75 protein-coding genes and 4 pseudogenes (1 of these 79 only partly in view) are annotated in these 54798 nt (G+C 34.3%); 21 read left to right on the top strand and 58 right to left on the bottom strand.

The window, feature by feature from the left end; all coding sequences use genetic code 11:
* The 35 genes and pseudogenes from HMPREF3267_RS08440 to HMPREF3267_RS08295 form a co-directional block, all read right to left on the bottom strand.
* Window positions 1-31, bottom strand: the 5' portion of a protein-coding gene (locus tag HMPREF3267_RS08440; RefSeq protein ID WP_062078586.1) for a tail assembly chaperone. Its footprint begins 473 nt before the window's first position; the window shows 31 of its 504 coding nt (coding positions 1-31); the start codon lies at window positions 29-31; its stop codon lies beyond the left edge, outside the window.
* A 63-nt stretch (window positions 32-94) separates the two neighbouring features.
* The gene (locus HMPREF3267_RS08435; protein WP_062078584.1) at window positions 95-640 is read right to left on the bottom strand and encodes a hypothetical protein; all 546 of its coding nucleotides are present in this window, start codon (window positions 638-640) and stop codon (window positions 95-97) included.
* 3 nt (window positions 641-643) lie between these two features.
* Window positions 644-1066, bottom strand: a complete 423-nt coding sequence (locus tag HMPREF3267_RS08430; protein WP_062078582.1) for a DUF3168 domain-containing protein — start codon at window positions 1064-1066, stop codon at window positions 644-646.
* A gap of 12 nt (window positions 1067-1078) precedes the next feature.
* The gene (locus tag HMPREF3267_RS08425; protein WP_062078580.1) at window positions 1079-1492 is read right to left on the bottom strand and encodes an HK97-gp10 family putative phage morphogenesis protein; all 414 of its coding nucleotides are present in this window, start codon (window positions 1490-1492) and stop codon (window positions 1079-1081) included.
* On the bottom strand, window positions 1479-1814 hold the full coding sequence (locus HMPREF3267_RS08420) for a phage head closure protein (RefSeq protein WP_062078578.1): 336 nt from the start codon (window positions 1812-1814) through the stop codon (window positions 1479-1481). The genes HMPREF3267_RS08425 and HMPREF3267_RS08420 overlap by 14 nt, the downstream gene beginning before the upstream one ends.
* Window positions 1807-2118, bottom strand: coding sequence for a phage head-tail connector protein (locus tag HMPREF3267_RS08415; RefSeq protein ID WP_062078576.1), 312 nt, complete (start codon window positions 2116-2118; stop codon window positions 1807-1809). The genes HMPREF3267_RS08420 and HMPREF3267_RS08415 overlap by 8 nt, the downstream gene beginning before the upstream one ends.
* Window positions 2118-2399, bottom strand: coding sequence for a Rho termination factor N-terminal domain-containing protein (locus HMPREF3267_RS08410; protein WP_062078574.1), 282 nt, complete (start codon window positions 2397-2399; stop codon window positions 2118-2120). Before HMPREF3267_RS08410 ends, HMPREF3267_RS08415 begins: the two co-directional genes overlap by 1 nt.
* An 18-nt stretch (window positions 2400-2417) precedes the next feature.
* Window positions 2418-3242: a N4-gp56 family major capsid protein gene (locus tag HMPREF3267_RS08405; protein ID WP_062078572.1), complete on the bottom strand. Its 825-nt coding sequence runs from the start codon at window positions 3240-3242 to the stop codon at window positions 2418-2420.
* A gap of 21 nt (window positions 3243-3263) precedes the next feature.
* Window positions 3264-3860: a phage scaffolding protein gene (locus HMPREF3267_RS08400; RefSeq protein ID WP_062078570.1), complete on the bottom strand. Its 597-nt coding sequence runs from the start codon at window positions 3858-3860 to the stop codon at window positions 3264-3266.
* Window positions 3861-3956: 96 nt separating this feature from the next.
* Complete coding sequence (locus HMPREF3267_RS08395; RefSeq protein WP_062078568.1) at window positions 3957-4949, bottom strand: phage head morphogenesis protein; 993 nt, start codon at window positions 4947-4949, stop codon at window positions 3957-3959.
* Entirely contained in the window at window positions 4894-6330 is a 1437-nt protein-coding gene (locus HMPREF3267_RS08390) for a phage portal protein (protein WP_062078566.1), read from the bottom strand. The genes HMPREF3267_RS08395 and HMPREF3267_RS08390 overlap by 56 nt, the downstream gene beginning before the upstream one ends.
* Window positions 6331-7593 (bottom strand): PBSX family phage terminase large subunit, encoded by a 1263-nt coding sequence (locus HMPREF3267_RS08385; RefSeq protein WP_070823822.1) that lies wholly within the window; start codon window positions 7591-7593, stop codon window positions 6331-6333. It lies immediately after the preceding gene.
* The gene (locus tag HMPREF3267_RS08380) at window positions 7580-8002 is read right to left on the bottom strand and encodes a hypothetical protein (protein ID WP_062078564.1); all 423 of its coding nucleotides are present in this window, start codon (window positions 8000-8002) and stop codon (window positions 7580-7582) included. The genes HMPREF3267_RS08385 and HMPREF3267_RS08380 overlap by 14 nt, the downstream gene beginning before the upstream one ends.
* A 301-nt stretch (window positions 8003-8303) precedes the next feature.
* On the bottom strand, window positions 8304-8720 hold the full coding sequence (locus tag HMPREF3267_RS08375; RefSeq protein ID WP_012990986.1) for a hypothetical protein: 417 nt from the start codon (window positions 8718-8720) through the stop codon (window positions 8304-8306).
* Window positions 8717-8866, bottom strand: a complete 150-nt coding sequence (locus tag HMPREF3267_RS12635; RefSeq protein ID WP_012990987.1) for a hypothetical protein — start codon at window positions 8864-8866, stop codon at window positions 8717-8719. Before HMPREF3267_RS12635 ends, HMPREF3267_RS08375 begins: the two co-directional genes overlap by 4 nt.
* Window positions 8863-9045 (bottom strand): transcriptional activator RinB, encoded by a 183-nt coding sequence (rinB, locus tag HMPREF3267_RS08370; protein ID WP_062078562.1) that lies wholly within the window; start codon window positions 9043-9045, stop codon window positions 8863-8865. Before rinB ends, HMPREF3267_RS12635 begins: the two co-directional genes overlap by 4 nt.
* Window positions 9038-9187 carry a DUF1381 domain-containing protein gene (locus tag HMPREF3267_RS12505; protein ID WP_141758216.1) on the bottom strand — a complete coding sequence of 50 codons (150 nt, stop codon included), beginning with the start codon at window positions 9185-9187 and terminating at the stop codon, window positions 9038-9040. Before HMPREF3267_RS12505 ends, rinB begins: the two co-directional genes overlap by 8 nt.
* 7 nt (window positions 9188-9194) lie before the next feature.
* Window positions 9195-9518, bottom strand: coding sequence for a DUF1523 family protein (locus HMPREF3267_RS08365; protein WP_237450181.1), 324 nt, complete (start codon window positions 9516-9518; stop codon window positions 9195-9197).
* Between the two features lie 99 nt (window positions 9519-9617).
* The gene (locus HMPREF3267_RS08360; protein WP_062078560.1) at window positions 9618-9938 is read right to left on the bottom strand and encodes a MazG-like family protein; all 321 of its coding nucleotides are present in this window, start codon (window positions 9936-9938) and stop codon (window positions 9618-9620) included.
* Between the two features lie 19 nt (window positions 9939-9957).
* Window positions 9958-10083: pseudogene (locus HMPREF3267_RS12340) on the bottom strand (DUF1024 family protein); the annotation flags it as partial.
* Window positions 10084-10482 carry a hypothetical protein gene (locus tag HMPREF3267_RS08355; RefSeq protein WP_062078558.1) on the bottom strand — a complete coding sequence of 133 codons (399 nt, stop codon included), beginning with the start codon at window positions 10480-10482 and terminating at the stop codon, window positions 10084-10086.
* 3 nt (window positions 10483-10485) lie between these two features.
* Complete coding sequence (locus HMPREF3267_RS08350) at window positions 10486-10908, bottom strand: DUF3310 domain-containing protein (protein ID WP_002478876.1); 423 nt, start codon at window positions 10906-10908, stop codon at window positions 10486-10488.
* Between the two features lie 5 nt (window positions 10909-10913).
* On the bottom strand, window positions 10914-11165 hold the full coding sequence (locus tag HMPREF3267_RS08345) for a hypothetical protein (RefSeq protein ID WP_062078556.1): 252 nt from the start codon (window positions 11163-11165) through the stop codon (window positions 10914-10916).
* Between the two features lie 2 nt (window positions 11166-11167).
* Complete coding sequence (locus tag HMPREF3267_RS08340; protein WP_062078555.1) at window positions 11168-11482, bottom strand: hypothetical protein; 315 nt, start codon at window positions 11480-11482, stop codon at window positions 11168-11170.
* Window positions 11479-11885: pseudogene (locus tag HMPREF3267_RS08335) on the bottom strand (RusA family crossover junction endodeoxyribonuclease). The gene HMPREF3267_RS08340 and the pseudogene HMPREF3267_RS08335 overlap by 4 nt, the downstream one beginning before the upstream one ends.
* 8 nt (window positions 11886-11893) lie before the next feature.
* A complete protein-coding gene (locus HMPREF3267_RS08330; RefSeq protein ID WP_062078553.1) occupies window positions 11894-12136 on the bottom strand; it encodes a hypothetical protein in 243 nt (80 codons plus the stop codon).
* Window positions 12126-12290: a hypothetical protein gene (locus HMPREF3267_RS12630; RefSeq protein ID WP_176746105.1), complete on the bottom strand. Its 165-nt coding sequence runs from the start codon at window positions 12288-12290 to the stop codon at window positions 12126-12128. Before HMPREF3267_RS12630 ends, HMPREF3267_RS08330 begins: the two co-directional genes overlap by 11 nt.
* Entirely contained in the window at window positions 12287-13072 is a 786-nt protein-coding gene (locus tag HMPREF3267_RS08325; RefSeq protein ID WP_070823823.1) for an ATP-binding protein, read from the bottom strand. Before HMPREF3267_RS08325 ends, HMPREF3267_RS12630 begins: the two co-directional genes overlap by 4 nt.
* Before the next feature lie 12 nt (window positions 13073-13084).
* Window positions 13085-13846, bottom strand: coding sequence for a replication protein (locus tag HMPREF3267_RS12335; protein WP_104013909.1), 762 nt, complete (start codon window positions 13844-13846; stop codon window positions 13085-13087).
* A pseudogene (locus HMPREF3267_RS12330) lies at window positions 13839-13949 on the bottom strand (putative HNHc nuclease); the annotation flags it as partial. The gene HMPREF3267_RS12335 and the pseudogene HMPREF3267_RS12330, both read right to left, overlap by 8 nt.
* A gap of 54 nt (window positions 13950-14003) precedes the next feature.
* Window positions 14004-14420, bottom strand: a complete 417-nt coding sequence (locus tag HMPREF3267_RS08315) for a single-stranded DNA-binding protein (protein WP_062078545.1) — start codon at window positions 14418-14420, stop codon at window positions 14004-14006.
* Entirely contained in the window at window positions 14417-15091 is a 675-nt protein-coding gene (locus tag HMPREF3267_RS08310; protein ID WP_012991002.1) for an ERF family protein, read from the bottom strand. The genes HMPREF3267_RS08315 and HMPREF3267_RS08310 overlap by 4 nt, the downstream gene beginning before the upstream one ends.
* Entirely contained in the window at window positions 15092-15577 is a 486-nt protein-coding gene (locus HMPREF3267_RS08305) for a siphovirus Gp157 family protein (RefSeq protein WP_062078543.1), read from the bottom strand.
* Entirely contained in the window at window positions 15561-15875 is a 315-nt protein-coding gene (locus tag HMPREF3267_RS08300) for a hypothetical protein (RefSeq protein ID WP_070823824.1), read from the bottom strand. Before HMPREF3267_RS08300 ends, HMPREF3267_RS08305 begins: the two co-directional genes overlap by 17 nt.
* A gap of 61 nt (window positions 15876-15936) precedes the next feature.
* Complete coding sequence (locus tag HMPREF3267_RS08295; protein WP_062078539.1) at window positions 15937-16116, bottom strand: hypothetical protein; 180 nt, start codon at window positions 16114-16116, stop codon at window positions 15937-15939.
* Between the two features lie 306 nt (window positions 16117-16422).
* Here HMPREF3267_RS08295 and HMPREF3267_RS08290 point away from each other — a divergent pair, with 306 nt between their 5' ends.
* Window positions 16423-16653 carry a hypothetical protein gene (locus tag HMPREF3267_RS08290; RefSeq protein ID WP_051522842.1) on the top strand — a complete coding sequence of 77 codons (231 nt, stop codon included), beginning with the start codon at window positions 16423-16425 and terminating at the stop codon, window positions 16651-16653.
* Here the strand turns inward: HMPREF3267_RS08290 and HMPREF3267_RS12625 are convergent.
* From HMPREF3267_RS12625 to HMPREF3267_RS08280, 3 genes are all read right to left on the bottom strand, one after another.
* Window positions 16650-16796, bottom strand: a complete 147-nt coding sequence (locus HMPREF3267_RS12625; protein WP_172952952.1) for a hypothetical protein — start codon at window positions 16794-16796, stop codon at window positions 16650-16652. The genes HMPREF3267_RS08290 and HMPREF3267_RS12625 overlap by 4 nt on opposite strands.
* 78 nt (window positions 16797-16874) lie before the next feature.
* Window positions 16875-17642 (bottom strand): DUF6551 family protein, encoded by a 768-nt coding sequence (locus HMPREF3267_RS08285; RefSeq protein WP_062078537.1) that lies wholly within the window; start codon window positions 17640-17642, stop codon window positions 16875-16877.
* The gene (locus HMPREF3267_RS08280; RefSeq protein WP_237450144.1) at window positions 17635-18516 is read right to left on the bottom strand and encodes a ParB N-terminal domain-containing protein; all 882 of its coding nucleotides are present in this window, start codon (window positions 18514-18516) and stop codon (window positions 17635-17637) included. The genes HMPREF3267_RS08285 and HMPREF3267_RS08280 overlap by 8 nt, the downstream gene beginning before the upstream one ends.
* A gap of 37 nt (window positions 18517-18553) precedes the next feature.
* Here HMPREF3267_RS08280 and HMPREF3267_RS08275 point away from each other — a divergent pair, with 37 nt between their 5' ends.
* Window positions 18554-18763 (top strand): hypothetical protein, encoded by a 210-nt coding sequence (locus tag HMPREF3267_RS08275; protein WP_000033736.1) that lies wholly within the window; start codon window positions 18554-18556, stop codon window positions 18761-18763.
* Here HMPREF3267_RS08275 and HMPREF3267_RS12620 read toward each other — a convergent pair.
* The 3 genes from HMPREF3267_RS12620 to HMPREF3267_RS08265 are packed head-to-tail and all read right to left on the bottom strand — an operon-like array spanning window position 18752 to window position 19944.
* Window positions 18752-18922: a hypothetical protein gene (locus HMPREF3267_RS12620; RefSeq protein WP_172952951.1), complete on the bottom strand. Its 171-nt coding sequence runs from the start codon at window positions 18920-18922 to the stop codon at window positions 18752-18754. The two genes, HMPREF3267_RS08275 and HMPREF3267_RS12620, sit on opposite strands and share 12 nt — an antisense overlap.
* 39 nt (window positions 18923-18961) lie before the next feature.
* Window positions 18962-19750, bottom strand: coding sequence for an antA/AntB antirepressor family protein (locus HMPREF3267_RS08270; RefSeq protein WP_062078533.1), 789 nt, complete (start codon window positions 19748-19750; stop codon window positions 18962-18964).
* A complete protein-coding gene (locus HMPREF3267_RS08265) occupies window positions 19750-19944 on the bottom strand; it encodes a helix-turn-helix domain-containing protein (protein WP_053018059.1) in 195 nt (64 codons plus the stop codon). The genes HMPREF3267_RS08270 and HMPREF3267_RS08265 overlap by 1 nt, the downstream gene beginning before the upstream one ends.
* A gap of 278 nt (window positions 19945-20222) precedes the next feature.
* Here HMPREF3267_RS08265 and HMPREF3267_RS08260 point away from each other — a divergent pair, with 278 nt between their 5' ends.
* The 6 genes and pseudogenes from HMPREF3267_RS08260 to merA form a co-directional block, all read left to right on the top strand.
* Complete coding sequence (locus tag HMPREF3267_RS08260; RefSeq protein WP_062078531.1) at window positions 20223-20561, top strand: helix-turn-helix domain-containing protein; 339 nt, start codon at window positions 20223-20225, stop codon at window positions 20559-20561.
* Between the two features lie 13 nt (window positions 20562-20574).
* A complete protein-coding gene (locus HMPREF3267_RS08255) occupies window positions 20575-21246 on the top strand; it encodes an ImmA/IrrE family metallo-endopeptidase (protein WP_062078529.1) in 672 nt (223 codons plus the stop codon).
* Between the two features lie 96 nt (window positions 21247-21342).
* The gene (locus tag HMPREF3267_RS08250; RefSeq protein ID WP_012991013.1) at window positions 21343-21525 is read left to right on the top strand and encodes a hypothetical protein; all 183 of its coding nucleotides are present in this window, start codon (window positions 21343-21345) and stop codon (window positions 21523-21525) included.
* A 3-nt stretch (window positions 21526-21528) separates the two neighbouring features.
* Entirely contained in the window at window positions 21529-22497 is a 969-nt protein-coding gene (locus HMPREF3267_RS08245; protein ID WP_062078527.1) for a DUF3644 domain-containing protein, read from the top strand.
* 181 nt (window positions 22498-22678) lie between these two features.
* Window positions 22679-24061, top strand: coding sequence for a recombinase family protein (locus HMPREF3267_RS08240; RefSeq protein WP_062078525.1), 1383 nt, complete (start codon window positions 22679-22681; stop codon window positions 24059-24061).
* 28 nt (window positions 24062-24089) lie between these two features.
* Window positions 24090-25280 (top strand): annotated as a pseudogene (gene merA, locus HMPREF3267_RS08235) (hypothiocyanous acid reductase MerA); the annotation flags it as partial.
* Between the two features lie 333 nt (window positions 25281-25613).
* On the opposite strand, the gene HMPREF3267_RS08230 reads toward merA, so the two are convergent.
* The 6 genes from HMPREF3267_RS08230 to pta all read right to left on the bottom strand — a co-directional run bounded on the left by HMPREF3267_RS08230 (window position 25614) and on the right by pta (window position 31383).
* Window positions 25614-25955 (bottom strand): YuzB family protein, encoded by a 342-nt coding sequence (locus HMPREF3267_RS08230; protein WP_002479428.1) that lies wholly within the window; start codon window positions 25953-25955, stop codon window positions 25614-25616.
* A gap of 165 nt (window positions 25956-26120) precedes the next feature.
* Entirely contained in the window at window positions 26121-27197 is a 1077-nt protein-coding gene (locus HMPREF3267_RS08225) for a phosphomevalonate kinase (RefSeq protein ID WP_002459879.1), read from the bottom strand.
* A 12-nt stretch (window positions 27198-27209) separates the two neighbouring features.
* A complete protein-coding gene (gene mvaD / locus HMPREF3267_RS08220; RefSeq protein WP_002459880.1) occupies window positions 27210-28193 on the bottom strand; it encodes a diphosphomevalonate decarboxylase in 984 nt (327 codons plus the stop codon).
* Window positions 28194-28197: 4 nt separating this feature from the next.
* Window positions 28198-29121 carry a mevalonate kinase gene (gene mvk / locus HMPREF3267_RS08215; protein WP_002479429.1) on the bottom strand — a complete coding sequence of 308 codons (924 nt, stop codon included), beginning with the start codon at window positions 29119-29121 and terminating at the stop codon, window positions 28198-28200.
* 442 nt (window positions 29122-29563) lie between these two features.
* Window positions 29564-30397, bottom strand: a complete 834-nt coding sequence (locus HMPREF3267_RS08210; RefSeq protein ID WP_002479430.1) for a lipoate--protein ligase family protein — start codon at window positions 30395-30397, stop codon at window positions 29564-29566.
* The gene (gene pta, locus HMPREF3267_RS08205) at window positions 30397-31383 is read right to left on the bottom strand and encodes a phosphate acetyltransferase (protein WP_002459883.1); all 987 of its coding nucleotides are present in this window, start codon (window positions 31381-31383) and stop codon (window positions 30397-30399) included. Before pta ends, HMPREF3267_RS08210 begins: the two co-directional genes overlap by 1 nt.
* Window positions 31384-31544: 161 nt before the next feature.
* Between pta and hemQ the strand changes: the two genes are divergently transcribed.
* Window positions 31545-32294 carry a hydrogen peroxide-dependent heme synthase gene (gene hemQ / locus HMPREF3267_RS08200; protein ID WP_002459884.1) on the top strand — a complete coding sequence of 250 codons (750 nt, stop codon included), beginning with the start codon at window positions 31545-31547 and terminating at the stop codon, window positions 32292-32294.
* A 672-nt stretch (window positions 32295-32966) separates the two neighbouring features.
* Window positions 32967-33383 carry a DUF1433 domain-containing protein gene (locus HMPREF3267_RS08195; protein WP_062078521.1) on the top strand — a complete coding sequence of 139 codons (417 nt, stop codon included), beginning with the start codon at window positions 32967-32969 and terminating at the stop codon, window positions 33381-33383.
* Window positions 33384-33465: 82 nt separating this feature from the next.
* Here the strand turns inward: HMPREF3267_RS08195 and HMPREF3267_RS08190 are convergent, their stop codons facing one another.
* The gene (locus tag HMPREF3267_RS08190) at window positions 33466-33675 is read right to left on the bottom strand and encodes a hypothetical protein (RefSeq protein WP_002459888.1); all 210 of its coding nucleotides are present in this window, start codon (window positions 33673-33675) and stop codon (window positions 33466-33468) included.
* Between the two features lie 419 nt (window positions 33676-34094).
* Here HMPREF3267_RS08190 and HMPREF3267_RS08185 point away from each other — a divergent pair, with 419 nt between their 5' ends.
* Both HMPREF3267_RS08185 and HMPREF3267_RS08180 read left to right on the top strand, forming a co-directional pair.
* Window positions 34095-34862, top strand: coding sequence for a threonine/serine exporter family protein (locus tag HMPREF3267_RS08185; protein ID WP_062078519.1), 768 nt, complete (start codon window positions 34095-34097; stop codon window positions 34860-34862).
* Window positions 34863-34874: 12 nt separating this feature from the next.
* The gene (locus HMPREF3267_RS08180; RefSeq protein ID WP_002459891.1) at window positions 34875-35327 is read left to right on the top strand and encodes a threonine/serine exporter family protein; all 453 of its coding nucleotides are present in this window, start codon (window positions 34875-34877) and stop codon (window positions 35325-35327) included.
* 107 nt (window positions 35328-35434) lie between these two features.
* On the opposite strand, the gene HMPREF3267_RS08175 is transcribed toward HMPREF3267_RS08180, so the two are convergent.
* The 4 genes from HMPREF3267_RS08175 to HMPREF3267_RS08160 all read right to left on the bottom strand — a co-directional run bounded on the left by HMPREF3267_RS08175 (window position 35435) and on the right by HMPREF3267_RS08160 (window position 38431).
* The gene (locus HMPREF3267_RS08175; RefSeq protein ID WP_002479434.1) at window positions 35435-36910 is read right to left on the bottom strand and encodes an APC family permease; all 1476 of its coding nucleotides are present in this window, start codon (window positions 36908-36910) and stop codon (window positions 35435-35437) included.
* A 72-nt stretch (window positions 36911-36982) separates the two neighbouring features.
* Complete coding sequence (locus tag HMPREF3267_RS08170; protein ID WP_162285079.1) at window positions 36983-37351, bottom strand: DUF423 domain-containing protein; 369 nt, start codon at window positions 37349-37351, stop codon at window positions 36983-36985.
* Between the two features lie 23 nt (window positions 37352-37374).
* Entirely contained in the window at window positions 37375-37770 is a 396-nt protein-coding gene (locus HMPREF3267_RS08165) for a DUF5327 family protein (protein ID WP_002479435.1), read from the bottom strand.
* Complete coding sequence (locus HMPREF3267_RS08160; RefSeq protein WP_002479436.1) at window positions 37763-38431, bottom strand: uracil-DNA glycosylase; 669 nt, start codon at window positions 38429-38431, stop codon at window positions 37763-37765. Before HMPREF3267_RS08160 ends, HMPREF3267_RS08165 begins: the two co-directional genes overlap by 8 nt.
* 152 nt (window positions 38432-38583) lie before the next feature.
* On the opposite strand from HMPREF3267_RS08160, the gene HMPREF3267_RS08155 reads away from it, so the two are divergent.
* From HMPREF3267_RS08155 to vraX, 4 genes are all read left to right on the top strand, one after another.
* A complete protein-coding gene (locus HMPREF3267_RS08155) occupies window positions 38584-39576 on the top strand; it encodes a choloylglycine hydrolase family protein (protein ID WP_002479437.1) in 993 nt (330 codons plus the stop codon).
* A gap of 88 nt (window positions 39577-39664) precedes the next feature.
* Entirely contained in the window at window positions 39665-40495 is an 831-nt protein-coding gene (thiD, locus tag HMPREF3267_RS08150; protein ID WP_002479438.1) for a bifunctional hydroxymethylpyrimidine kinase/phosphomethylpyrimidine kinase, read from the top strand.
* 295 nt (window positions 40496-40790) lie between these two features.
* A complete protein-coding gene (locus tag HMPREF3267_RS08145) occupies window positions 40791-41924 on the top strand; it encodes an FAD-dependent oxidoreductase (protein WP_062078517.1) in 1134 nt (377 codons plus the stop codon).
* Between the two features lie 150 nt (window positions 41925-42074).
* Window positions 42075-42245 (top strand): C1q-binding complement inhibitor VraX, encoded by a 171-nt coding sequence (vraX, locus tag HMPREF3267_RS12615; protein ID WP_002479440.1) that lies wholly within the window; start codon window positions 42075-42077, stop codon window positions 42243-42245.
* 179 nt (window positions 42246-42424) lie between these two features.
* On the opposite strand, the gene scdA is transcribed toward vraX, so the two are convergent.
* The 4 genes from scdA to hxlA all read right to left on the bottom strand — a co-directional run bounded on the left by scdA (window position 42425) and on the right by hxlA (window position 46541).
* Complete coding sequence (scdA, locus tag HMPREF3267_RS08140; RefSeq protein ID WP_002479441.1) at window positions 42425-43102, bottom strand: iron-sulfur cluster repair di-iron protein ScdA; 678 nt, start codon at window positions 43100-43102, stop codon at window positions 42425-42427.
* 173 nt (window positions 43103-43275) lie between these two features.
* Complete coding sequence (locus tag HMPREF3267_RS08135; protein WP_002459902.1) at window positions 43276-44688, bottom strand: MFS transporter; 1413 nt, start codon at window positions 44686-44688, stop codon at window positions 43276-43278.
* 670 nt (window positions 44689-45358) lie between these two features.
* The gene (gene hxlB / locus HMPREF3267_RS08130) at window positions 45359-45907 is read right to left on the bottom strand and encodes a 6-phospho-3-hexuloisomerase (RefSeq protein ID WP_062078515.1); all 549 of its coding nucleotides are present in this window, start codon (window positions 45905-45907) and stop codon (window positions 45359-45361) included.
* A gap of 1 nt (window position 45908) precedes the next feature.
* Window positions 45909-46541: a 3-hexulose-6-phosphate synthase gene (gene hxlA / locus HMPREF3267_RS08125; RefSeq protein WP_002479443.1), complete on the bottom strand. Its 633-nt coding sequence runs from the start codon at window positions 46539-46541 to the stop codon at window positions 45909-45911.
* Window positions 46542-46805: 264 nt separating this feature from the next.
* Here hxlA and HMPREF3267_RS08120 point away from each other — a divergent pair, with 264 nt between their 5' ends.
* From HMPREF3267_RS08120 to folE2, 3 genes are read left to right on the top strand one after another with little or no spacing between them, the layout of a single operon-like run.
* Entirely contained in the window at window positions 46806-47168 is a 363-nt protein-coding gene (locus HMPREF3267_RS08120) for a YojF family protein (protein WP_002479444.1), read from the top strand.
* Between the two features lie 13 nt (window positions 47169-47181).
* Entirely contained in the window at window positions 47182-47847 is a 666-nt protein-coding gene (gene bshB2 / locus HMPREF3267_RS08115; protein WP_062078513.1) for a bacillithiol biosynthesis deacetylase BshB2, read from the top strand.
* A gap of 14 nt (window positions 47848-47861) precedes the next feature.
* Window positions 47862-48743, top strand: coding sequence for a GTP cyclohydrolase FolE2 (folE2, locus tag HMPREF3267_RS08110; RefSeq protein WP_002459907.1), 882 nt, complete (start codon window positions 47862-47864; stop codon window positions 48741-48743).
* A gap of 171 nt (window positions 48744-48914) precedes the next feature.
* On the opposite strand, the gene HMPREF3267_RS08105 is transcribed toward folE2, so the two are convergent.
* A complete protein-coding gene (locus HMPREF3267_RS08105) occupies window positions 48915-52106 on the bottom strand; it encodes a CDP-glycerol glycerophosphotransferase family protein (RefSeq protein ID WP_062078511.1) in 3192 nt (1063 codons plus the stop codon).
* 179 nt (window positions 52107-52285) lie between these two features.
* Between HMPREF3267_RS08105 and HMPREF3267_RS08100 the strand changes: the two genes are divergently transcribed.
* Together HMPREF3267_RS08100 and HMPREF3267_RS08095 are read left to right on the top strand one after the other, a co-directional pair.
* Window positions 52286-53704: a glycosyltransferase family 2 protein gene (locus HMPREF3267_RS08100; RefSeq protein ID WP_002479447.1), complete on the top strand. Its 1419-nt coding sequence runs from the start codon at window positions 52286-52288 to the stop codon at window positions 53702-53704.
* Between the two features lie 23 nt (window positions 53705-53727).
* The gene (locus tag HMPREF3267_RS08095; protein ID WP_002459911.1) at window positions 53728-53916 is read left to right on the top strand and encodes a hypothetical protein; all 189 of its coding nucleotides are present in this window, start codon (window positions 53728-53730) and stop codon (window positions 53914-53916) included.
* A gap of 115 nt (window positions 53917-54031) precedes the next feature.
* On the opposite strand, the gene HMPREF3267_RS08090 is transcribed toward HMPREF3267_RS08095, so the two are convergent.
* The coding region (locus HMPREF3267_RS08090; RefSeq protein ID WP_141758225.1) for a Rib/alpha-like domain-containing protein at window positions 54032-54798 on the bottom strand (767 nt) is incomplete at its 5' end.

The raw sequence follows: 54798 nt of genomic DNA, 5'->3' as shown, positions 1-54798 counted from the left end.
TTAATGTTGTAATCGGATTAAATTCAGTCAAAATAAATACCTCTTTTCAAATTTTGTATAAAAAAATAGGGGCGCTAGCCCCATAAATATAAAGTTACAGACTTGAACCGCCACTAGATGCTTTGGCTGCTTTTTGATCTTCGAATGTGCCAACTTTTTCAGCAAAGTGTTCGTATTCGACAGTAGGTGCGCCTGCTGCTTCGAACCATTCTTGTGGTAGGTTTTCTTCTGTTCCCTCTGCAGTGTTCCATTTGATTTTTAACGTTAATTCAATTTTGTTGTCTTCGTCATCGAATGACATTTCGTAACTTTCTGGAATTGCATAACCGAAGACACCATGATATTTACCGTCTTCGCGTTTATTACGTTCATAAAGCCATACACGTACTTGGCCACCTTTTTGTACAGCATGCTTCATTGCTTGAATGCCGGCGTCTCCAGGCACATTACCGATTGTTAACTTAACTTCTTCTGACATTGCATTTGAAGAATAGTCAGTTTTACCACCTCTAACAATTTCTGCAAGGTCGTTTTCGATAGTATGGCCACCCTCTTGTAAGTCGCCAAGCAATAAAGCGTCAACTTTATCTAATTCGCTTTCAGCTGGTCTTACAACTGCTAAATAACTTTTTTGAGCCATTTATTACACCTCTTCGTTAATTTTTTTATGTCTATAGTTAAATAAAAGTCGTATTGTTCCATGCTTCGTGAACCGGTCTATATCCGGGAACACAGCTTGGCTATCAATACGACTAAATCTAAATTCGTAATTATCAATCTCAATCGGTCTGTTTATCACATGTCCAATTGCACTGATTATTAGTTTTGTTTCATATTGCGTTGGATATTGTGAATACACATGAAACACAATGCCAACTGTTTCGCGCATCATTGCGCTGCTTTCGTTGTTAGTGACGTTACTTTCTCCCAATACAATATATGGGTATCTAGCCTCGTCTTGAACAACATCAAAAACCCTATCGCCAACTAATTTGTTGATGATAGGGCTATCTTTCAATCGTTTATATAACTGATTTGTAAGCTCGGGCTCAACTGATACCCACATATTTAACAACTCCTAAGAAAAATACTGTTCAAAAGTTCGACGTCCAGCGTCTATTGCGGGGTTCCAAAATGGCTGTGGCGCTTGACCTTTAGTAGTATGCCACTTACCGTCAGCATCTTTATATGACCACGGTATTTTGTGTGCTCTACTACCTCCGGGACCAGTTGCATATATACCAGTACCAAATTCAACATATACAGCGTAATTTGCTCCAACATTAATAACGCCAGTTAACCCACCGTTTTCGAAATCAAAGTCAATGCTTTCTTTCAAAAATCCTTGATCAACTGGTGCCAATGCTACAGCAGTATTGTATATTTTTAACGTTGTTTTCGCTATACCTTTTTTAACCCACTTCTCAATATCTTTTTGAAATCTATCTAAATCTACGATTAAAGTATCTGCGCCATATCTAACTTTGGCCATAAGGCAACTCTTTGAGCCGAATTAAATTAATCTCGTGTTGACCACCTTGGTCGATAGGTTCTCCTACTATACCAAATACTCTGCCCTCATATTTAAAATAATTATTAGTCGTTATTGGTTGGCTGTATGGTACATATAAGTTTCTATCGAACTCTTGGCTCATTTGATGATACTTTAGTTGTTCTGACGTTGTAGGTGTGTCCATAAATCCATTTATTATTCTTTCGCTCACATAGCGCTCTTTTGCAATTGGATAATCTACAACTTTTTCGATATGACCAATAGATATTGCATGTGGGAACTCGTCAAAAGGATTAAACATGATAACCACTCCAACGTAATTTTTTATATTTTTTTAAATAATCATACGTGCTAGTTGGTAAATCAGTTACAAAAGTATAGCTTACAGTGCCCATTGTTCTTGCTGATATATTGCCGGTTTGGCCAGCTTTAATACATTCTGCAATAAACTTCTTAACTCCAGCCGGATATGGCTCGTAAAACTCTTGATTGCAATAGTCTTCTGCAACATCTTTGTACAACTCTATGAGTTTATTAATAACATCGTCTTTTGAGTCATCCTCAAGTGGTAATTGGTTAATTATTTTGATGTCTTTTGCATCCATTATTTACCACCCTCTAACTCCTCAACCAATTCTGCTTTTTTCATATCACTGTAACCCTCGACATTGCGTTGCTTAGCATATTCTTTCAACTCAACAACTGTGAATGTAGATAAATCTATATCCTCAATTGCTACAATATTTCTTCGGTTGTTCGTTGTGGATAATTCAGTTAATCGCTCATCAGATACATTTAATCCAGGTCTAGGGTATAAGTCGTTTACATTGTACTCATACTCGTTGTCCTGATGATCAGTAAAGTATTCTTTTACGATATACGCCACTTAAATCAACTCCCTTTATTACAAGCTTGAACCACCAGCAGCTTTAGTGATTTTAACCGCTTTAGCTTCATCATATAAGTAAGCTACATAGTGTTTGTCGCTATATAAAGCAGTTGTTTTTGTAGATGCGTCGCGTTCTGTTTCTAAGAAAAAGTCGCGTTTAGTGATTAATTTAACAGCACCTTTTTTAGCTAAAATTGCAGTACCTTGTTCTAATTTGTTAGAACGTACGATGATAGCGCCTAAAGCTTCGCCAAAAGCACCTTTAACAATGATGTCGTCGCCTAATTCAGTAGCACGTGTGAAGTTAGTTGAAGCATCGCCACGTAATTTGCCAGAGTCTAATGGGTTTACGAATAAAACCATAGGTTCTAAGTCTTCATCATTGAATTTGTCGATAGCTGATTGTAAGCCGTTTAATTTAGTGATATCAGCAGATACAGTTAATTTTGCACCCATTAAAGCGTCTAATACGTCGTTATCAACTTTGTTAGCAATAGCTAAACCATGTTGGCGTACTTGTTCTCCTTGAGGGTCTCCATATCCAGACAATAAAGCTTCGTCCGAAATAGAAGTACCTTTCGCGATTTTACGAATTTTAGCTTCACGTTTTTTAGTTTCTAGTTGATCTGTTGGGATTTTTTCTCCCTCTGCAACAACTTGTGCATCTCCACTGTAGATAAATGCTGGGAATGTTAAAGTGTCTCCAGGTTGTCCTACTAATGTGTTGTCGATTTCAGCAAATGAAGCAAAACGCATTTTTTTGTCTAATTCGGCTTGCATCATTGGTGCTAGTACTTCTGGTACGATTTGTGTACTTAATTTAGTTAATCCTTGAGCCATGTTATATACCTCTTTCTATTATTAGTTTTGATTTACTAATTTGTCGTATGTCTCACGGTCATTCATGTACAATTCTGTACGCTCCGCAACGTTCATACTTTCAAATTGTTCTGGTGTAATACCTGTAGGCATTGGGTTGCCGTCTTCCGGCTTTCTGCCTACCGCTTTTGTTTCGGCAAATAAATAAGGCTTAGACTCTTTAAGCGTTTCAACCGCTTTGTCTAACCCTTTCACAGTGCCGTCTTCTTGCAATTCCAGTTCATCTTTATTGATGAATGCTAGAATATCGTCAGCATCGTTTGCATCTTTTGCAACAGCTAACTTAACAGCGTTATTCAGTTGTGATTGATTGTACTTATCTTGCCACTCTGCGTTCTTATTTTTTAATTCGTCGAGTTCTTTTTGTAACTCGCTGTCATCTTTTACAGAGTCTTGTAATTGGGCAATTTGCTCATCGCGATTTGATAATTCAGCTTTCAACTCTTCAATCTCGGCGTTCTTATCGTTAAGACGTGAACGTGGTACCATTCCCGATTTGCTTTCGTCGATAGCATCTAATACTTTTTGTTTATCAATCTCGCCGTCTTTAAATTGTCCTAATAGTGCGTATAAGTCCATTTAAACTACTCCTTTTTACGTTTTTAACGTGCAACGCCACGAAGAATTTTTGTATAAAAAGAAGCAGTTTAACGACATGCTAAGGTCGAGTAGTGACTACTTCTTGTTTTTCTTCTTGCTTTGTTCTCTTTTCATTCGTTCCCAATGCCTATAGCGCACAAATGGTATGTTTTGCTTAGTTCTATTGTCCTTTTTAACCGTCATTGTTGTTGGTAAATCGTCTTCGCTTATGTAGTACATGAGTTTACAACGACAATTGATATTTTCTTTCGCACTCGCTACACCTACAAATAATTTAGGCGCTTGACCTACACAGCCACTTGATTTAAACGGCTCATCTATTTTCTTTTTAGAACCGTCTAAATGTCTGTGTGTGTCTCTTGTGCGTGTATCTTTAGTAGCATACCAATACTTGTACATTTGCAGCCCGTTTTCTTGTGCTACCGTTGCGCTGTCTAGTCCAGCTTGTGACATTACACGTCCTGCTTCTGTACGTGCGACACGCGTCGATTGAGCTTTAGTCATACCTATGTCATCACGTAACGCTTTTGCTATCTTGCTGTAGCCCTCGCCGCTTATGATGCCTTGTGTGATGTGTAATCGTATCTTTTTCAATACTTCATCACGATGTTTTTGTAATGTAGGTACTAACTTAATAAATTCAATCGGTTGTTCGATAGCTCTTTGTATTGTTTGAGCATTGGGCACATCGAATTGCATTGATGTTTGACTAGCCATTTCATACAAATAAAGACTCATCATGAACTTTTCTATATAAGCGTTTTGTTGTGTTTGTTTGATTGTCTTAGCCACTCGGCTATAATCATCAGTTAACATCTGCGCTATACGGTCAAGTTCTTTGTTGAGCCTGTTATATTTATTAAATTCAGTCCATGTTACATGTACGTCATCAGATTGGTACTTTTCAAACATATCAGCTATTTCTTGCTTAATCGTTTTAAATCGTTTAGCAAATAGCGTTTCTATCTCTTTTTCAGATTGACTGATAAGCTTATCGATATAATTGTCTATATCACTCTGGTTGTTTATCTTCGGATCGCTCTTGTTCTGACTGTTCTTGCTCGCCATTTGCAGCACCTCCGTCGTCTATGTCGGGTAGCTGTTGGTTGTATTCCATTTGCTCATGTTCAATGCGTTCTAATTCAGCGTTAGGGTCGTCTACCCACGGATGATGCGTAACGATTGTCTCTTTAGATAAGTATTGAGATTGAGCACCTATTTGCGATTGCTCTAAGTCATTCATCATTCTATTGAAGTTGAATGTAATGCTAATGTCTTTGATGTCCACTTTCAGTTTGTAGAAATCGATAATAAATTGCAGCAACTCTTGTATAGCTACGATTGCTTTGTTCTTAAGTTTGTTTGCTTTTAAATCTAAATTGCCGTATAAGAATTTCAAAGCTATGCCACTAGGCGCAGAGCCAAACTTATCTGTTTGGAAGTCAACACCTTGCCCAAACTCAATCAAGTTAGCGCGCATTAAGTCCAAATACTCTTTTGTGCTTGTTACTGGCACTTCAACTTGTATTGTCTCAACGCCACCCTCACTATCAACGTTTATAGCTTTATAGTATTTAAGGCCTTGCATAAACTCTTTTAAGTCTTCGCCCTCATAACCTTTTAAGATATATATAAGCTCTGCACTTTCATCAAACATATTTTGTGTATCTGACAATCGTTTGTCTATTGCGTCAATAATCGTCTTATACATCCATATATCTGACATCTCTTCCGGATTATTTTTGAACGGTACAAAAGGTACACGCTCCCAGCTTCCTGTTGAGAAATGCGTTTGCTTATTATCTTGGCCATAATAATAGTCGTTTATAAGCATGTCGTTGTCATATACATAGTAAGTAACGTCATCAGCTGTCCAATACTCTACCTTTGTTTCATTGTTAAACTCGAACACACGTATAAATGCTTGTAATGTGTCGCGTTCTTTATCTGTCCAAATAGGTATCGCTTGTTCTGCTGGCACTCTAAATAGTTTGAAGTCCCCATTTTCATCTATATATGGCTGTATCCAGTCAACACCTTTATTAGATGCTGCTGTTAAGACATCAATAAGTTTGTTATCCCATTTATTGTCTAACACACTGTGTATTGCTTCTAATGCTTTGTTATCATCGCATGAATAGGTAACCGGTTTAGTAGCTAAGTACGCAACCTTTTGATCTACTAAGTTTTGATGATAGTTAGTAGTAATACGCCAATCCGGCTTATCCACATCTAATTTGCCGTCTAAATCTAATTTAGGGTATTGATTATATATGTCATTCTGTTTATTGTAATAACGTTCGCCAGTACTGATACGTTCGATATTACTTTGATGATTAAGTATCAATCTGACGATCATTTCTTCTTGCGTTTCTTCTTTAGGTTTCAATTGCTCGACGATTTCTTCGCCATATGTCTTATCCCAAGGAAATCGAATAATAGTAAACACCTACCTTAAAATTGATATCTTGCTTTGTCTCATATCACGCTCTAGCGCATATCTTGTTGCATCTATAGTGTGGTTGTCTTTATCTTCTAATCTTGGCTTTACATTGCCGTCTTTATCTGTCTCATAGTCTATATTTTCAAATTCTCTGGCTATATTAGGTGTTCTATTAGGATCTATTACAATAGCATCTAAGTCATCGAGCCATTGCTCGCCGTATTCAACGCTGTCAGCACCTTTTTTAACACCTTTAACATGCTTAATGCCATGTTCTTTTTTAAGTTCATCAATTGACTTAGGTTCTGCGCTATCTGCAAATATCTCGTCTGATTGATAACCTTTGCTTTTAAGTTTGTTTGCAAACTCTCTATTGCTTATTTGCACGCCGTAAATTTCATCAACAGCATAAATAATGCGTTTCTTTTTGTCGTAGTGCCAACGTACAAAAGCTAAAGGATCAGTCGCATAACCAAAGTCGACTGCGTTGCGTATATTATCAAATGAATTGTATAAATCATCTGGTATCTTTTCTATCTGTAGATTGTTAAATGGTACAACACCACTGCCAATTGCTTCGCCTAAGTATTCCCACCGATATCGCATCTCATTACGTTGCTTAGCACTCTCGGCCTCTTGTATAAACTGTTTGGATATAAATGGGTTATTCAAGTAAGTTGAGTGATGCACAAATGTATTGTCCGGTTGAAATGATGTCTCATATTTTTTGTTAGCCCAGTGTTGTTTCCTTTTAGCCGGGTTGTATGAGAAATAAAATTTATAGAACAACCCTTTATCTAACTCGCCACGCAACATCGAATTGGTTATTGTAGTAACTTCATCTTCAGTCTTGAACTCTCCCAATTCTTCTATCCACATAATAGAAAAAGGAAATCGACTATCTTTTAACGATTTTAAACGCTCGGGGTTCTGCGCCCCTCTAAAAATAATTCGATTACCTCTTGGTATATATGTGATTTCCATTGGCGACACTTTAACTTTGAATAAATGTGACACCTTTTGTTCTTCAATCGCCCATTTAATTTGTTCAAATACTGATGTAGCTAACGTGTTATCTGTTTTACGTACTACAACCGCATTCATCGGATAACGCATAATAAGTTGAGTAATGATAATAGATATATCTGACGACTTACCACTTCCGCGCCCGCCTTTAGCCACTATATTCAATACATCTTTATTCTTTGTTGCTCGCCACAAGTCATGAAAATGCTTCGGTATCAATTCAGATAAGCTAATCGATGTCATCTTTAAATGTTACCGCCTGGATAGTATTAACGTCATGCTCTGTTTTGTCTCTGTATTTGTGCGGCAATCTATTTTTAAGTGCGAATATAAGCGACGTAGGGTTAGCGTGTTCATACTTCTTAACTTTGACAACCTTACCTGCATTAGTGACCGTTTCTTCTTCGTAGTAGTAGCCTGTTGCTCTCTTATGAAGTGCGTTTTCTAATTCATAGTCAGAGACTTCTTTGCCCTTTTTTAAGGCTGCTGAAAACGCTGGGTACTTGTCCGGCGTCCATGTCCTTAGCGTAGAATAAGCGACACCTAAATTCTTAGCTATCTGCTCGTCAGTTAATCCGTCACGTTTCCAACCCTCTACTAATCCGAGCTTGCTTTCTATATCTAATTTTTCGTATGCTGTTCTTCTGCCCATTTCATTTACCACCAACTCTCACGATATTATCTTTTATAAATTTAAAAAAGCCACCCGTGTTTCTCACGGATAGCCTAATAGGAGTAAAACATAATTTGTTAGGAGACGAACATATAGTTTATATACCGCCCACTCATAGAGTAGACGGTTAAGCAACCAGGCGCACTACCTCCAATAGGAAAATTACTACCCGATTACTTATACGGAAGTCTCCGCCATAAGACAACGTCTTATTACGGCGGTTCGTTCACAATACCATGATAACCCTTTTCAAACCGGACTTACATACCCTAAAAGTCCGCTATACGTATCCTATAAACTCGGCCAACCTACTAATCATCGCATCTCTACGTCTTAATACACTCGTTTTACTAATACCAAAGTAGTTAGCGATGTCTTCCCACTCGTAACATCCAATAGGACACTCCCAGTATCTTAACCGTATTAAGTCTTTAGTGTCTTCATCAGCTTCGAATATAAGCTTATCTACACCTTTTACAACGTTACGCAGCATTACATATCTATTATCACTTAACTTCTTAACTGTTTCCCTTTCGATAGGATTTCCCGGTAAATTACTTTTGCCAGCTCCTATATTCTCCGGCTCGTGGTTTTCCATTAACTCATATCCACGCATCAGAAATTCTTTGCGGTATTCCTCTATATTCTTTATGTAGTCTTCAAGCTTCTTGATGTCATGCTTTTGAATAACTATCATAATGACCCTCCGTTTTTTAACTTATCTCTCAACACTTCAATTTCATATTCTTTCATCTCTATCTTGTGCTTTAACTCTTTTTGTTCTAGCATGCAGCCGAATACAAGTATTACTAACAATATAATAGCTATGACTAACCACATCATTCTATAAACACCTTCTTTATTTCATCCAAATCATACTGATCTGTTATTCTCGCAAAGTCGTTTTGCGCAATATCCACCTCATCATTTGCAGTTAACCTATAATATATTTCTCTACCTATCCACTTACCTAATTCATATACTGCGACAGTAAACCATATCTTTAAAACACGTTTAATCATCCAACCCCTCCTCATACTTACGTCTCGCATCTTCTGCCCTCTCTGCCTCTACAAGTGTGTACGTCTCATTATCATGCGGCTTAGTTACATCGACAAATGTTTCTTGCCCGTGTTTTATCTCTGTTATTAGAAATTGCGTCACTTCTCGCTTACTCCTTTAATATTTTGACTTCATACATTTTTGGGAAAGTATCTAACATTGGTATTCTGTAGCCAATAGTTTTAACTCTTACTTTATCGCCTTTATTCAATTCTGCTTGAACATCTGCACTGTTAAATCTAGCTTTCATCGTGATATCTGTATTCATAATTACTTTTTTGTCATCAAGCACAATAAAGAAATCATCTTCACTATTATTTCGTTTTGTGTATTTGTCTGTTATTGTTCCTGTAAATGTTTCTTTGTGAAAGTAACTCACAACACTATATGTTGTATAAAACAAGAATGAACAAATTAAAAACATTATCATCATAGGGATTATAATCTTAAAAGCATAATTCATAATCTTATCTAAACGCTTTGTAAATCTTTTCACTTCCTAAGCACCTCTTTCACTCTTTCGTAAATATTCTTACTGTAAGTCTGACTCTTTAATGAATGTGCCGTTGATTGTTTTTCCTTTTCGTCCTTTAATTTCATCGTATGCAAACTGTAAACACTCCTGTAAACTCATATCATGTTGTTGGGCTAGTATTATAAGCGTAACCACCGTATCGCCTATACCGTCTTTTAATGCCTCTAAATTGCCACGCGATAATGCTGCGCCGACTTCCCCTGCTTCTTCATAAAATTTCAATGCTTGTCTGTCTGGATTTCCGTTGTGTAAATCTTTGTCTATGCTCCATTGTTCTACTTGTTTAACTAATTGATCTAATGTTAATTGATTAATCATTATCGTTATCCTCCATTCTAATTTCATCAAAAACTTTAGCTTTCTTATATACTTTATCCACCTCTTGTAACAACTCTTCTGTATCATCCCCAGTAAACGCACTTGCACTTATGATTGCTTGTTCTATTTGTTCACGTTTAGTCATTTACTTCACCAACTCCCCGTCTTTCCAAATGAGTGTCAATGTCATGTCTTCATTGATTAAATATAAACATGCAGTGTTAAAGTAACTCGGATTATATTCCATAATATTATTGATACTAGTATTTTTTTGAATAACAGAAGAAATCGATCCTGGAGAATGTAGATCATTATATATCTCTAATACAGTATCTAGTTTTGTTTCTTCCGTAATTTCTTCCTCAACTTCTACAGCGAAAGTTTCGTATGCTCCAACATCAGCTGCTTCAAGTAGAGCACTTAACCTAAAATAAACATGACCACCACAATCACTACTAAACACTTTATCTCTAACGTTATTTTCCCAGCCCCATTTAATTAACTCAGGTAATTTCATTTCTTTTTTAGTTTTAATCTTTACCATTCTCTAACCCTCCCATTTTTCAAAAACTCTTTGCACGTACCAACGCGCTTTCGCGATATCTTCTTTACCATTCTTGTGCGTCGCTCTACTTAAATATTTGATTGCGTTCCCTATGTCATAAGCCAAATTAGACGGGTAATGTGCTGTGACTTGTTCTATATAGTCTATAACCTCTATATCGCCGTAATTATAATGTGACGGACTATTTACGTTATCCTCTGTCTTCTCTACAACCGTAAAATCGTCGTCATCAGTTATCATTACTGGTTCTGTTAAGTTACCTACTTTGACACGTGCAAATGTCTTAAATGTATCTTGTCCTGTCATATGCCCTTTTAGTAAAACCTCTCCCGGATAACTGTTATTGTCGTTGTCTCTTCTGAACATGATATAGTCGCCAATATTTAACTCTTTAATACTAGTCATATGTTTTAACCCCTTTGATCTCTGCCATATAGGTCAGTTTTTAGTTTTGCTAACAAGTTATTCTTACATAAGTGGTCGAACCACTCACTTTTAACTTTATAATGCTTCACCAACTCTTTGCTGCGTCTCTCTTTTTCTGCTCGCTGCTCTTTACGTTTCAACATCAACATACGTTCGTGTCTACGCTCTGCTTGTTGTATTAAATACAACTGTCTTGAGGATAGAGAACCCTCATTTCTTTCATATATTTGCACCATTATTAGTTATCTCCCTCGAAAAAGTAGCGTCCTTTGCCGTAAATCAGTTCCGCGCCTCTCAAACCTTGTTTATATCGCTTTCTAACCGTGCTATCTGACACGTCAAAGTATTTATATACGTCACATAATCTGTAACGTTTACCGTTTAGGTTAACCATTGGCATACGGCCCTTGACGTTGATGACTGCTGTTGCTTCCGGCTGAAACGAATAAATGTGTTTTAACTCTATGTCTTCGTTTCGTTCTGTTTTCACATCAAAGTCGCCGTAGTGCTCCATTGCATCTTGTAATTCTTCGATTAAGTCTAATGCTTTCATTCGACTTCCTCCAAACTCATTATGACTTTTGCTTGTTCTGCAAATTTTTTCAAACTATGTATTTCCACAATTTGATTGTCATCTTTCCATAAATGGCTGTTAGCAGCGTCTAATACCGTTTTAATCAAATTGTCTATATCTGGCTTAGTGTGCTTATACTGTCCTATTGCCGTTGTTTTTTTCTTTTGCTCCAACTTTTAGGAGGTTCAAAGCAAAATAATAGAGATACTTTTAATTTACTTTCTATCATCAATTTAGGCATTTGCTCTTTTATATACTCTTTATGCTTTGTATAAGCTGCTGGCATGTATGTTTGAACAAATTTACCTGATTTGCGAAAACGCGGACGAGGCGAGCCAATAGGTGCCTCAAACACGTCGTTAAATTTAATTTCTAATTGCATGTCCCACCTCAAAATAAATAATCATCAATTGTAGTCTGTTGCTGTAATTCGTCTTTTCTAAATAATTTATATTTACGTTTTATCTTCGCTAATTCGTCTTTAGTTACATATTCTTTAAATTTATTTTTTTGCATTCCGCCCAAGTTAGCCAAATAAAACGTGTCGTCATCTCTTGGCAGTACTCTCAACATCTTCCAACCGTCACTCTCATACAAGTTATAAGCTTTCGGTTGGTTTTCTCTAATACCCATATTCAACCACGGCCTCCCTTACTCGACGTTCAGCAAGTTTTTGGTAGTATATGTCCTCTAAAACTTTTTCGTCGCCCTGTGCGTATTCTGTGATTTTATGAGCGTACACATCAGAACACTCAAGATTTTGTTTGATTTCTTCTAATGTGATCAAAATTTAAGCCCCCTTGTTCTATAATCTTGACCATCCATTTTGATTAGCGTTGTATTGCTCATAATTCTACTGAATATACGCTGCATATCTTTATTTCTAGTCATTTCTTTTTCATCTAAGTTAGTTGTAAATATATTGTGTTTGCCAACTCTACTTTCGACTAACTCGAACATCTTGCTTGTGGCAAACTCATTCATGTTAATACCGAAGTCATCAAATACCATTAGATCCACATCGCTAATGATTTGTGCTAACTCCTGTTCAGTCATACCGTTTCTGTTGTTGTAGGTATTTTTAATTGTTGATATGAGCTGAGGGACGTTCATATAAAGAACTGTATAACCTCTCGCCTTTACTTCTTTGACAATGCTCATTGATAAATGCGATTTTCCTGTGCCGAATGAACCTTGTATCAATAGTGATTGTTTATTGTATAATGTGAAATTACGGGCATACCTTTCGCACAAACCTTTAGCATACTTTAACTTTTCTGATGTAGGTTCGTAGTTCTCAAATGTCACTTGTGCTAAATTTTCGTTAATTATCGATTGTTTAAATATCTTTTCTGCTTTAGATTTACGTTGTTTCTTGTGATAGTTTTCGGTAGATACTTTAGCTAGCGCAATCATGTCGCAGTCGCAACCGTCTTTGACTACTTGTCCGTTATCGAATTCATAGTAATCATACTTACGACCACAATCATTGCAATGTAATCCAAATTCTTGTTTAACTATCTTATTTCTAAAACCTGCTTGTTTTGCTAGTTTCTGGAAAGCCTCCATCTCATCACTCCTTTAAAACGGTAGATTTTCCATATTTTGTGAATGTGCAGCACGTTCAAATGCGTCAGTGTATTGATTGCTAGTTTCTTGTGGCATTTCTTCGCTATAGTCATTCATATAGCTTTCATTAGTAAGAAATGTTTTGGGGTATTTCTGATATTGTTTATCTTTAATGGTTTTTATATATTCTCTAGTCCCTTGCATGATCTGTTCGAAGGAATGCTTTTTAAGACAACTCTTAAATTTAGAAAACGTTAATTTCTTATCTTTCTTCTTGTCGTAAAGTTTCCACCATTCCTCAAAACGCTCATGCGTAACGTCAGTTGCGCTATTAGTTGTAGTAGTCTCTGAAGAAGTCTCTGTGTAGTCTCTGGTATTGGTCGTATCATTTTGATACACTCCATCGTCTCTTTTTGATACGCTCGTCGTATCATTTTGATACGATGGTCGTATCATACTTTCTATAGTCTGATAATTAATGCTGTACCATTTAGTTTTGTCGAACTTCGCTTTGTTATAGTTGCCTATATGCAATAAACCTTGTTTTTCTAAACTATAGATGGCTCTTTTAATAGTAATTAATGACCAAAAAGGAAATTGTTTTTGCCATTCCGGATATGAATTGTAAATCCACTTTTTGCCATCGTATTTATGATTAGAAGTATTCAACCAATAATGCATTTGTTGTAGTATGATTGCTTCATTCAAACCAATTTCGACTGCTAATTTCGGCAATACTTGTATGGGGTAATCATCAATTAATAATTTATTCACCTTTTTCTCCTTTCAGCATTCTGTTTAGTCGTTCGTCTATATCCACCCAGCTGTCATGTAATTTGTATTTCTCATTAAAACTGTCCATTCCGAGGTTTTGTTGTGCCGTCGTCTTGAGAGATGTAAGATTTTATAATCGGCATTTACACCATTCCAATCAAAACGGAAGATCTGAAAATTCTTCTAAACCATTGTCAAATGGGTTGTTATCACTTTGCGCTTTTCCACTTTGTTGTGGTTGGTTGTTTGATTGAGCATTGCTATTCTTACGTTCTACAAACGTAACTTGGTTGACTGCTACATCAGTTGTGTACACACGTTGTCCGTCTTTTTCGTAACTGCCTGTTTGAATTGATCCAGTTACACCAATTTTGTTACCTTTTTTAAAGTTGTTAGCGATAATTTCTGCTGTTTTACCAAAAGCAACACAAGTGATGAAGTCTGTTTCATACTCGTCTGTTTGCTTGTTTTTAAATGGTCGTTGTACTGCAATTCTAAAGTTAGCTACGTTGTTTTTTTGTCCTCTTAATTCTGGGTCTGCTACCAAATTACCTAATAAATTTACTGTGTTCATTGTTCATTCTCCTTATATTTTTTAGCCATAGTTTGAATTTTATTAATTGTGTTTGCTGCTTGTTGTTCTGTCATAGACGCATATTCTTGTATTCCGAATGTTTTTTCGGCTTGTTGCTGTGTGACTTCTTTTCCTAGCGACTTCATTAAAGCGACAAACTGATATACTTCTTGTTTTAAAACGCCTATTGTATTGCTACTAGCTTTGTTGTATTTTTCTTGTTTTTGTTTTGCGTCTGCGTCATCTTCGTCGGTTGGAATGTTGAAGAATTTCATTAAGAAATAACGTTCTGCGTATGTTAGTGCTGTGCCATGCGCTTTTGATACATCATCTTGTTGGCCTACAGAATAGAAACTTACTTCAAGTTGTTCTTCCGGCTTGTCTGCATTAATCCATAAATAAGTTAACTTCATTTCTACAACAAATTCTGATGTTGTAACTTCGCGTGAAGCTTTTTTGTTAAATCTAGTTACTTCAATTTGTTTATAATTTTCATCTGATGTTTTTGGTACTAGAAGTAAATTATGCTCAATCATCTTGTTCCTAATTCTGTGTAACACTTGAGAACCACTAACATATGAGTAGTTGTAACCTTTTGTATCTTTGGTAAATCCGTCAATATTGGCTTTAACGTCTGCTATTTTTTGGTATAAATTAAGTTGTTCAGTCATTTATCGCACCCTCAAACTTCTATTTTGTTTTAATTCGACGCCTTTTATTTCAAGTCCGTCTTTGACAGCTTTTAGCAATTCTGTTTTGTTTAGTTTAGGTTTTTGCTCTACGTAATATTGTTTCGGAATTAAACTTTCATCTTGCACATCTAAACTTGGTGAGTTCTTAGCTATGCTGTAACTATTTAACGCTGTTTTGAATTTCTCTTTGCCTGTTTCTTCCATAGCCAGTTGTAAGTTTGCTTTTAATCGTTTAATACCGTTTTCGTTCGCTGATTTACGCTGTCTCAAACGTTTGATTTCTTCATCAATTGCTTTATTGTCTGCTTCTAATGATTTGATAATGGCAACATAACTATCTGCTTTATTTTCTAAAGCATCGTTAATACTCGCTAATGTGTCTTTTAAAATTAGTTCGTTTTCTTGTTCTAATATGAGGTCATAAACTTGTTTATAATCTGCTGATAGCTCAAATAAGTTGCTCATTGTCCACATCCTCCTCACGCTCGTCTTCCTCTTCGTTTTGTAATTCATAAATTTTATTTTTAAGTTTTATGTTTTCTTCTTTTAACTTTTTGTTTTTTTCTTCTTCCTTCCAATATTTATGTCTATAAGTGTCTTCCTCTTTATCTTTAACAGCCTTTGTTTCAATAAATTTTCTGTATTCGTTTAATGTGATTGTTACTGTCAATTCTTGATTTGCTACAAAGTTATCCTCATCGTTTCCATAACTTGAAAAATCTTTAGTATAATAATGTTGATTAGTTTTTATTGTTTCAGTCATATTTGACTACCTCCGTATATTTTGGTTTAATTAAGTTGTATATTTTGTTAAATACTTACTGTTACTTGTTGGCGCAAGTAGCAGTTTTTTTATCGAAAAAATGGTGTTCATAGAACCAATAGACTGCTGTCGCTGTTGCTGCACTTACGACTAACCCCGTCGTAAAGTAAATTTCAAAAATGACCATTGTTATAATTGAAATAAGTACGAATGTGATTAAAGCGATTGTTAAACTTCTCATTTCAACCCCTCCTTTTCTAGTATTTTTTTACCAACGCGTTCATACATAAAAGTGGCCCAGTAATCAATCATTTCTTGACTCATGTTTTTGCTCCATTTCTATAATTTTTTGTATATATCCTCGCTCAAGAGCGAAATCGAATAACATTTGTTGAATATGTGGTGGCATTACTTCTCTCCCTTTCGTTAATTAAGTTTGTATTGTACGGTCACGCATGTGATGAATACGATAATCAGTAGTGCTAGCAATTTATTAGTTCCTTTCGTGTATAATGTTGTTATCCCTTTATGAAGGGAGGTGCGTATTATGAATCGAAACTTAATTACTAGTTATTTAGATATTGAAAATATTGATTCTCTAACTCTAAAATTAGTAAATAACGAAAAAATATTAATCAGAAAATTGGCTACCGACCATACTGGAAATGATTATATTCACGTTTTAGAACCTAAGGACAGAGTTATTGATTTAAACAAAGTCATTTATTTCAATATCAATACAACTAATAATGTTGGAACTGATTTCTTTCCGAATTAATCAGTGATGTTTCTATACGCATCCACCAGATTCGCAGTTGCCTCAATCAACTGTGGGTCTGGATTTTTTTGAATTTGTTTTAACAAATAATCAATTGTTAAATACATTTCATTTGGATTAATTCTTAATAAGTTTTCTTGCATTCCATTTCCTCCTTAAGTTGTTTGTTCGGTTGTTAGAGGTGGCTCAGAACCACCTCGTGTGGTATAATTAGGGTGTTATTAAATATGCAATTTCATTTTGTCTATTTGATTATTTTGACGACGACCCTTGTTATAAATGTCTGCCACTACGAATGGTAGGCATTCTTTTTTTGTCTTGAATCCGCCCTGTTTTTTATTAATTTCTAATATGAATCCTTCGTATCCTATTTTTTGTAGTCTTGTAACTAAAATATTTAGATCTATTTCATTCAAATATACTGTTAGTAATTTTGAGAACCCTCTTAAAATGAATGATTGATAGTTTCTAGTGTCATCTCCAAAAGAATCTTTAATTATTTCTAAAACTAAACCTAAATGGTTAGCACCATGGTTTTTATATATAGATTGAAGAGCTTCATAAGCTTTGATATATCCTTTTGATGGCGCGTTTTTCTCATAATCAACATTTAATCCAACGCTTCTTACTGTTTCATCTATTGCGACAGCTACTGGTTCTTTAAAACGTAGTCTCGATTTACCTTTTTGGTTTGCATTTTTTGATGGTCTATCATTAACGCCGTAATACATTTCAGCTTCTTCTTCGACAGATAAATTTTCGTGTACAGTTGCTTCTATGAACAAGATGTTTAATTCTTTTAAGGCTTCAACTCTGTGTTGTCCGTCGATAATGTAAAGTGACCCGTCTTTTCTTTTGCTTACTACAATTGTGTGAAGTTTCTTAGGGTCGAAATTCTTAACTATCTTTTTCACTTGTCTTTCTTGCACTGGCGATTGGTAACTCATATCCGTTTGTAATCTGTGTACTGGTAATTGTTGGTTATACATTTATAAAATCTCCTTTTTCTATAATTTTGTTTAATGCTTTAGAAGCTTTAACAACTTTCGATAATTCTTCAGTGTCTCTTGATTTTAAGAAGTTTAAAGTCAACTCCAAATCTTCAATGTTATCTACTGCATAAAGTAAGTTGGAACAAACATTAACTATGTTTGCAGCAGCAGCTTCAGACAAAGCTAAGTTCGTTTCTGCTTCACTCATGGCTTCAACTTCTGCGTTCATTCGTTCTCTTCGATCAATAACTTGTGTTTGAGGTTTTTCTTTGACAGGCGTTTCCACTTTATCCACCTCTTTCACTTTTTCTTTAGCGCGCAGTTCATCATGCGCTTTACGAATGCTTTTTTTGCCTTCGTCAACTTCTTTGATAGTTTCTTCGTCAGCATTTTCATAGATGTATTTAGCTCTGTCGTATGTTCGACCACTACCGAAACCTGAAGCCTTTCCAACGATATCTCTAGTTTGTTTTCCTTTTTTTAGGTCAGGACCAAGGACCTTACCTTGTTTTTTAACCGCCATTCTGTCTTTGGCTTTCTTTGCTTCAATTCTTTCTAGTTGTTTGGCATAATCCATTTTTTCTGAGTAAGTAAACTCTTTACGTTCCTCATTTTCACTTATTTCAATTTTCAGTTGATGCTCTTGGTCTTCTACTGACATCACTCTTACTTCTATCTGCTTGTAATCAAGTTTTTTCATAGCTTCTAATCTTCGTTCACCTGCAATTAATTCGTAATCGGGTGTAACGACTGGTGGGTTAATTAGCCCTCTGTCTTGAATATCATCTGCAAGTGAAGCTATATCTCCATAATCTTTTCTGATACGTTTACCAACCGTTACTTTATTGATATCTATTAGCAATTCATACACTCCTTTCTGCTATACTCCTTATTAGGAGGTGATATTTATGTCTAAACATATTTACGCTTGTTTACTTGGTGAATGGGTAAATCTATCAGAGTCTGAGAATGTAGTAATCGATAATAGCTATACTGATGCTAATTTGTGGTACAAAGAAGTAGGTCATAAAATGTTCGATTACAATCAAATGCACATTGGATATAACGGCATTGACTACTTTATTCACCCTAGTTTCATCCAAGTTCTAACTAAGTAATTTCTTGATTACTTCACAGCTATGACTGTCAAGCTCCACCTTGACGGTCTTATGGCTGTATACTTTTTCAACTTCTTGCACAATTCTGTCCCATTCATATTTGGGCATGCCATTGATAGCTTCTAAAATTTTGTTTAAACGTTTTTGCGATTCTTGCATTTGTCATTCCTCCTTTTAAGTTGTTTGTTCGATTGTGGGTTATAGTTCAATTGCCGACGGTCTAACGTCTTTAATAAATTGAATGACTAAGTCTACATCTTTACGTTTGATAAGATTGTTAGCTGCGTTACCTTTCATACCTAGATGTTTTTTAGACTGAACTAGCAATTTTGACTTAACTTTTCCTAATTGATGTCTGTATTCTTCTTTGGCTTTTTTGTTTGCTAATGCTTGTTCATATACATCTCCGATTAAGAATTCGTCTATCGTTACTTGAATACCAGCTTTACCTAGAATTTGTTCAGCTTTAGACTTGATAGCAAATTTGATTGCGTCTATATCTTGTGGAGTTACGTATTCTCCCTCGAATTTATTGTTTAATTCTTCTAATTTTTGATTACTCACTTGTCCTGTTGAAATTAAGTAATCCAGTTTGTCGCTTACTAACTGTTCAATGAGTTGGTTCATATCATCTAATGAAGTAATTCCATATGCACTGGCTAACTCATTATGTTGTCTTTCTACTTTGATGAAGTAACCTCTGATTTTTCTTCCTATTTCGCTACGTTGTATCATTGAAATTTCTTTTGCCATGTCGAGTGTCATGATGTGGTCTGTGAATGTTGTTTGATTACCTTGAGCTGTTAGTCTTTTTTGACTAATAGTTATAAAATCGATATTTTCTTCAAAACCGTAATCAATCATTCGATTAATCCATTTAGTGTATTGAGTTTCTATTTCTAATCCTTTGTGTAATTCACGACCACTTACCGCAACCGTTCCATCTTCATTTCGCTTTAAATTAAATAGTTGCTGAATTTCATTCATTAATTCTTCACCTCTTCTTTTATTTCTAAGATTTTTGCAATACGTTTCTTTTGTTCAAATGCATCTCTGCGTCCACGCAAGATGTCTGATAAGTAAGCACTTGAAATACCTAACATGTCTGCAAGTTGTTTATTCGTGATGTTACGTTTAAGTAATTCCATTCTTACTTTCATGCCGAATTCTGTTGTTGCCATAGGTTTCACTTCCTTTTAGACTTTTTTCTATTTTTTAAATCTAACTATTGATTTAATTTAAGTTTTAAGCTAATATATAAGCATAGTTAAATAAGCCTTTCTCCAAGACGTTTGTTTACATTAATTCGATTAAAACACTACCGTTCCTCAACGTTGTGTTATCCGTTTTGGTTTTTGGCTAAATCAATAGCGTAACCAAAGTATATTAGATTTAAATCTATATGTCAACTATTATTTAGATTTTTTTCTATTTTGGTTTAGAACAGGAGAATAATGCAATGAATACTTTTCAAAGAATTCAATATTTAGCTAATAATAAAGGTATGTCTATAGCTGAATTAGAAAGAAAACTCAATCTATCAAATGGATCAATTGCTCGCTGGAAAAAATCTGCTCCCAGTTCTCGTGGCTTAACAATAATAGCCGACTACTTCGATGTATCTGTTGACTATTTATTAGGTAGAGAAAAAGATGAATATGCTGGCGAACAAGAAGATGAAGAAATTCGTATCATGCATCGTGGAGTTAAGAATATGACAAAAGAAGATAGAGAAAAAGCATTAAAAATGTTTGAAACTTTCTTCGATAATTGGGACGAATACACTAAAGACAAATAAAGGGGATTTTATTTTGCATTTTGTATATCAAAATTCATTTTTAAAAGCAGCACGAGCTGTAAGTGCATTAATTGAAACTAATTATATAGATGAATTCCCTTTACCTATTAAAGAAATAATAGAGAATGATAGTAATGTGGAATTATTTACTTTTGAAGATTTTTGTAATATGACTGGATACACTTTAAATGAATTACAAACATATGGTGGTTCTGATGAGGCTTTTCATATTAAAAAAGGAAACAAGTTTGCCATTATTTACAATGATGATGTATATCATAGAAGATTACGTTTTACATTAGCACATGAATATGGACACTACATTATGGAACATGATGGTATGAGCTATAAGAAAACACCTATATTCCAAGATTCTCAACGTACTTATTTAGAAGAGTATGAAGCCAACTCGTTTGCCTCATGCCTCTTATTTCCACTTAATATAAGATACAAATATCGTAATGTATTAACTGTTGATGATGCTGCTGATTTATTCAAAATAAGTTATCAAGCAGCAAAGGTCGCACTCGATATCTTTGACGAACACATGGACAGTGGTTTAGAAAATCACATATCTATATTCGAGCATAGGCACATGGAAACTTATATGTCATTTCTTGATGAAATGCTCGGTGAACAACTAAAAGAGTATAACCACATAATGAGAGCAGAATACGGTTATTAAAACTCACTACGGCGATTACTCAATTACGTTTGAGCCGTTGAGGGTTTTTAGGTTGTATGAGGTGTATTGAATTTATCTATTTTAAGGAGACAATGATTGATAATTTTAAATTGCAAAATAAAATCAAATGAAATTGTTTACGAAGTTAAAACGAATAAAAATAATTACTTCACCTATTCTTTACCTAAAGATATTACATCTTATAAAGTAAGAAAGGTGCTTAAAATTATTGAGAGTAAAGTAGATGAAGACGAAGATTATTTAAGCAAAGGAGGTTGAGGGATGGAAAACTTAAGTAAACAATTGGTTGATAAAAGCATCGAGTCTTTTATTTTAGGTTTAGAAATATATAATAAACCAACTATTAAGTATAGAATCGAAGGCTTTTCATTTTTTATTTGTAACGCCTGGGAATTGATGTTAAAAGCAGAATTATTGAATCGTGGAGAAAATATTTATTACGAAGACAACCCTGATAGAACAATCAGTTTAAATAACGCTATTAAATTAATTTATCCCGATTATAATACTAGAATAAGATTAAATTTAGAAAAAATTGTCGATTTGAGAAATATTAGTACTCATTTTATAACCCAGGAATATGAGATCAAGTATGCCCCATTATTCCAAGCGTGTGTAATGAATTATATTAATGAGACTATGAGATTTCATAGCCAAGATGTTTCTGAAAATATTTCTCAAAATTTTTTAACTATTTCTGCTAGTTACGAACCTTTATCTAACGAACAAATAAAGTTGAAATATCCACCAGAAATAGCAGAAAAATTAATTAAAGAGTCTAATGAGGTAGACGTATTAAGTAAAGAGTATAATTCTGATAAGTTTTCGATTGGTATTAAGCAAAACTTGTATATAACGAAAAGGTCAGAAAATGCTGATTTCACGGTAGCTGTTCATAAAAACTCAGATAATAAAGTTGATTTTATTAAAGAGTATAAAGACCCATCAGATACACATAAATATTCTTTTAAAAATGTAATAACAGCGGTGAACGAAAGGCTTAAAAAGAAAAATATAAATATGGATTATTCTAAGGGCTTCAATCAATATGTACTAAATTTGATAATTGATTTTTATGACATAAAAAACGAGGAAAAATACGCATATAAACACACAATAGGAAAACAAGAATCTTTCACTTATTCTCAACAATTTATTGAATTTATTGTTAGTGAAATAAAAAAGAATCCAACAAAATTTGTCGATAGTTTGAGAAATAAAAAAAGATAACCCCAGGCACATAGGAATGCTCAGTGCTTCTGCACCTACCCCATTTTGGGACCCAGCGTTAATCCTTCTCGAGTTATCTTGACTTTATTATATGACATTATAGGTAGTAATTCAAGAATTATAATTTTAGGGTAGCCCACCTACCCTTATTATTTTTTTACCTTTTTTAGGAGATGAAACAATGAAAGTAGCGATTTACACAAGAGTAAGTACATTAGAGCAAAGAGAAAAAGGCCATTCTATAGACGAACAAGAACGTAAATTGCGTTCATTTTGCGATATAAACGATTGGACAGTTAAAGACGTTTATGTAGATGCTGGATTTTCGGGAGCTAAAAGAGATAGACCGGAATTGACGCGTTTGTTAGATGATATAAGCGAATTTGATTTGGTATTAGTTTATAAGTTAGATAGATTGACACGTTCAGTGCGCGACCTTTTGGACTTGTTGGAAGTATTCGAGAATAACAATGTTGCTTTTAGAAGCGCTACTGAGGTATACGACACAACAACAGCAATAGGTCGGCTGTTTGTAACGTTAGTCGGCGCTATGGCCGAGTGGGAGCGTGAGACAATTAGAGAGCGCTCTTTAATGGGAAAACGTGCAGCAATTAAAAAAGGTATGATATTAACAGCTCCCCCATTCTACTATGATCGCGTAAACAACACTTATATACCTAATCAGTACAAAGATGTTGTGTTAGATGTTTATAACAAAGTTAAAAAAGGTTATAGCATTGCACATATAGCACGTTTATACAACAATTCAGATGTAAAGCCGCCAAATGGTAATGAAGAATGGACTACACGCATGTTGATGCACGCACTTAGAAACCCGGTCACACGCGGCCATTATCAGTGGGGAGAAATCTATATCGAAGATAGTCACGAGCCTATCATAACAGATGAAATGTACAACACAATAATAGATAGATTAGACAAGCACACGAATACTAAAGTAGTAGCGCATACATCTGTTTTTAGAGGTAAGTTAATTTGTCCTAATTGTGGTTACGCTCTAACGTTAAATTCACAAAAAAGAAAGCGTAAAAATGATACTATTGTTTATAAAACGTATTACTGTAACAACTGCAAAATTACAAAAGGAATGAAACCACATCATATTACAGAAACAGAAACATTACGTGTTTTTAAAGATCACTTATCTAAAATAGATTTAAAACAATATGAGACACAAGAAAAAGAAAAGCAATCACATGTAACTATCGATTTGTCTAAAGTTATGGAACAACGGAAAAGATACCATAAATTATACGCTAGTGGTATGATGCAAGAAAATGAGTTGTTCGAATTAATAAAAGAAACTGATGAGATGATAGAAGAATACGAAAAACAAAGAAAGCAAGTTGATGTAAAAGAGTTTGATATTGGTAAAATCAAAGAAATTAAGAATGTGCTATTAAAATCTTGGGATATATTCACATTAGAAGATAAAGCTGACTTTATACAAATGTCTATAAAAGCTATTAATATAGAGTACACTAAGTTAAAACGCGGTAAAGCTAGCAATTCGATGAAGATTAAAGATATTGAATTCTATTAATTTTGTACGGAAGTAGATACTATCTTTCAACATTGGTTGTATTCCTACAAAGACACTCATTCATGATGGACTTCATAACCGTTCATTTGCTGATGCTTTTGCAAGAAAAAATGAAGTCGTATCAGCATTAAATAAGAAAAATTATGGAAATTTAGCAAATGATACGCATATTGATGTTTTGGACTATAAAGCTACGTTCAAATCTAATACTGAAGTTAATTTAATTAATGCTCAAGGACAAGTTGAGCGTACCATTAGTGCAACAGATATTGTTATTAACACAGGTGCAAAAGTGCGTATTCCGAATATTAAAGGTGTAGATCGTGCCACGCGATTATATGACTCTACTGGCATTCAAAATCTCGCTACGCAACCTCAACAGTTAGTCATTGTTGGCGGTGGATACATCGCACTTGAATTTGCTTCACTATTCGCTAACTTAGGAACACATGTCTCTGTGCTTGAATCTAGTCAAACACTCATCCCAAATGAAGATCGTGAAATTGCTGAACTTATCATCCATGATTTAGAAAATAAAGGCGTCGAGATTCATACCGATGTTGAAACATTTGAATTTATTGATAGTAATGATCATACAATAGTGAAAACATCTCAAGAAGATTTTGTAGCTGATGCCGTTCTTCTAGCTACTGGCCGTATTCCGAATACAGATTTAACCCTTGAAAATACAGATATTGAATTAGAAGAACATGGTGCTATCAAAGTGAATCCACATCTACAAACTACAGTACCGCATATATATGCTGCTGGAGATGTAAAGGGTGGACTACAATTTACGTATATTTCTCTAGATGACTTTAGAATATTGAAAGCTAAACTATTTGGTAATAAGGATAGAACAACAGAAAATCGTGGACAAATTCCTTATACCGTATTTATTGATCCGCCACTATCTCGAGTTGGTTTAACTGCTGCTCAAGCAGAGGCACGTCATTATAACTATTTGGAAAACAAGCTAGCCGTTAATAACATTCCTCGTCATAAAATTAATAATGATCCTCGCGGCTTGTTTAAAGTAGTCATTAATAAGGACACAAATGAAATTTTAGGCGCAACGTTATACGGTAAGGAATCTGAAGAAATGATTAACCTTATTAAATTAGCTATGGATCAACACATACCTTATCAAGTATTAAGAGATAATATTTATACTCATCCAACAATGACAGAAGCATTCAATGATTTATTTAATTTATAATAAAAACAGACTGGAACATAAATCCCAGAAAAATGGCACTCAGATGAATTGAATTCAACTCAATCTGAGTGCTGATTTTTTATTCAATACTACGTATTAACATGTAATTTCACCTTTAAATGCTAAAAAAATAAGGCAGTTTCGTATCATTTAATAAATACTACTAAACTAAATGAACGAGGTGCCTTATGTATAATAATGATAACATGACGCAATATACGTTATTTATAGAAGCATCAGTTTTAATCACTTCAAATTATATTGTAAAAATCATACCGAAGAAAAGATTTTAACATTACAATTTTAATACTTTGTATTTATGTTCCAAATTGTTTATTTTGCAGCTTTGCGTTGTTCTAATTTTTCTTTTAGTTTTCGATCTTGCTCTTCTTTACGTCGTTTACGTTCTTCATTACGTTTTCTCAAGCGTTCTTCTTCTTCAGGGTTACGTGGTTTTTTTAATTGTTTTACCACTTTCTCCATCAATTCGTCTTCTGTCAATGCTGCTAACGGTCTATTATTAACAAATGCAAAGGTTTTTCGTCGGCCTGGGCCACAATATGACTGGCATCCAATCTCAATCTCTGCATCTGGATCAAGTTTTTCTAATTTTTTCTTTAGCGACTTCATATTAACTGCCTGACATTCATCACAAATTAAAAATTTGTTTTTCATTGTGTCACCCACCTTTACTTCGCATTCATATTTAACTCTATTTATTTTACTCTATTGAGAGAAAATTTCAAGCTGTTCTCTTTAGACACATCATCACATTATTACATTATATTTCAAAAAGAAAAACAACCTCTTCATTAAATTCAAAAGGTTGTCACATCTGATTTACTGTCCATGATATATTTTGAAAGGTAACGGTTTAATGCCATCATGCGCCCATGCTTCATATATTTTGTGTTTATCAACGTTCGTATCAATAATCGCTATGCCGCAATCGCCGCCACCTGCACCAGACGTTTTAGCTGCGCCACCATGGGCTTCTGCAATATCACATAACCGTTTTAATTTATTTGTTTCGATATCTACAGATGCTGCATCATCCATTTTACGTATCACTTTACGATTTTGGCGAATCATTTTCTGAACACCTTTAATATTATTCATCTTAAAGGCATTGATTAATTGTTCAACACACAAATGTGATTGCTCAATAAAATCACCGTAAAATGCTGGATCTGATTTTAAACGTTTCACTTCACTAACTAAATGTGGTGAAGATGCTGGAGATCCTGTCCATCCGATAATAACTTCCATATTTTCAGGTGCTTGTAAAGGCTCAATATGCAAGCCAGGCCAGTTCTTTTCTAGAACATCACTTACATGGCCTTCTTCCATTTGTTGCTTCACCCAATCATGATCAAAGGTACTATAGGCTAACCAACCACTGTAAACACTAACAGCTATATCACCACAAGAACTTAAACTTTGTAATTTCATATTTGCAATAACAGCTAATTTATAGATATATAAATTAGATAACTGCATATCATAAAATTTATTGAGTGCTTTAACTACAGATACTAATACTGCAGCACTTGAACCTAAACCATATTTCTGACCTGATTCATCTGCAAGATTACTATCAATAGTTAAATGAAAATGCTCAAGCTTAATATCACAGCTTCTAGCATATTGCTCAAAAACTTCAATTGCAGTGACAACATATTTCAACTGTTTCGCTGCATGTGTATCAGAAATTTCAATTTGATTATCATTACGATTATATGATACTGGATCATGATGCAGCGTTTTAGAATGAATAGTTCCAACAACTTCATTAGAAGCTTTAATTGTAGCTGTGACAAAACGATTCACTGCAATCAAAACGGATTTATAACCCGGTTCAGTAACGGCATATTCACCTGCAATATAAAGTTTTCCGGGAGCTTTCACACGAATCATTTTATCTCTTCCTTACTTAATAATTTCGACGCCTGATGAAATGATGTCACTCGACATAATCTGTGATGTTTCAAATGTTTCTTCAAAAGCTGATTGAACAGCTTGTAGATTTTTCTTTTCAACAATGACTTTGACATTGGGCCCTGCATCCATAGTGAAGTAACAGGGAATACCATTTTCACGACATTGGTGAACAATTTCCATAGCCAAATAGCTTTCTGGTACTAAATAGGTAAAAGGTGGCTGCGCCCCTAAATTTGTTGCATGCATACGTAATCCATTAGCTTCAATTGTTTCACCAAACCGTTGAAAATCTTTGGTTTTGATCGCTGCTTTTGCATCTGCTAAATCTTGCTCTACATAATCTAACCAATATTGATAAAAACGCGATGTTTCTTTAGTCAGCGACATGCCCGCTCGACTAGAAACTTTTTTAGATTGTTTGTTAATAACAATAAAGATCATGGCCAAATCCTTTTCCCAATCTTTGGCATCGATTTGTTCAGCATATGATGTTAAGTCATCATAGCCTTTATGCCATTCAACAAATCCACCAAAAATACTGCGACTTGCCGAACCAGAACCACGACGTGCCAATCTCGATAAATCTTTATCTGTCATTTGTAATTCTAAGGCTTCATTACAAGCGGCGGCCAAAGCAGCATAAGCACTTGCAGATGAGGCTAAACCGGCAGCTGTTGGCACATGATTTGTACTTTCAATAAGGGCATGCATTGTTATTCCCGCTTTGGCTCTAACAATATCCATAAAACGTTGAATTTTTTGGTTTTCTGTCGCGCTAACATGTTCACCATTTAAAATAAGCTGATCTGAATTATAACTATGATTAAATGTCACTTGTGTTTCAGTATAAAAACGTTCTAACGTAACAGATAAACTATTATTCATTGGGATGATTAATGCTTCATCTTTTTTTCCCCAATATTTTATAACAGCAATATTTGTATGTGCGCGTGCTTTGCCACTTTTTACCAACGCCCTAACCTCCTAAATATTCAATCCAAGTATGCTCAGCCCCAGCCTTTTCTGCAGCTGATACTACACGTTTCGCGGTATTCAGGTCTTCTGCTAAAATCAGCATGCTTCCACCACGACCCCCACCAGTTAATTTACCAGCAACTGCACCATTTTGTTGCGCCGTCTTCAAAAATAGTTCTATTTTGTCATGACTCACTGTTAATGTTCTTAAGTCTTCTTGACATTGATTAAATATCTCAGCTAATTGTTGAAAACTATGGTGTTCAATTGCATCGCTTGCTTGATGTACTAACTGACCTATATGCGTTATTTTATCCATATAATAAGCATCATTATTACATAAACGATGAACGTCCTCGACTGCTTGTTTCGTTGATCCTTTCACACCAGTATCAATAACAACCATATAGCCATCCAATTGTAAAGTTTTTAAATGTTCAACTTTACCTTGCTGATACCATACCGGTTTATTACTAATAATCGTTTGTGTGTCAATGCCACTTGGCTTACCATGGGCAATACGTTCAGCCCAATTGGCATAGGTTAAAAGGTCGTCATCAGATAAAGGAATACCTAAATAGTCATAGCTTGCTCTAACAAATGCAACTGCAACAGCAGCACTTGAACCTAATCCACGTGATGGGGGCAAATTGGCTTTAATTTTAACCAATAGTGGATCTTCTATGTGATGTTTATCCACAAAACGGGTAACGATGGACTTTAAATGTTCTGGCGCATCATATAAAGGCCCATCATAGACATCACTTTGAATCGCAGAGTAATTTCCTTTTTCTAAGCTTTCTATTAAAATTTTAACCTTTCCAGCGTTAAACGGAATCGCAATGGCTGGTTGTCCAAATGTTACTGCATGTTCACCTATTAAGATAATCTTACCAGTCGATTCACCATATCCTCGTCGCGTCATGTTAGCTCACCTTTAGTCTTTTTTCTATTTACTTATTTGCAATTAAAAAACGCGAAGCTCGAAATCTTCACATTCTATCTTTTGCTTTATTCAACTTATTATTTTATCGAACTTTGTCACGTTTCCGCTACAATTATGTCATAAAACTTTGTTTTTATAGTAGACTAATACCACAAAAATGTAAAATAACAATTATCATTCGTTGCACAACACTTAAATAGTATATAGCGATTGTATTTTTGTTTCAAAAATTTAACTTACTCTACCTTAAATCTTGATTTTATAAACATTTATAGTCTTAATTTCATATTCTTTATTTTCTACCTAACCCATCATACTACAATTTCAATTTAAATGTGCACGTTATTTGTATCAAAATTAAAAAACATCCTAAATCATTGTAGATAATCATACAATGATTCAGGATGCTCACATCTTAGTGCTATAACAATCGTGACATTTTATCGTTGCGCTCCACTATTTTATCAAAATGTCCTTCATATCGTTGCCATTCATCTTCTGTAATGGCATCCATGTTTAGCTTGCCGCCTAAATCTTGAATCGCATGTAATAATTGGAACATAACATCTTGTACTTTAATATCACGTTCTAACAACGTTTCTAGTGATGCCATACATTGGGGTTCGATGTCTGGATATTTAAATTTTGTTGTTTCTCCTTTAAGTGCCTGTTGGTAAAAATGGCGCATCATCTCAGCACGCTTTGACCCAGAGCCTTCCACGCACAAATAAATTTGTACGGCAATGCCACCTCGGACACGTCGTTGCGAAATACCGGCAAACTTTTTATCATTAATGCTTAAATCAAACTTTCCAGGACAATAAGAACGTTCAATTTCATGTGTTTCAATTTCAACATCATCGTCTTCAAACATTTTACAAATTAATAAATACATCACTGAGAAAGCTTCATCAATTGTTGTTTCTGTCTGTCCTTTAAAAATTAAAGATATATTCAGTATGCCTTGATCTAATACAACTCCTAAACCGCCAGAGTTGCGCACAATCGCATTATAACCAACTTCATCAGTTAAATAGCGAATACCATCCTTGAGATAAGGTAAACGTGAATCATGAATACCTAATATAACAGTATGTTGATGAATCCAAGTTCTTACAACATTACATGATAAATCTTTACCCACGCTCTCTGAAAACGTATCATCAAATGCAAATGATTGCATTGGCGCAAGTCCATTCGTATGGTCTATATAGCGCCAATCCACACCATTAAAATATTTACTACTTAGTTCCATTATTGTAATGTTTGAGCAGCAGTAATAATTGATAAATTATACACGTCTTCGATTGAGCAGCCACGTGATAAATCATTTACTGGAGAATTAAGTCCTTGCAATACTGGACCAACCGCATCAAATCCACCTAAACGTTGTGCGATTTTATAGCCAATGTTTCCTGCTTCTAAACTTGGGAATACAAAGACATTTGCATCACCTTGGATTTTAGCGCCTGGCGCTTTTTTCTCAGCCACTGCAGGTACGATGGCAGCATCAAATTGGAATTCTCCATCAATAATGACATTTTCTAAATGATCTGCTGAAACTTTTTCTTGTGCTAATTGAACGGCATTAGCCACTTTTTCAACATCATCAGATTTTGCTGAACCTTTAGTAGAAAAGCTTAACATTGCCACACGAGGATCCATACCAAAGCTTTGAGCAGATTTAGCACTTTCTACAGCAACTTCTGCTAAGCCCTGTGCATCTAATTCTGGGTTGATTGCGCAATCACCAAAGATATATTGTTTGTCGTCTTTAATCATAAAGAAGATACCTGATGTTCTTGAAACACCTGGTTTTGTTTTAATAATTTGTAATGCAGGACGCACTGTATCTCCTGTTGAATGTGCGGCACCACTTACTAAACCATCTGCTTTACCAGCATATACAAGCATCGTTCCGAAATAGTTAACATTGTTTAGTAATTCTTTAGCTTGTTCTTCTGTCGCTTTCCCTTTACGACGTTCTACAAATGATGACACTAGTTCTGGTTTTAGTTCGCTTGTTGTAGGATTGATAACTTCAATACCAGTAAGATCCAATCCTTTGTCTTGTGCTAAAGCATTAACTTTAGCTTCGTCACCTAATACGATAGGCGTTACATAGTCTGTTGCTTGTAATTGCGTTGCAGCTGTTAAAACACGTTCGTCTTCACCTTCAGGTAGTACGATTCTGACATTTTTTCCTGAAAGTTTACTTTGTAATACATCTAATAAAGACATAGTACCCTCCTATTTGTTATACATAATAATATTTGCACTCTTAATTATACTTGATTTATCATGAGAATTCCATTTCACTAATTTGTAATCTTTTATTTAGAATAAGCAACCAAACTTATGCTAAAATTTTAAATAAATGATACGAAAAGGAGCGATTATTAATGAGTGAAGCAGCAGAAACTTTAGATGGTTGGTATAGTTTACATTTATTTTATGCGATAGATTGGACAACATTTAGACTCGTACCTGAAGATGACCGTCATGCTATGGTGCAAGAACTACAACAATTTCTTGCCGATAAAGCAAATGCTAGAGCCTCTCATACAGGTGATCAAGCACTCTATAATATTACAGGTCAGAAAGCAGATCTTTTATTATGGGTGTTGCGTCCAGAAATGAAAGAATTAAATATAATCGAAAATGAATTAAATAAATGTCGAATTTCAGATTTTCTAATTCCAACATACTCTTATGTATCTGTCATTGAGTTAGGTAATTACCTTGCTGGTAAATCTGATGAAGACCCATATGAAAATCCACATATTAAAGCACGCTTATATCCAGAATTACCACATTCTGAATATATCTGCTTCTACCCAATGGATAAACGACGAAATGAAACATATAATTGGTATATGTTACCGATGGAAGATAGAAAAGAGCTCATGTACAACCACGGTAAAATCGGTCGTAAATATGCTGGTAAAATCAAACAATTTATTACTGGTTCAGTTGGCTTTGATGATTTTGAATGGGGCGTTACATTGTTCTCTGATGATGTACTACAGTTTAAAAAAATCGTCTATGAAATGCGTTTTGATGAAACTACAGCGCGCTATGGTGAATTTGGCAGCTTCTACATTGGTCATATTCTAGAACTTGATCAATTAGATTCATTTTTCGCTATTTAACAAAAACATTTAAGACATGAACTGTTAATATTTTATTCCAATTGTATTATTGACAATTGAGTCCCAAAACCCTTAACAAATTCAAAAACTGTTGATGCGGCAGGTTAATAGCTCGAGCTATTCCGATATTCGTCACTTCAGTTTAGTTAAGGGTTCTTTTTAATGCACAATAAATTTTTCATCATAAAGTATGGGGAGCAGGACAGACTTCATTATGAATTCGTAGTTCCGCCCGGCAAAGCTGAATAGGATTGGAAAAAGCTTGGTATAAGCGCATTTTCAATCCAGTCAACTACTGCCAATATTTAGTTCATAGCCTAGAACATAATGATGGCCCATACTGTTTATTTAAAACTTGCTAATGTTTAAAAACACTTTAAATACTTCTCAAATGAAAAGTTTCGTTACATCTTGTGTACCTAGCACAGAAAATGGCAATCTGATATTTTCTCTTAAATCCCCCAAAAATCATCGATCTGAACTTTCCCGTGCTTATCAACAGGGATATTCCTTCCATCTTTATTGAGTTATACTTATCTTGTCGAAAATCTGTAACTTTAAATCATTTTCATTATTTTTATATGTAACTGTGATATATGAAAAAGTACAATATGTAGTATCGTTATTATATAATTCATCCATAGATTTCACCTCAGTTTAGGAGTTGATTCAATGTCAAAAAAACACATTTTTATGATTCTTGGCATAATCTTGAGTTTATGCATAATTAGTGGAGGCGTCTATCTCAAAATGAAACATGACGAACGTGAAAAACAAAAGGAAATATACTACAAAGAACAACAAGAACGTATTACCCTTTTCCTCAAATACAACACAAAAGAAGCTAATACCATCAAATCTGTTCATTTCACAAGTTTAAAACAAGGACCAATGGGAGACGCTGTTATTAAAGGTTATATCAATAACAATAAAAAAGACGACTTCGTTGCTTATAGCTCTCCTGAAGATAATTTTCAATTTCAAGGTGATATGATAGAAAGTAAAAAAGTATCAAATTTAATTAAATATCAAACAAAAACACCTGATGAAATCAAAAAAGAACTAAATAATAATAAAAAAGATCACTGAATTCAGTGATCTTTTCAAGTTAATTTGCGCTTTAAGAATGTATCAAATATCTATGTTTGAATGTTTTATTTTCAGTAAATTGTCAATCTAATTCATAAATCTGATTGTTTTGAAATGGATTAACAGCGTTTTTCGTTTCAGCTTTTATGTCATCGAGTTCATCATTTATCGCTGATTGGAAACCTTGTTTTAAATCAGCGTTATTAATCCATTTAATATTATGTTTAGTGATACTCATAAACCATATTTCAGTTTGTTGCGCTCGTTCTCTTGATTCCTTTGAAATTTTCATCAGAAAATCTTGCAGACTCTACTGCATGTCAACTACACTGAAGTTCTTTTGTAGCTTTAGCGAATTTGTCCCAATATGTATTTTTAAAAAACAGGGCTTTAAACCCTGTTCTTACTTAGTATCTCTTGGGAGAACTTTAATTACTACTACTCTATTCGTTAACTACACAAAATATACTGTCGCTACCCAGTATATTTTCCCTGTTAACACTTTTATTTTAACCCTTTTTAATAAAAATAAACATATTTCGTTAAGTTATCGCAATAATACTGATAAAAAAGTAATAAAAATACAATTTTTGTTACTAAAGTTTAACCTTTCATCATTATAATATCGCTACATGATTTAAATTATTGTGTAGCCATTTCGATACGCATCTACTATAATTAATGTAACATTCTACTTGATATGGTGATGAAATGAACAAAAAACAATATATAGATACAGAGCGAGAAACTCTAATTAAAGATGTGATAATGTTAGCAGGTCGTATCTTATTAGAATCAGGCGCAGAAGGTACACGTGTTGAAGATACAATGACGCGTATTGCTAAATCATTAGGCTATTCAGACAGCAATAGTTTCGTCACAAATACTGTCATTCAATTTACTTTACACGATGAAACATATCCCCGTTTATTTAGAATCAACGCCCGTGATACTAATTTAATTAAAATATCACAAGCTAATGAAATTTCACGAATGATTTCAAGTAATAAAATTGATTTAGAAGATGCCAAACATAGACTCGAACACATTTATATTGCTGAACGCGATAGTAGCTTAAGTTTTAAAGGAATAGCAGCTGCAATCATTGCGCTAAGTTTCTTATATCTTCAAGGTGGTACGCTCATCGATACCTTAACAGCCATTTTAGCTGGTAGTCTCGGTTATTTAGTCGTTGAGATCTTAGATAGAAAGCTTCACGCACAATTTATTCCTGAGTTTGTTGGTTCTCTAGTCATTGGAATGATTGCTGTGACTGGGCATCATTTTATTCCCAATGGTGATCTTGCCACCATTATTATTGCTGCTGTAATGCCTATAGTTCCTGGAGTATTAATTACGAATGCAATACAAGATTTATTTGGTGGTCACATGCTGATGTTTACGACCAAGTCATTAGAGGCGCTCGTTACTTCATTTGGTATCGGGGCAGGCGTAGGTTCAATCTTAATTATGGTATAGGAGAAATGTCTTATGTTTTGGTTACTAAACTTTATATTTAGTTATACCGCATCATTATTCTTTTGCGTCATTTTTGATGCGCCTAGAAAATTATATCTGACATGTGGGCTTGTAGGTGCATGTGGTTGGATGGTCTACGTTATATTTTTCAACGGCTTAGGCCTCCACACGATCTACTCTAGTTTCTTTGGCAGTTTAGCTTTAGGCCTTATCAGTCATTTTATGGCGCGAAAACAGAAAGAACCTGCAATTATATTTATGGTTACTGGAATCATACCACTCGTCCCTGGTGGTCTTGCTTTTGATGCCACTAAAAGCCTTGTCTTATTGGAGTTTGGAAAAGCTATCAATACAATGTTAGAAGTAACACTTATCGCAGGTGCCATCGCTTTAGGCTTATTATTTGCAGACCAAGTTTCTAAAATTAGTGTGTCCGGTTTCGTTAAAAGATATAAGCGTCTATAGTGTTTCAAACGTTTGAACACTACAATTTAAAATAAAGACACACAGTGCATAGATTGACGCTGCGTGTCTTTTTGTATTCTTAAAATTTATATATTCATTGATAGTCATTATTCATTTTTATCTTCGTTCATCATGTCATTCACTTCATCTTCAGAGTGATTTAATATCAAACGACTTAGCTCATCATTGTTCATCGCTTTTATTTTTGGATAGCGAATAACAAAGAATACTAAACCAATAATTAACCAGCCAGCTAAAGCAACATATGAAGGTAACGATAACGATGCCGGAGACCCTGGTATTAATAATAAGTATAAGAATATAAATGAGATAATGGATCCAATAATACCAAAACTCTTAAATACTGGGCCGTATGTTTCACTCTCTTTATTAAAACTAAATAATTTAGCAGCAGATAAACAAGTAATAAAGTATGCAATCGATACACCCGTGGATGACATATTAACGATCCACGTCAAAGCTGTACGCCCCAACCATGGTGCAATTAAAGTAACTGCAACTAAGAAGACAATTGCCACATAAGGCGTTTTATATTTGGAATGTAATTTACTAAACATCGTAGGCATAATTCCAGAACGCCCCATTGAAAAGAGCAGTCGACTAGCACTCATCAAGAAGCCATTTAATCCAGTAAAAATCCCCATAATAATAGCAATCGCTAGGACAAACAATCCAATATAGCTAAAGGTCGATTGTGTCACCGCACCAGTCAACCATAAATTGCCATTCACACTTTTTGCTGACGTGCTTAACCAACCTGTATACAAAATCATTAAGACATAAGTAAATGCTGCAGCTAATAAGCTATAAACAATTAGCTTAAATGTCTTATTGGGTGAAAAGTTAAACTCTTCTGCCGTTTGTGGAATATTATCAAAACCAACGTAAGCCCATGGAGCAACCGCAACAATCATAATAATAGATGTAAACCAACCACGTTTAGGATTTGCTAATGGTTGCAAATGACCGAAATCAAAGGTACTACCAAAAAATGAGCCTACAAACATTAACAATACGACAAGCACCATAGCAACACAAAAATAATATTGTAGTGACCCAGAGACACTTGCACCACGAATCGAAATAAGCATAAACACGATAAGTAATACGCTTGCTATAATAATTTCAGTTATGTAAACATCCCAACCAGCTATAGTATATAACTTTCCAGTGTTTAAAACATTGGGCAGTAAAAATTTAATTAATAAACTAAAAGCCGTTGCATTTAACGCCACGACACAAACATATCCAAATGTTAGAAACCATGATGAAAAGAAACTAACATATCTACCAAAGCTTAAATAGCTAAATGCAAATGCACCACCAGAAACGGGAAAGCGCTCAACTAATGCACCATAACTGACAGCGATTAAAATCATCAACAATGCGCCTATAAAAATACCTAAAGATGCGGCTACAGGTCCTGATTGCATAATCCAATCACCTGGTAAAATAAATGCTCCCCATCCTATACATGAACCATAAGCAATGGCCCATACGAATTTCTCAGATAGATTTTGCTTTAAATCGCCTCTATCAACTTTATTTTGTTTTTCAGTCATAAAAAAACTCACCTCAAGGTAACTGTATACCCCAAAAGTGAGTTCTCTAACATATTTATATGACCATTACTTTTATACTGGCAGTTTAAACGCTGCGATAACTAGCATTAACCAACCCGCAATAAATAAGACACCACCAATAGGCGTAATTGCACCTAAAATACGAATCTCTGTTAATGCTAAAATATAAAGCGAACCACTAAAGAAGACGATACCCAAAAACATTAACCAACCTGCCCAATTAACATTCATGGATGTAGTTCCACTAATTATGCCAATTAGAATTAATCCTAACCCATGATACATTTGATATGTTGTTGCTTTTTCCCATACAGAGATATATTTTTCATTGAGTTTATCTTCAAGCACATGGGCACCAAAAGCACCTGTACCAACTGACATCATAGTACATAAAGCACCTAAGATAATAAATACTTTCATCATTATTTGTTCTCTCCTTACGCTTAAAAATCAAAAATAGAATCGCCGTTACCAATTTCATCATCTGTGACCATAGTATTTGAAGAAGCGACGTTCGTGTTGTGTGATGATTTCATGGAATTTGGTACTTTACCGCCCATAGCTTCTATTTCAGCAGCTGTTACCTTTGCTGCTTGCTTATGTCCTGTCTGTTGCACTGCTGATTTTGTATTTGACTTCACCGTGGTTGAAAAAGTTGGTCCCATAATATCATCCTGGGATGTTTCTTGACTTGCTCGATGGCCTGATGTTGTGGTTGTATATAAAGACGTTAGCGTATGAATCGCATATATGTGCTTCTCAAATTGTTGCTCATTACTTGCTTCATCCGCCTGAACTAATTCTTGTTCAATTAACTGGATGATTTTCTCTCTATCCATGAGTATTCTCCCCACTTTCACACCAATGTACTGGTGCTATTCCTTTTGACTCTAAATAAGCATTGGCTCTGGAATAAGGTTTTGAGCCAAAAAAGCCACGATAAGCCGATAACGGACTGGGATGTGACGATTTAATAATATAGTGCTTTTGCGTATCAATCAATTTCATTTTTTGTTGCGCTGGTTTGCCCCATAATATAAAAACCACATTTTGCCTATATCGTGATACAGCCTGAATAATTTCATCCGTGAATATTTCCCAACCTATATCTTTATGCGAATGTGCCTGGCCTTGGCGCACAGTCAACACCGTATTTAATAGTAGAACACCTTCACGTGCCCAATCCTGTAAATGCGGCGATGTCCTATGACAGCCAATATCATCTTCTAATTCTTGGTACATATTTTTTAAAGATGGTGGGAATTTCGCTTTAGGTTGTACCGAAAAAGCTAAACCATGCGCTTGATTTGGTCCGTGATAAGGATCTTGACCTAAAATCACAACTTTTATATTTTCAAAAGGCGTTAAACTAAAAGCTTGATAGATGTTTTTTCTATCTGGGTATACAATTTGCGTCGTATATTCTTTTTCTAAAAAATCATGCATCGCAGAAAAATCATGTCTAGATGTTATATCATGAAAAATTTGTGCCCACTCCATTATCTTCACCTCAAGCAATAGTTTAACATATACCTCTTAAAAGGTTCACTATCTATATAATGTAAACTTATAATACATAAAAGTTTACAAATTATATCTATTTCATTATGCTATGAATAAATAACAACACTGGAAATAAAGGAGAAATAACGATGTGTACTGGCTTTTCTTTTTATACAAAACAAAATCATCATTATTTAGCACGTACCATGGATTTTGCCTTTGAATTTAATGGCATACCTACTGTAGTGCCAAGAGATTTCAAATATGATTTTGATTTAGAAGATGCTTTGCAATTAACGTATGGTTTTGTAGGTACTAATCTTAAAGTGGGACGATATCGTTTTGGTGATGGTATCAATGAACAAGGACTTGCTATCTCCAATCATTATTTCACCGGCGAAGCCTCTTATTGTAAACATAAACGCTATGGATATTTTAATTTAGCACCTGAAGAATTTATTGTTTGGGTATTAGGCTTCGTAAAAAACATTGCGGATTTAAAGCAAAAGGCAGCACATATCAATATATTAAATGAAAAAAATACGACATTAAATATTGTGCCCCCATTACAATTTATGATCACAGATAAAACAGGTCATACTGCTACAGTTGAACCACGTAATGGTAGGGTCATTATCAAAGATAATCATGTAAACGTCCTTACCAATGCACCAAGCGTAGAATGGCATATAGAAAACTTACGCAATTACGCGTTTCTGTCACCAACGAAAACTGCTTATCCTATTGTAGGAAAGATACTTACTCGTCCTATGGGCATCGAAGCAGGTACAAATGGTTTGCCTGGAGGCTATACTTCGACCGAGCGTTTTGTTAGAGCAAGCTATCTTCGACAACAGTTACACAGTGCCACTGACGAAAGACAAAATCTTAACAACTGCTTTAAGCTGCTGGATAGTGTAAGTATTCCAAAAGGTGCTGTATTAGATGGTGGCATACCTCACTATACTCAGTATCAACTAGTCATGGACAGTGAAACATTAACGTTTTACATCAAGCCATATTCAACGAATCAAATTTTTTCGCTTACATTAACTGAAGAAATACTGACACAAAAAGAGATGGTGTTTTTCCCATTGAAACAAGAAATTCAATTTACACCGCTAAAAAACACTAAAGACTAGCAACCTATGTAAGTGTCCCTGCTATTTCTTAAACGTTAAAACATGATATGATAAAAACGTATTAGAAAATAATTGGGAGTGAACTTAAATGGCTTTAAAAAAAGTTTTAACAATTGCCGGTTCTGACACCAGTGCTGGCGCAGGAATGCAAGCAGACCTAAAAACATTCCAAGAATTAGACACTTATGGCATGGTGGCATTGACTGCTGTCGTTACCATGGACAAAGATACGTGGTCTCACGATGTGACACCATTACCAATGGAGTTACTCGAAAAACAACTTGAAACTGCAATTTCAATTGGTCCAGACGCCATTAAAACAGGTATGTTGGGTACACAAGAAATTATTCAACGTGCTGGCGAGGCCTTTGAACAATCGGGTGCAAAATACTTCGTAGTAGACCCAGTGATGGTTTGTAAAGGCGAAGATGAAGTACTTAACCCGGGAAATACTGATGCGATGATTAAATATTTATTACCTAAAGCAACCGTAGTGACACCTAATTTATTTGAAGCAGGACAACTTTCAGGTTTAGGTAAATTAACTTCAATCGCAGACATGAAACAAGCAGCTAAAATCATTCATGATCAAGGTGCACAACATGTCATCATTAAAGGTGGTAAAGCACTAGATCAAGATAAATCTTATGATTTATACTTTGATGGCGCAAATTACTATCAATTAACAACAGATATGTTCCAACAAAGTTACAATCATGGTGCTGGTTGTACATTTGCAGCAGCAACAACAGCTTATTTAGCTAATGGCAAATCACCAAAAGAAGCTGTTATTGCCGCTAAAGGTTTTGTGGCATCTGCAATTAAAAATGGCTGGAAAATGAATGCGTTTGTTGGACCGGTTGATCATGGTGCATTTAATCGTGTTGAACATATCGACGTAGAAGTAACAGAAGTATAGTTTTTTAACATGAAGCTTTTAATTATTCTCTTGGCTTTAACAAAAGCAAACGGGAATAGTTAAAAGCTTTTTTATATAGTATTAAAATATCAACTTGTTCATTTTAGCCCCTATAAGTTACAGTAACTATTTCTACTTCGTCTATTTTACTTTCTAATATTTTAGTAATATAAACGATCAAAATCATCGACGAATAGGAAAAACTATATCACATTTATTATTTTATGTTTAAACTAACTGTTTTTTGCGTAAAGTAAGAATGCATTTAATTATTGAGTTTTAAAGGAGTTTTATGATGAATAAAGTAAAAGAACCTATTACAATTATTGGTGGCGGTATCGGTGGTTTAACACTTGCCCGTGTGTTATATGTGAATGGCATACCTTCAAAAATCTATGAGGCAGATGCATCGCCGAATGCTCGTACACAAGGTGGTCAATTAGATATTCATGAATATAATGGTCAGGTTGCTTTAGAAAAGGCTAATTTAATGGATGAATTTCATTCGATTATTCATGAAGGTGCCGATGCAGCAAAAATTGTAGATACCAATGGAGAATTACTTCTAGAGGTGCCTGCTGATGAAGAAAATGGACGTCCTGAAGTATTACGTGGTGACTTACGCCAAATTTTAATTCACTCACTTCCAGAAGAAACAATTGAATGGAATAAAAAAGTAGATCATATAGAAGAAATTCAACACGGAGAATATAAAGTCGTATTTAGAGATGAAAGCTTTATAAACACTACAAAATTAATTGGCGCAGATGGTGCATGGTCAAAAGTACGCAAATTATTAACAGATATTACACCGAATTATGTAGGTACAACCTTTATTGAAACTTATTTACACGATGTTGATAACAAACATCCTAAAACAGCTGAAATTGTTGGTGAAGGAGCGATGTATGCCCTTTCTCCTGGAAAAGGTTTTGTAGCTCATCGCGAAGCAAATAATATTATTCACACTTATATAGAAATGAACCGTGATTTAGATTGGATTAATCGCATAGATTTTTCTAATAAAACAGAAACGATCAAAACGATTTTAGCTGAATTTAAAGGCTGGGCACCAGAAATTACTGCATTGTTAACTGAGTCAGATTCAAATATCGTAGCTAGAAAAATCAATGCTTTACCTGACAAACATCGCTGGGAACCTAAGTCAGGCATCACTTTAATTGGTGACGCTGCACATTTAATGGCGCCATCTGGTGAAGGCGCTAACTTAGCTATGCTAGATGGTGCAGAATTAGCAGAAGGCATCGCTAAAAATTACAATCATTTCGACGAAGTAATCAAAGAATACGAAAGTCAAATGTTCCCTAGAAGTGAAGCAGAGCAACAAGAATCACACGAACTATTGGATATTTGTCTAGGCCAAGATAGTCCTGAACGTTTTGTCAAACTATTTAAAGGTGAAGCATAATCACTGATAGCATTGCGTATTCTAAGTATTTAGTCGTAGAAGATTATACGTAGTACGTCGTATTAAAAGTTGGTACTTGGGGCTCATGATTTTGAATTAAAAATTCAGTAAGATATGAAGTGTAGAGAGATAAAGGAGGAGCAAGTCAACATGATTATTCACAAGCAAAATATAGAAAACGGTGTCCCTATCTACGAAATCATTACGCGAACCTTCAAGACAATTACGGTAAAATTCGATGAAACGTTTAATAAAAACGAAATCTATAAATTGCTCTCTCTACTAGAAAATGACGTTGATAACATGAAATTAAGTTATTAACCTCATTGGCCTCCATGTTATTTCGTCATGGATCCACCCTTAAAAAGTACGATGTTACTGACCCCCTATCATGTAACAAACGTCAAATAGTATTCCTAAATTCACCTTATTAAAGTCAAACAAGCACTGAATTCATTCCAAAGTTGTCCCCTTTGGCGAATATCAGTGCTTGTTTGTTGTTATGCATGTAATTTATTAAACAATACATGATTTTCAAGATGCACATGTCGATATGTTGCTTTTTCAATTGCTTGGAGGCGTTGATAAACGAGGCGCCATGTATTACATGCTTCATTTGGAATTGTATAATCATTTGTTAGCTGATTCATTTTCTTCAGTATTTGACCAACCTCATCATGATCTGTCTTCAAATCTAGAATAATTTGTTCTATTTCTGCAACATCTTGCCCATTTGAAAAAGCAATCATTTTAGGAAAATCATGATCATCTTCTTGTGCCGTGTGTGCAGTCATGTTGTTTTTATATTGGGTATATAACGCTTTTAACTCAATGAGATAATCGTGTTGCGGCCCATGTACTTTAGCTACTTTTGTTATATATGGCGTTAGTTGTTTTAATTCTTCCTTTAGTGGTTCATGATACGCAGCTTGAATATACTGAATCAATGAGGCCACGCTTAAATATTTAGGATTTAAACCGCCACCTGGCTCACTTTGTCTTTCGAGTTGTTGAAGCTGTGATAACAACGCTTCTAACGATAATTTACTCTTTTGGCTTGCTTGTTCGATTGAAATAGCACCACCGCAACAAAAATCTATGCCTGCATGCTTAAAAACATCTGCTGCTTTTGGATAATCAGTCACTACTTCTGCAACAATTGTTTCTTTCGTTATCATATTAATCACCTTTATCATATAAGTTATCCATATTATAAAACGTGTTAGCACGATAACCTAGTCTGTTCATAAGATTGACAAAATGACGTCGCCTTTTATTCAAATTTAGCGACAAAAACAAATAACGTGCGTGCCAATTCATCATAAATTGACATGCACGTCTAATTGTCATACTAAAAGTCTTCTTTTTCTTTACGTTCTTGTACCCACCATAATGCCTCTTTAGGATGCTCTTCGAAGTATCTACGGTCTTCTTCACTATCGACATTAGGATAAGAACCTTTCAATGATTTTCCAGCCATACTGAAATGCAGTAATGAAATGACAACAAAACCAATGACGCTTATCGCAGTTAAATAATATGCAGGTGCTAAAATATTGTTTGTGTAGTTTACTAACCAAGCAGCTATAAGTGGTGTCGTACCACCAAATAATGACACTGATAAGTTAAAGGTTACAGACAATGTTCGATATCTAATATGCGTATAGAACATTGTTGGCAACGATCCAGGCATTGTCGCCTCATATGTTGATAAGAAGAATCCTAATACTAGTACACCAACAATAATCAGTGGTAATGAGCGAGTATTCAATAAGCTAAAAGCAACGATACTTAATAGTGTTAAACCACCCGTACCTATTAAGAACACTTTTTTCTCACCAATTTTATCTGCAATTCTACCGAACATAAGTGCTAATGGAATCATAATAGCCATCACACAAGTAATCAGCACACTTGTTGTTGTCGCATCCAATTTTACTATTTGTTCTAAGTAAGTCGGTAAATATGCAGTGACTGTATAATTTGTTACGTTAAAAAATACAACCGCTACAAAACAGACTAAAATATCCTTGTAATAGTAACGAATAATAGTTAAAAAACCAATATTATCTCGTTGTGGCGCCGTTTCAATATCATTTTCGAAAATAGGTGATTCTTCTAAGCGACGACGTAAATATAATCCAAATAAACCAAGGAATAAACCTAGAATAAACGGTATTCTCCAGCCCCATGATTGCATTTGTTCTGCCGTTAATAAATAACTTAAAATGGCAATCATAATTGAAGCTGCTATATAACCTGATAATGTCCCAATTTCCAAACCACAGCCTAAACGATTACGGCTTTTATCTGGAGAAGACTCTGCTACGTATGTCATTGCACCAGCATATTCTCCTCCTGTAGAGAACCCTTGCAACACTCTAGCAAGTAGTAATAGTATTGGTGCCCAAATTCCTATAGTATCGTAGTTGGGTAACAAACCAATCGTTAACGTTGAAAACGCCATTAAAATAATTGTCGTTGTTAATACGACTTTCCGACCATATTTATCTCCTATAACGCCAAAAACAATTCCCCCAATTGGTCGTAATAAGAAAGCAATCGCTAACGCAGCGAAAGTAAGAATTAGTCGAATTTGATCGTTTTCAACTGGAGAAAAGAAGTTTGCACCTATGTATGCAGTTGTGTAGGCATAAACCCCAAAATCAAACCATTCCATGGCATTACCAATTCCTGTTGCGATAACAGTTTTTTTGGCTTTTTGAGCGTTTACCATGTTAATATTTTCTTTTTCGAAATCCATGAATGATACACTCCCTTGTAATATGTTACATAATTATACGTTATTAATTTATAATGTCAAATCGATTAAAGAAAAATTAATTTTTAAAATTCAAGTTTATTCATTTTACAGAATTTTTAATTATATTTATATAAATTTTTAATGCTTTATCGTGTTATAGTAAATTGCGTTGAAATATTGCCCGCTACATTTTGACTTTAAATATTCACTATCGCATAGTTAAACATAGGGATGCCGGCATATTTCCACTCGTTTTAATAATGCTTATATCTCCATTAATATCAATGACTTAAGGATTTTGAAAAATGTTGTCAATCTAGCGAATACTCACTTTAAAGGCAATAAAAGTTGTCAAAAATTTATATTGTTTTTTCAACATAAATCCGGTGTTATATAAAATATAATATGTCATCTAACTATACCCGCTATATATTTATCCAATCATATGCAATATTTTGTATAATCTATATGTATTCACTTTTATTAATATTTATTTATTTCGATTAGAATGGCATTTTGTATCTATTTCGCTAAAAACCAACGTGGTTACTGCTCTTTTTACTAGTAACTCATTTATGTAAAATAAGACTTTTAAGCACATCATTTAATTAATAAAGCCCATCGAAATTTACTATTTCAACGGGCTAATGAATATATTATATATAAATTTTCATTCTAAATTAGCATGATTATTTTGCATTGTTTCTTCATCAATATTAAACGTATCCATGAGTCCAAGTACCACACTATCTAAAAACAGGAGTGCAGCTTGTTCAAATAAACTGCCTAAAGGTTGTTCTGAACCTTCTGCGTTATATTTAGTTCCAGCAGGTAATTCAATCCCCGTTTCTGCTAACTCCCCAATTGGAGAATCAGGATTTGTTGTTAATAATACGACTTTAGCACCTACTGTTTGGGCTTTTTCAGCTAACAAACGTAAATGCGCTGTTGAGCCTGAACCAGACAAGATTACAAATAAATCATGTTCTTTGATAGACGGCGTTGTTGATTCCCCTACGACGTACGCATCTTTACCTAATTGATTTAGACGCATCGCAAAGCTATTCGCAATAAAGCCCGAACGCCCTTTACCTGCAGTGAATATACTTTGCGCACCATTTACATCATTCGCAAAACGGTCGTATTGTTCATCTTGAACATGTGATAACGTACGCTCTAGCTCTTCAAGAATAAGACGGTAATTTGTAAATTGAGACATATTATTTACCTTCAATCGCATCACGACATTGTTTAGCCGCTTCTACAGGATCTTCAGCGTTAGCAATACCGCCACCTACAATAACTAAGTCCGGATTTTCAGCAACGATTTCTTTTATCGTATCTGGTTTAATACCACCAGCAACGGCGACTTTAGAATTTTTAATTACAGATTTAACTTTACGTAAGCTATCTAATGGCGATTGTCCCTCAGCTTGTAAGTCATAACCTGTGTGCACTGCAATATAGTCAGCACCCATATCATCTAATTCTTGCGCACGTTTTTCTAAATCTTGAACAGCAATCATATCTACTAATAGTTGTTTATCATGTTTATGCGCTTCTTCAACTGCTGCTTTAATTGAAGCATCTTCAGCAACACCTAAAATAGTTACAACGTCTGCGCCAAATTTAATCGCTTGGCTTACTTCATAATCTGCTGCATCCATTATTTTAAGATCTGCTAATACTTTTGCATTATTTATATTTTTATTTAAATGTTCAACGGCTGGTAACCCTTCATTGATAACAATAGGCGTACCTATTTCTACGATATCTACATATTCCTCAACTTTTTTAGCTAATTCTGCCGCTTCTTCTTTGTTTAATAAATCGATTGCTAATTGTAATTCCAATGCAAACATCCTTTCAACATTAATGTTATATAAATCATTATTTGTTTTTCTATTTCTAGTTAGCAGTTTACCCGTCTCATCTTTTTTTAAACGACTAGATTTTTCTCTAACAATTAACTTTTAACTGAAGTATTCGCATAGTCTATATGTATAATGACAACGTTATTGTTACTTTTTTAAATAAATTGAGCAGAGATATACAATTACGCTGTTCTTTTTAGTAAAATAGAATGATAAACATGTTGTATGGCACAAGGAGTGAATGTGTTGGAACCAATTAATGAAATAGAAGTACAAAAAAGACTCACATCATACGAAAATAAACCTGTTTATTTACACGTTGAAACAACAAATGGTGCGTATGCAAACCATTTCGACCAACGTGTTTTTAATGCGGGGACGTTTTTAAGAAATATACAAGTCACATATGAACACGCACAACTTAAAGGCGGAGGCAAAGATCCTTACCGCGTTGGTCTCAAACTTCGTGATGGTGGCTGGGTCTATGTACAAGGACTCACACACTTCGAAGTCAACAATAATAATGAATTTTTAATTGCTGGATTTAATTATGAAGGACAATTGGCTGCCACTATTGAAATCAGTGATAAGCCATTCACATTATAGAGGAGGTACAGTCATGAATGATGAAAGACATGTACTCGTTATATTTCCACATCCAGATGATGAAACCTTCTCATCTGCTGGGACGATAGCAAGTTATATTGGGGCAGGAGTACCTGTAACATATGCTTGCCTTACATTAGGACAAATGGGACGTAATTTAGGTAATCCACCATTTGCAACAAGAGAATCCTTACCAGATATTAGAGAGCAAGAACTTGACAACGTCGCAAATATTTTAGGAATTACAAATTTGAGAAAAATGGGTTTACGAGATAAAACAGTAGAATTTGAACCTCATGCGCAAATGGATGCAATGATACAAGGATTAATTGACGAAACACATCCTTCTGTCATTATTTCTTTTTATCCTAATTACTCAGTACATCCTGACCATGAAGCTACTGCAGACGCTGTGATTAGAACTGTAAAACGTATGCCCGCTGCACAGCGCCCTCGTTTACAATTAGTCGCATTTAGTAATGATGCAATCGAACATTTAGGAGAACCAGATATTTTAAATGATATTTCAAAATATAAAGAACTAAAATTAAAAGCATTTGAAGCTCATGCATCACAAACAGGTCCGTTTTTAAAACAATTAGCAAGTCCTGAAATTGATGGTGAAACGCAAAGTTTCTTAGAAGTAGAACCATTCTGGACTTATCATTTTAAAGCATAAGGGGAGTTTGAAATATGACTGAATTTGATTTATCAACACGAGAAGGTCGTTGGAAACACTTTGGCTCAGTTGATCCTGTCGAAGGTACAAAACCAACGACGAAACAAGACATGACAGACTTACAAAGCACACATAAAAATTTCCTTTTTGAAATTGAAGAAGTTGGTATAAAAAACCTTGTGTACCCTGTTCGTATTAATCAATATCAAACAGCCGGAACATTTAGTTTTTCGACTAGCTTAACACAAAATGAAAAAGGAATTAATATGAGTAGAATCTTAGAAAGCGTTGAAAAGCATTACAGTAATGGCCTAGAATTGGACTATAGCACATTGTATCAAGTATTACGGACACTACAAGAAAATATGAAACAAAATTCAGCTGGTGTCGATGTTAAAGGAAAATGGTTCTTTGATCGCTATAGTCCAGTAACAAACATTAAAGCAGTAGGTAATGCAGATGTCACATATGGCCTGGCAATTGAAGGCAATAATATTACCCGTAAAGAGCTTACGATAGAAGCAACAGTAACTACACTATGTCCATGTTCTAAAGAAATTAGTGAATACTCTGCACATAATCAGCGCGGAATTGTTACTGTTAAAGCATACTTAGATAAAGATGAACAAATTGTAGATGATTACAAGGAGAAAATCTTGGACGCCATGGAAGCGAATGCAAGTTCGATCCTATACCCTATTTTAAAACGTCCAGATGAAAAACGTGTGACTGAACGCGCATATGAAAATCCACGTTTTGTCGAAGATTTGATTCGCTTAATTGCTGCTGACCTCGTTGATTTTGAGTGGATAGATGGTTTTGATATTGAATGTCGTAACGAAGAGTCTATCCATCAGCACGATGCTTTTGCTCGCTTAAAATATCGTAAATCATAAAAATAAATCCTGATAATCATCGCATTGTTTGTCAGAATTGTTTCATTCATAAATAATGAGCCAAACAAGGTTGTTTACACAACTGTTGCTTGGCTCAGTTTTTTATTGTCTTAATATTTGTCTTTTGTTAATGACTAAGTGATATCATTGATTCAAGAGTAACACCGTGATTTAATTTAAGAAAAATCTTTTGACAATTGCTTCGGCAGCATGACCAGTTTCAAATCGACAAAATCGCTCATAAAACGCATCATACTTCTCACCATAATGTTCTCGAACAGTTTCTATTCGTTTGATTGCATCAATTAATTCATCATTAGTACGTACCAGTGGTCCTGGTGCAGTTTGTTCAAAATCAAAATAAAAACCTCTTAATTGATTTTTATAATAATCCAAATCATAGGTAAAGAATAACATCGGTTTTTTAGTGTTAGCAAAGTCAAACATAACCGAAGAATAATCGGTAATACAAATATCTGTGATTAAATATAAATCACTAATATCATCATATGCACTAGCATTAATTACGAATTCATCTAATGATGCGTCTAAATGTAATGCATTACTAATGATAATATGAGGTCGTAATATAAGAATGTACTCTTCCTCGAAATTTTCTTTCATTTTTTGTAAATCCATGTGTAATTTAATGATGTGTTTTTTAGCTTTATTAATATCATCGTCTCTAAATGTTGGTGCATATAAAATAACTTTACGCTGATCTTTAATGCCTAGTTTTTGTTTAATCATCTTTTTCTTTACTTCTAGTTGGGCTTCATTATTGCTGTGAAAAATATCATTTCTAGGATAGCCTATTTCTAATATTTCTTTCTTAAAGTTGAAAGCTGATTTAAAACATTTACTTGCGTATGGGCTAGGTGAAATAAGATAGTCCCAATTTTTAATGGCCTGATTTACTCGATCTTTATAACCCTCATCTCTACCTTCAAATGTATCAACATCGTTTAACATTTTTTTCAAAGGTGTTCCATGCCATGTTTGAATATAGATGGTGTCTTTTGGCTTAGCAAGATAGTATGGAAAATTTTGATTATTAATCCAATATTTTGCTCGAGAAAGATAATGGAAATATTCAGGTGATAATCTTTCCACAGTTGTCACATGTGGATCATTGAAAGGATAATCCTGATTTGTCACCCACACGATATCATAATGATGATGATACTGCTTTAATGTATCATAAATTACTTTCGGACTATCTCCAACCGTTTTTCCGACATTACTTTCAAACACAATTAAGTCTTTTTTAGTTGGTAATACTTTTGATACTACAGAATTATACTTATCCATTGTTTTGAAATAGTATTTATTTTTTCTAAACCGTTTAAATAGATGCTGTGAAACAATATCATATTTAACTTTATTTTTCAAAGTATACTGTGCTTTAAAATAGCTGATTGCTTTATAAATTCTACAGCTATTATGCTGATCACGATACTTTATAAATTGATTCGCCCTTGCTTTAATCTCATCTTCAACCTCAAAATTATGATTAACATAATGACTAAGTTTTTGTTCTAATGATGCTAGTGAATTAACTATCACACCAGGTAATTCCTGCTCAATATCAATATGCGAACCATCTTTACCTAGAAATCTTTCTTTATCAAATTGATAATATATCACAGGTTTATACAAGAAACTAAAATCAAAAGCGACACTTGAATAATCCGTAATCATTAATTTACTTTCTTTAATCAATTGTTGAACATCTACGTCACCCTGTCTAATGCATGTGACATACGGAGGCACATCAAATAAATCAATAAATGGTTGCATGTTAGGATGCAAACAGAAAATAACTTCTATACCTTGGTCAACAACCTCTTTGATTTTAGAACTATAGAGTAATGCATTGATTCTACTCAAATAATCCGACTCAATAAGTTGTTCACTATTGATTAACCAGTCACGCCATGTAGGAATAATAAGCAGCTGATTCTTCACCTGATTATCAGGATTAAATAACTCATCAAATCTGGCTAAACCTGTCACAACAACTTGATTATTATCAAACTTCAAATCTCTGACAACAATTTCTTTTTCACGTTCCGAGCTTGTTACAAAGAGGTCGACATTAAAATCTTTTAATTGATTTCCATTAATTTGTGATAAATTTTTTGTTCCTAAAACGCCGTGTTGCAAAAACACCTTTATTGCTTTGATTTTTCGTGTGTATATTTGACTGTTTGTTGGATATAGTAGCTCTGGATGATGTGTCGAACAAATATAGTCTGCTTGAAGCATAATATCAAAATGTTCTGGTGTCTTATAAAATATGACATTACCTAAAGGCAGCACATGTTCGGCTTCCTTTGAGCTTTCTTCAATAACATAGTACACAGGTCGTTCCGGATAATGTGTACGCATATATTTAAAGAAATGATACCCATTATCCTGCGCTTTATATGATTTTTCACCAATCACCCAAATCTTTTCTTGTTCTTTTTTAAGTATATGGTGTATGTTGGTTTTTTTAATATTGTTTATATATTGTAAATAACTCTCGATACTATAACGGTTAATTCTGAATGAAAGATTGCGCCCTTTCATTGTGAAATATGGTGTAATTGAAATGATTTCATTATTGTATTCCGTTATGATTTCACCTTTTAAAAAACGCTCGGCTAAAATGCGTGGATTTCCTAATTTATATTTAATCGGCTCTAATACTTCTTGAACTTGTATTTCTAGAAAAATATCTATGATATCACCACTATCATATGGATACTGCATGAATTCTATCAGTTCATCATAAATATCTGCCGAAAAATCATATGTTGCTGCATTCTTGTTATTGCCATTTAATTGAGGTACAATGGCTATCCTTTTTTCTCTATCCGTAAATCTCGTTTTTATTAATAAATGTGTTGTAGTTAAATGTGAGTTTATAATCGCAAACTGTCCATCAATTTGTGCTTGACGATTATTCATTTTCAAGGAATCAATATGTCTGCGAGAAAAATATATTTTACTTGGCACATAGTCACTCATTGATAAATGTAAAAAGCCATTTTTAGTAATGTATGGATAAATGATACAATTATTTTCAACAACAGCACTTAAATTTTCCACTTCAAAATCTTCGTTGAAAACCTTTAAAGTTCTTTGTGTAGTTAAAATATCAGTAGATTCTTCCACAATAATATAGATTTTAGGATCATCTTGTGATTTAAAATGTTCAGCAACTTCTAACAAATTGATTTTAAAGTGATTACTGCCACTTGCATTATCATATTCAATAGAATCAAATTCATTTTTTACAAAAATTCGGTGAATCACTTTGTCCGGTCTATCAAATAATATATGTAAAACCGTGCCTTCTTGTGTTATTTTATGCAACTCATTTCCCTCCAATTACCTTATAGCTAAGCTCTAATAAGCTTTATAATATCAGTTATATTCTCATATGATTGTTAAAATATTGTAAATTTCAGAATTCTAATTACATTATATCAATTAACAAGTTATAATGTAACGAGAAACAAAATATTATAATTAATATATTGAGGACCGTTTTTATGAATAAACCATTTTTTTCTATAATAGTGACTACCTTTAATAATGATAAAACTATTGAAAAAACATTGAATTCTGTAATAAACCAAACGTTAAATAACGATTTATATGAAATAATAGTCATCGATGATAAATCGACTGATGATACTTTTAATAAACTACAGACATTTAATGCAAATAATCTTACAATTCATCAGTTAGAACTTAACAGTGGCGGCCCATCCGCACCGCGCAATCTAGGCATTCAATTAAGTCATGGCCACTATATTTACTTCCTCGATGGTGACGATTGGTTAGATTTAAATATTTTAGAAAAGATAGCCAACAAATATGTTATTTACGATACCGATCTGATTATTGCGAAAGTAATAAAATATAAAGATGGTAATACAACCGTTCATGCCAAATTTATGACGATTGATGAACATATAGATAAACCAGGCAGCGATATTCCCTATCTTTATTATTATATGGGACCCAGTGGCAAATTTATTAAAAGATCGTTGATTATTGAAAATAACATTCAATTTCCTCTGAACTTACATTTTGGTGAGGACAAATTATTCTTTATGACTGCCTTTGTGAATGCACATCATGTTACAACGACGCCTATCGTAGCTAACTATTTAAATCGTTCAACAGATAATGTTTCTATCGTTAAAAAATCAGATTTTTTAACAAAAAGAGAAAGTGATTACATCATATTTAAGTCTGCTTTAAACATCTCAGATAAAAAAATTAGAGATAAATTTTTATTACGCATTGTTGAATATGATTTATTCAATAATTGTAATTCAAAAGTGTTTATTAATTTAAATTTCACGCAAAAAATTAGCGTGTTTGATATTATTAAAAAAATATGCACACATCCATATATACGTGATTATATTATACCAAACGTTGCTCATAAATATGATGATGTAATAAATGCAATTTATCACGACGATGTTGATAAATTTAACGCCTTTTTTGCTTGGTACAATAGCGGTGCTAAACTTCTAACTAAGCCCAATCAACAACATTATTCGCTAATAAGCGTAGACGATTATCGTTTTGAAGTGAGAGACCCACTTGCAACAACTAAAAATTTACAACAAGTTCAAAAGTCTGTCTATTTACAATTAGCAATCCATAATTTATCTGAACTTTCAATTAGTGGCATTCAATTAGCAAGTCGATCAAATTTTATGCATTCTATATTTTTATCAGATTATTCAATCAACCACGACTTGTTAACAATTAAACTACCTGAAACAATTCTAAATGACCTTAGCAAAGGCATTTATAATGTATTCGTTATATATGATAACTATAAACCATTAAATATTAGATATGCTTACAACAAAAATATGACATTACCTTCAAATGATATCACTTTTTATCCGACAATTAATGGATTTCTTTCTATGAAAGTAAAATAAATTATCTAACAGGAGCTATTGCAATGAAAAATTTATTAATATTTACAAATATTTTACTTGCAGTATTGTTTTTCTTAAACCAAAAGAAATTAAAAGAAGACTATAAGATTAATATGACTAATATCGACTCTGAAGAAGATATATTAGAACGTATGGGATTACATAGAGATAGCGAAGGACGGTTGATTCCTATAGAAGAATTATATGAGTAGTCTACTATAAGTATAAAATTTTGTATTAAAAAAGGCCTAACGAGGAATAATTTGTCTCCTCGCTAGGCCAATTTAATGTCATTATATTAAACATTAAATACTAATATACTGACTATTATTTGTTGTCTTTACGACGTTTTCTAGATACAAACATAGCTGTAGCTAATGCTGCGAACAAGCCAGCGAATAATGTTGTATTTGTAGTTTCTTTTTGACCTGTATCAGGTAAAGATTTCTGTTCAGAAGCTTTAGCTGGTGCTTGATGTTTATTATCTAGAGTTGATTGGTTAGTAGCTGTTTTTGCATGATTTTGCGTATCAACAGTTACATGATTTCCATCGACTAAAGGTGTTGCGTCTTTAGCTGGTTGAACTGGTTCATTTGGTTGAACTGGTTGTACTGATTCAGATGGTTTATTTGGTCTAGTAGTTACAGAAACTGTTACATGATCTTTTGATCCATCTGGATATGTCACTGTTACTGGTACATATACAGTACCTGGTGTTTTACCGTTTGGCAATGTACTTGGATTATCTACAGTTACTTTTGGTGCTGGTTTATCACTTGGATAGTTTGGCACGGTTACTGCTTTGATTACATCATCCGCTGTTGTTGGTGTGCCAAAATCTTTTGTGATTGGTGTTACTTTTGGTTCATATTTTCCGCTATCTGGATCGCCTACTTTAACTGTGACATTTACATGATCTTTTGATCCGTCTGGATATGTTACTGTCACTGGTATTGTGTATGTGCCAGGTGTCTTACCGTTCGGTAATGTACTTGGATCATCTACACTTACTTTTGGTACTGGTTTATCACTTGGATAGTTTGGCACGGTTACCGCTTTGGTTACATCATCAGTTGTTGTTGGTGTGCCAAAGT

This window comes from Staphylococcus sp. HMSC62D11 (genome assembly GCF_001839145.1).
Classification (GTDB): domain Bacteria; phylum Bacillota; class Bacilli; order Staphylococcales; family Staphylococcaceae; genus Staphylococcus; species Staphylococcus lugdunensis.
This window is presented reverse-complemented; position numbering and strand designations above follow the sequence as displayed.

Excerpts from the sequence above, each read along its gene's own strand:
- HMPREF3267_RS08435 (WP_062078584.1), bottom strand. The coding sequence starts at position 640 with ATGGCTCAAAAAAGTTATTTAGCAGTTGTAAGACCAGCTGAAAGCGAA.
- HMPREF3267_RS08430 (WP_062078582.1), bottom strand. The coding sequence starts at position 1,066 with ATGTGGGTATCAGTTGAGCCCGAGCTTACAAATCAGTTATATAAACGA.
- HMPREF3267_RS08425 (WP_062078580.1), bottom strand. The coding sequence starts at position 1,492 with ATGGCCAAAGTTAGATATGGCGCAGATACTTTAATCGTAGATTTAGAT.
- HMPREF3267_RS08420 (WP_062078578.1), bottom strand. The coding sequence starts at position 1,814 with ATGTTTAATCCTTTTGACGAGTTCCCACATGCAATATCTATTGGTCAT.
- HMPREF3267_RS08415 (WP_062078576.1), bottom strand. The coding sequence starts at position 2,118 with ATGGATGCAAAAGACATCAAAATAATTAACCAATTACCACTTGAGGAT.
- HMPREF3267_RS08405 (WP_062078572.1), bottom strand. The coding sequence starts at position 3,242 with ATGGCTCAAGGATTAACTAAATTAAGTACACAAATCGTACCAGAAGTA.
- HMPREF3267_RS08400 (WP_062078570.1), bottom strand. The coding sequence starts at position 3,860 with ATGGACTTATACGCACTATTAGGACAATTTAAAGACGGCGAGATTGAT.
- HMPREF3267_RS08395 (WP_062078568.1), bottom strand. The coding sequence starts at position 4,949 with ATGGCGAGCAAGAACAGTCAGAACAAGAGCGATCCGAAGATAAACAAC.
- HMPREF3267_RS08385 (WP_070823822.1), bottom strand. The coding sequence starts at position 7,593 with ATGACATCGATTAGCTTATCTGAATTGATACCGAAGCATTTTCATGAC.
- HMPREF3267_RS08380 (WP_062078564.1), bottom strand. The coding sequence starts at position 8,002 with ATGGGCAGAAGAACAGCATACGAAAAATTAGATATAGAAAGCAAGCTC.
- HMPREF3267_RS08375 (WP_012990986.1), bottom strand. The coding sequence starts at position 8,720 with ATGATAGTTATTCAAAAGCATGACATCAAGAAGCTTGAAGACTACATA.
- HMPREF3267_RS12635 (WP_012990987.1), bottom strand. The coding sequence starts at position 8,866 with ATGATGTGGTTAGTCATAGCTATTATATTGTTAGTAATACTTGTATTC.
- rinB (WP_062078562.1), bottom strand. The coding sequence starts at position 9,045 with ATGATTAAACGTGTTTTAAAGATATGGTTTACTGTCGCAGTATATGAA.
- HMPREF3267_RS08365 (WP_237450181.1), bottom strand. The coding sequence starts at position 9,518 with ATGATGATAATGTTTTTAATTTGTTCATTCTTGTTTTATACAACATAT.
- HMPREF3267_RS08360 (WP_062078560.1), bottom strand. The coding sequence starts at position 9,938 with ATGATTAATCAATTAACATTAGATCAATTAGTTAAACAAGTAGAACAA.
- HMPREF3267_RS08355 (WP_062078558.1), bottom strand. The coding sequence starts at position 10,482 with ATGGTAAAGATTAAAACTAAAAAAGAAATGAAATTACCTGAGTTAATT.
- HMPREF3267_RS08350 (WP_002478876.1), bottom strand. The coding sequence starts at position 10,908 with ATGACTAGTATTAAAGAGTTAAATATTGGCGACTATATCATGTTCAGA.
- HMPREF3267_RS08345 (WP_062078556.1), bottom strand. The coding sequence starts at position 11,165 with ATGGTGCAAATATATGAAAGAAATGAGGGTTCTCTATCCTCAAGACAG.
- HMPREF3267_RS08340 (WP_062078555.1), bottom strand. The coding sequence starts at position 11,482 with ATGAAAGCATTAGACTTAATCGAAGAATTACAAGATGCAATGGAGCAC.
- HMPREF3267_RS08330 (WP_062078553.1), bottom strand. The coding sequence starts at position 12,136 with ATGGGTATTAGAGAAAACCAACCGAAAGCTTATAACTTGTATGAGAGT.
- HMPREF3267_RS08325 (WP_070823823.1), bottom strand. The coding sequence starts at position 13,072 with ATGGAGGCTTTCCAGAAACTAGCAAAACAAGCAGGTTTTAGAAATAAG.
- HMPREF3267_RS08315 (WP_062078545.1), bottom strand. The coding sequence starts at position 14,420 with ATGAACACAGTAAATTTATTAGGTAATTTGGTAGCAGACCCAGAATTA.
- HMPREF3267_RS08310 (WP_012991002.1), bottom strand. The coding sequence starts at position 15,091 with ATGACTGAACAACTTAATTTATACCAAAAAATAGCAGACGTTAAAGCC.
- HMPREF3267_RS08305 (WP_062078543.1), bottom strand. The coding sequence starts at position 15,577 with ATGAGCAACTTATTTGAGCTATCAGCAGATTATAAACAAGTTTATGAC.
- HMPREF3267_RS08300 (WP_070823824.1), bottom strand. The coding sequence starts at position 15,875 with ATGACTGAAACAATAAAAACTAATCAACATTATTATACTAAAGATTTT.
- HMPREF3267_RS08295 (WP_062078539.1), bottom strand. The coding sequence starts at position 16,116 with ATGAGAAGTTTAACAATCGCTTTAATCACATTCGTACTTATTTCAATT.
- HMPREF3267_RS08290 (WP_051522842.1), top strand. The coding sequence starts at position 16,423 with ATGAATCGAAACTTAATTACTAGTTATTTAGATATTGAAAATATTGAT.
- HMPREF3267_RS12625 (WP_172952952.1), bottom strand. The coding sequence starts at position 16,796 with ATGCAAGAAAACTTATTAAGAATTAATCCAAATGAAATGTATTTAACA.
- HMPREF3267_RS08285 (WP_062078537.1), bottom strand. The coding sequence starts at position 17,642 with ATGTATAACCAACAATTACCAGTACACAGATTACAAACGGATATGAGT.
- HMPREF3267_RS08275 (WP_000033736.1), top strand. The coding sequence starts at position 18,554 with ATGTCTAAACATATTTACGCTTGTTTACTTGGTGAATGGGTAAATCTA.
- HMPREF3267_RS12620 (WP_172952951.1), bottom strand. The coding sequence starts at position 18,922 with ATGCAAGAATCGCAAAAACGTTTAAACAAAATTTTAGAAGCTATCAAT.
- HMPREF3267_RS08270 (WP_062078533.1), bottom strand. The coding sequence starts at position 19,750 with ATGAATGAAATTCAGCAACTATTTAATTTAAAGCGAAATGAAGATGGA.
- HMPREF3267_RS08265 (WP_053018059.1), bottom strand. The coding sequence starts at position 19,944 with ATGGCAACAACAGAATTCGGCATGAAAGTAAGAATGGAATTACTTAAA.
- HMPREF3267_RS08260 (WP_062078531.1), top strand. The coding sequence starts at position 20,223 with ATGAATACTTTTCAAAGAATTCAATATTTAGCTAATAATAAAGGTATG.
- HMPREF3267_RS08245 (WP_062078527.1), top strand. The coding sequence starts at position 21,529 with ATGGAAAACTTAAGTAAACAATTGGTTGATAAAAGCATCGAGTCTTTT.
- HMPREF3267_RS08240 (WP_062078525.1), top strand. The coding sequence starts at position 22,679 with ATGAAAGTAGCGATTTACACAAGAGTAAGTACATTAGAGCAAAGAGAA.
- HMPREF3267_RS08230 (WP_002479428.1), bottom strand. The coding sequence starts at position 25,955 with ATGAAAAACAAATTTTTAATTTGTGATGAATGTCAGGCAGTTAATATG.
- HMPREF3267_RS08225 (WP_002459879.1), bottom strand. The coding sequence starts at position 27,197 with ATGATTCGTGTGAAAGCTCCCGGAAAACTTTATATTGCAGGTGAATAT.
- mvk (WP_002479429.1), bottom strand. The coding sequence starts at position 29,121 with ATGACGCGACGAGGATATGGTGAATCGACTGGTAAGATTATCTTAATA.
- HMPREF3267_RS08210 (WP_002479430.1), bottom strand. The coding sequence starts at position 30,397 with ATGGAACTAAGTAGTAAATATTTTAATGGTGTGGATTGGCGCTATATA.
- pta (WP_002459883.1), bottom strand. The coding sequence starts at position 31,383 with ATGTCTTTATTAGATGTATTACAAAGTAAACTTTCAGGAAAAAATGTC.
- hemQ (WP_002459884.1), top strand. The coding sequence starts at position 31,545 with ATGAGTGAAGCAGCAGAAACTTTAGATGGTTGGTATAGTTTACATTTA.
- HMPREF3267_RS08195 (WP_062078521.1), top strand. The coding sequence starts at position 32,967 with ATGTCAAAAAAACACATTTTTATGATTCTTGGCATAATCTTGAGTTTA.
- HMPREF3267_RS08190 (WP_002459888.1), bottom strand. The coding sequence starts at position 33,675 with ATGAAAATTTCAAAGGAATCAAGAGAACGAGCGCAACAAACTGAAATA.
- HMPREF3267_RS08185 (WP_062078519.1), top strand. The coding sequence starts at position 34,095 with ATGAACAAAAAACAATATATAGATACAGAGCGAGAAACTCTAATTAAA.
- HMPREF3267_RS08180 (WP_002459891.1), top strand. The coding sequence starts at position 34,875 with ATGTTTTGGTTACTAAACTTTATATTTAGTTATACCGCATCATTATTC.
- HMPREF3267_RS08175 (WP_002479434.1), bottom strand. The coding sequence starts at position 36,910 with ATGACTGAAAAACAAAATAAAGTTGATAGAGGCGATTTAAAGCAAAAT.
- HMPREF3267_RS08170 (WP_162285079.1), bottom strand. The coding sequence starts at position 37,351 with ATGAAAGTATTTATTATCTTAGGTGCTTTATGTACTATGATGTCAGTT.
- HMPREF3267_RS08165 (WP_002479435.1), bottom strand. The coding sequence starts at position 37,770 with ATGGATAGAGAGAAAATCATCCAGTTAATTGAACAAGAATTAGTTCAG.
- HMPREF3267_RS08160 (WP_002479436.1), bottom strand. The coding sequence starts at position 38,431 with ATGGAGTGGGCACAAATTTTTCATGATATAACATCTAGACATGATTTT.
- HMPREF3267_RS08155 (WP_002479437.1), top strand. The coding sequence starts at position 38,584 with ATGTGTACTGGCTTTTCTTTTTATACAAAACAAAATCATCATTATTTA.
- thiD (WP_002479438.1), top strand. The coding sequence starts at position 39,665 with ATGGCTTTAAAAAAAGTTTTAACAATTGCCGGTTCTGACACCAGTGCT.
- HMPREF3267_RS08145 (WP_062078517.1), top strand. The coding sequence starts at position 40,791 with ATGAATAAAGTAAAAGAACCTATTACAATTATTGGTGGCGGTATCGGT.
- vraX (WP_002479440.1), top strand. The coding sequence starts at position 42,075 with ATGATTATTCACAAGCAAAATATAGAAAACGGTGTCCCTATCTACGAA.
- scdA (WP_002479441.1), bottom strand. The coding sequence starts at position 43,102 with ATGATAACGAAAGAAACAATTGTTGCAGAAGTAGTGACTGATTATCCA.
- HMPREF3267_RS08135 (WP_002459902.1), bottom strand. The coding sequence starts at position 44,688 with ATGGATTTCGAAAAAGAAAATATTAACATGGTAAACGCTCAAAAAGCC.
- hxlB (WP_062078515.1), bottom strand. The coding sequence starts at position 45,907 with ATGTCTCAATTTACAAATTACCGTCTTATTCTTGAAGAGCTAGAGCGT.
- bshB2 (WP_062078513.1), top strand. The coding sequence starts at position 47,182 with ATGAATGATGAAAGACATGTACTCGTTATATTTCCACATCCAGATGAT.
- folE2 (WP_002459907.1), top strand. The coding sequence starts at position 47,862 with ATGACTGAATTTGATTTATCAACACGAGAAGGTCGTTGGAAACACTTT.
- HMPREF3267_RS08100 (WP_002479447.1), top strand. The coding sequence starts at position 52,286 with ATGAATAAACCATTTTTTTCTATAATAGTGACTACCTTTAATAATGAT.
- HMPREF3267_RS08095 (WP_002459911.1), top strand. The coding sequence starts at position 53,728 with ATGAAAAATTTATTAATATTTACAAATATTTTACTTGCAGTATTGTTT.